This is a genomic window from Streptomyces sp. LE64 (genome assembly GCF_052606915.1).
Genome location: NZ_CP199708.1, coordinates 6,378,564 through 6,436,234 on the forward strand (window position 1 = coordinate 6,378,564; position 57,671 = coordinate 6,436,234).

The window sequence follows — 57,671 nt, forward strand, 5'->3', positions numbered from 1 at the left end:
CGCCGAAGGCTGGTCCGGCGAGATCGAGGTGGAATCCGCGATCGACGGGACGGTCACCAACAGCGGTGTCGAACGCTACCGGCAACTCGCCGGACACCACCTCGCGCACGTCCGGGCCGGCGCCCCTGCGCCGGGCACGGTGTGGCTCAGTTGCCGCACGGCCACCTCCGGCATCCGCGTCGCACTGGCCGCACGGACCACCGTGGAGGGCAACGCCGTTCCGAACGCCGGAGTGTCCACGGACGGACGGGCCGTGCTCGCCTTCCGCGTGCCGCTGACCGACGGGCGACGGATCACCGTGGACAAGACCGTCGCCCTGCACACCTCGTGCGACCGGGCCATCAGCGATCCCCTGCACGCAGCGCTCGACCGGGTGGCGCGGGCTCCGGACGCGGACGCACTCCTGGAATCCCACCGGGCCGCCTGGGACCGACTCTGGCGCAACGCCGAGTTCGACGTGCCGGGCGAAGCGGGCTCGATCCTGCGGCTCCACCTCTTCCACGTCCTGCAGACCCTCTCCCCGCACACCGTCGACCTGGACGCCGGCGTCCCCGCCCGGGGGCTGCACGGAGAGGCGTACCGGGGGCACGTCTTCTGGGACGAACTGTTCGTCCTGCCCTACCTCAACCTCCACTTCCCCGAGGTGTCCCGCGCCCTGCTCACCTACCGCCACCGACGGCTGGAACGCGCGTGCGACGCCGCCCGCGACACCGGCCGCACGGGCGCCCGCTACCCCTGGCAGAGCGGTAGCGACGGCCGGGAGGAGACGCAGCAGATCCACCTCAATCCACGCTCCGGCCGATGGCTGCCCGACCACTCCCGTCTCCAACACCACGTCGGTTCGGCCGTCGCGTACAACGTGTGGACGTACTGGCAGGCCACGGGGGACACCGACTTCCTCCACGCACGGGGAGCGGAGACGATCCTCCAGATCGCCCGCTTCTGGGCGGACACCGCCGTGTACGACACCGGGCTGGGCCGATACCGCATCCGGGGCGTGGTCGGCCCCGACGAGTACCACGACGCCTATCCCGACAGCGACGCGCCGGGCATCGACGACAACGCGTACACCAACGTCACCGCGTCCTGGGTGCTCACCCGCGCCCTCGACGTGCTGCGCACCCTTCCGGCGCCGCTGAAGGACGAACTCCTCGGGCGCACCGGCCTCGACACCGGCGGGACCGAGCACTGGGAGGACGTCTCACGGAAGCTGTACGTCCCCCACCACCAGGGGGTCATCAGCCAGTTCGAAGGCTACGGCGACCTGGCCGAGCTCGACTGGGACGACTACCGCCACCGCTACGGGGACATCCGAAGGCTCGACCGCATCCTGGAGGCCGAAGGGGACACCGCCAATCGCTACCAGGCGTCCAAACAGGCGGACGTCCTGATGCTCGGATACCTGTTCACCCCGTCCGGACTGGGGGAAGCCTTCCACCACCTGGGGTACGACCTCGACGAGGCCTCCTGGCAACGCACCGTGGACTACTACCTACGCCGCACCAGCCACGGCTCCACCCTCAGCAGCCTCGTCCACGCCTGGACACTGGCCCGTGCGCGGCGCACCGAGGCATGGGCGTTCGCCCGGGAGGCCCTGATGGGCGACATCGCCGACCTCCAGGGCGGCACCACCGGCGAGGGCATCCACCTCGGGGCCATGGCCGGCACCCTCGACCTCGTCCAGCGCTGCCTCACCGGCCTCGAACCCCGCCCGGAAGCCCTACGGCTCGACCCCCTGTCCGTGCTGTACGCCGGATCCGAGGCGTACGGCTTCGCGATCCGCTACCGGGGGCACTGGGGAATCCGGCTCCGGCTGAGCGCCGGCCGACTGCAGGTGTCGGTACCGGACTCCGACCTGGCGCCCGTCCGCATCGAGCTCCCCGACCGCACGGTCTCGGTGGCACCGGGGGAGACCTGCACCGCGAGCTTCCCGGACCGCCCGGGCCGCCGGCGGCACACCCGGGCCGACGGACCGCCTCCTGACAGTGAGGATGTACGTGAGCGTTGCCCGGCGGGGTCTGACCCACCTCCTGACTGACTCCCCCGGTGAGCGCAGGTAGCCGTCGTGGCCGATCGCGGGGAAGAGGCGCAGAGGTTGGACCAGCCGGGCGGGACGTGGGGCCCGGTCCGCGCCAGGGCATCGGTTCGGTGGGGTGGTTGCCGCCGTGGGCCGCCGCACGCGCGCACCGGATCGGTGACCCGGACCGTCCTGCACCAGGCCGCGACACCCGTGGCCGTGGTGCTCCGCGAGTGAGAGGCCCATGGCAGACGGTGGCCGGGGTCGCTCTACTCCGCCGGTCCCACCCGCCCGGGCGTGCCCACGGCCGCCCGAGGCGGGATGCTGGAGATGTCGTTCCGGGTCCACGGTGGCGCTCGCGGAAGCGTGGGTGCCACGAGCGAGGGAGGCGGGGCATGGGCACCCCAGGCAAGCCGGACCGTGACGCGGAGAGCGGGCCCCCGACGCCAACCGTGGCCGAACGGGTCGAGTTGCGTCGGGTGCAACAGGGACTCTCCACGGCCGAGCTCGCGCACCACGCGCGGATGTCCCCGCCGTACCTGCGCCGTCTCGTCGAGGACGGAAGCTTCGACCCGGACGGACTGGCCCGGGTCGCCGCCGCCCTGGGCACGACGTACGACGAGCTGCTCCACGGTCGTGCCGACCCTCCGCCGGGGCTGGGGGAGGCCACGGGACACGCCTACCTCGCACGGCTCTCGGAACGGGAGTGCTGGGAACGGCTCGGCACGCACGGCGTGGGGCGCCTGGGGCTGCGGGGAGACCAGACGCCGGTGATCCTGCCGGTCAACTTCCTCGTCGACGGCAGGAGCATCGTCTACCGCACGGAGCCGGGGAGTCCCGCGGCGGTCGAGTCGGGCACCCCGATCTCCTTCGAAGCCGACCACCTGGACGACGCCAGGAGTCGTGGCTGGAGCATCCTGGTGACGGGAGTGGCCGAGTCCGTGACCGACGTCGAGACCTTGTCCGCACTCACCCGTCGCACGGGCTCGCGGCCCTGGGCCGAAGGAAGGCGGACCCGCTGGATCAGAGTGGTGCCGAGGGAGGTCACCGGACGCGATCTGCGCACCCGCTGAGCCATCGTCCCCGGGGTGCAACTGCCGGTGCCCGGTGGACCCGTCTCATGCGTGCGGAACGACAGCCACCGGCCAGCGGGCGTGGCGGAGGGCCGCATCGCCCGGGCGTGCCGTACCGACGGGGAGGCCCGTCGCCCGACCACCAGGGAATCCGGCTCCCTCCGCCGCCTCGACCACGGTCCGGGCGGGGCACCCGAGACGGACCGAGGAGGCCGCGACAGCAGTGGGGTGCCGCGCCTGAACTGCCCGGGCCGGTGCCCCTGGCGTCGAGCGGCCCCGGGCGGAGGCCGAGCCGTCGTTCCCGGGCGGGGGCCCGGGGATGATTCCCGCCATCCGTGCTTCGCCCGGGGAACGAGGGAATCCAAGGGGCGCATGGGGTTGTGCGGACGTGAGACTTCCCTCATTTTCGGCCATCGTCCGACCCGGTGGCGGCCCGTCACGGCGGTGCCGGAAGGGGGGCGCGGCCCCCGCTGCGGGGCCGCGCGGTCAGTCCTCGATGCGGAAACCGACTTTCAGACCGACTTGGAAGTGCTGCACCTCGCCGTCCTCGATCTGGCCCCGGACCTGCGTGACCTCGAACCAATCGAGGTTGCGGAGGGTGCGTGAGGCCCGGGCGATTCCGTTCCGTACGGCCTGGTCCAGCCCCTCGGTGGAGGTGCCGACGATCTCGGTCACCCGGTACGTGTGGTCGGACATGAGTGCTCTCCTCTCCGCCTCATGTTGGCGTCCCCCTTCACGGTAAACTCACAGAGCTCACTCAGCCTCTTGACCTGCGTCCTTGACGCGTACCAGACTTCGAGCCCACCCGTATGGAGCCGACGCTCTTCCCCCACATCGGGTTGATGTTCCCCTTGCTGTTGGAAGAAAGCGACCCATGTGATGCCCCGCCGCCGGACCGTCCTCTCGCTAGCCCTGGGCACCACCGCAGCCCTCGCCACCGGGTGCAGCATCCTGCCGGGTGGGGGTTCGGGAGGCCGCACGATCACCATGTGGCTGATGAAGGACAGCGCTTCCGATGCGTTCCTCGACGAGTTCAGGGAATGGTTCGGCAAGGAACACGGCGACGTCGAGTTGAAGGTCAAGATCTTCGAGTGGGAAGGCATCGGTCAGAAGATCAGGGAGGCGCTCGACTCCAAGAGCGGCGGCCCGGACGTGATCGAGGTCGGGAACACCCAGGTCGCCCAGTACGTCGACGAGGGCGGGCTGCTGGAACTCACGTTGGAGTCGGCGCGTGACTTCGGCATGGAGGACTGGGTCACCGGCCTCTCGGAGCCGGGACAGTTCAACAACCGCCAGTACGGCATCCCCTGGTTCGCCGCCAACCGCGTGGTGATCTACAACAAGGAGCTGTGGGAGCAAGCCGGCATCAAGAAGGTGCCGCAGACCCGTGACGAGTGGCTGGCCATCACCAAGACCCTCAACAGCGGCAACGTCCAGGGCATCTACCTGCCCGGCCAGGAGTGGTACACGCTGGCCGGTTTCATCTGGGACGAGGGCGGGGACCTGGCGACCGACCGCTCCGGCAACTGGGAGGGCTCCCTCGACACCGAGGAAGCCCGACGGGCCATGGACTTCTACGCCGAGTTGCAGGCCCTGGGCAAGGGGCCGAAGCGGTCGGACGAGAAGAACCCCGACCAGGCCGTGGAGTTCGCCCGCGGCAACATCGCCCAGATCGTCAGCCTGCCGAGCGCCGCCGCCAAGATCAAGGAAACCAACGCGGAGGTGGCGGAGAAGCTGGGCTACTTCCCCATCCCGGGGAAGACGGCGAACCGCAAGGGCTCCGTCTTCATCGGCGGCTCCGTCCTCGTCGTCCCCGAGAACACCTCGGACCGCCGGGGGGCGGTCGCCCTGATCCAGGCGTTGACGGGCGAGAAGTGGCAGACCGAGCTGGCCCGGACCATGGGCTACGTGCCCAACAAGACCACCCTCGCCCGGGTCGTCGCCGGCGAGCCCGGCGTCGCCGCGATGGCCGAGGGGTCCGTGCGCGGCCGGGCCACCCCCAACTCCCCGAACTGGGGCAAGGTCGAGCTGGACAACCCCATCAAGAAGTACATGACGGCGGTGCTCACCGGTAGCGACCCCGCCAGCGAAGCCAAGAAGGCGTCGATGCTGATCACGCGGGCCCTGGGCTGACCCCGTGCGCCGGTGCCCGTTCGGGCACCGGCGCCGGTCCGCTCAGCGGGCCGTGCTCAGCGAGAGCGCGAACCGCCCCGCCCGGTCCGTCCACCAGCGGGTGACCTCCCACCGGGCCGCGGCCAACTCGGCCCGGACGCCCGCCTCGCGGAACTTCGCCGACACTTCCGTGCGCAGTTCCTCCCCGGCCTCGAAGTCGACGGCCAGGTTCACCGCAGGCACCTTCACGGTCACCGCGGTGCGGGCGCGCAGCCGCATCTCGATCCACTCCCGCTCGGCGTCCCACCGGGCGACGTGTGCGAAGTCGTCGAGGTCGAAGTCGGCCCCCAGCTCGCGGTTGATCACGGTGAGGACGTTCTTGTTGAACGCCGCCGTGACCCCGGCGGCATCGTCGTACGCCGCGACCAGCGTCGCCTCGTCCTTCACCAGGTCCGTCCCCAACAGCAGCGCGTCCCCGGGAGCCACCAGGGAGCGCACCGAGTGCAGGAACGCGGCCCGCTCCGCGGGCAGCAGATTGCCGATCGTGCCGCCGAGGAACGCGACCAGCCGCGGACCGGGGGCGTCGACGGGCAGGTCGACGGCCGTGGTGAAGTCCGCGATCAGGGCGTGGACGTCCAGCGCGGGCCGCTGGGCGAGCAGCGCCGCCCCGGCCTGCTCCAACGCGCTCGCACTGACGTCCACCGGAACGTAGGTCCGCAGTCCGACCAGGGCGTCCAGCAGGTGGCGGGTCTTGTCGGAGGACCCCGACCCCAGTTCGACCAGGGTCCGGGCCCCGGTCGCCGCGGCGATCTCGGGCGAGCGGGCGAGCAGGATCTCCCGTTCGGCCCGCGTCGGGTAGTACTCAGGCAGGGTGGTGATCCGGTCGAACAGGGCGCTGCCCCGCGCGTCGTAGAACCACTTGGGCGGCAGGGTCTTCGGGGTTCGGATCAGACCTGCGCGCACATCGGCGCGCAGCGCCGCGCCCGAGGCGTCCTCGGGCAGGGTGCGGGTGAGGCGGAACGGGCTCACGGGACGGGCTCCTTGAGCGGGGTCAGATGGACTTCGGTGGCGGTGGCGGTCAACAGGGTCCGGTCGGGCACCTGCCGCCACCGGGGGTCGTCGTCGTAGGGCTCCGACGCGACCACCGTGCCGGTGCCGGGCCGCCCGGACGGATCGGAGAGCACGAACAGGGAGTCGCCCCACGCGGTCGCGGCGACGGCGGACCCGTCGGCGAGCAGGAGGTTCAGCCGGGAGTCCGGAGCCGCCTCGGCCACCTGCGCGACGGTGTCCGCGAGGGCCCGCCCCGGCGCGACCCCGTCGGTGAGCCGCCGCAGCACCAGAGCCCACACCAGCGCCGCGTCGCACCGGGCCGCGAGCGACAGCAGGTCGACGGGCGGCAACTCCGCGGCGAGCGACACCACCGTGTGCGGCCAGCCCCGCACCGCCCCGTTGTGGCTGAACAGCCACGGGCCGAAGGCGTAGGGGGCCGCCGCGGCCTCCCCGTCGGCGTCCGCCACGGTGGCGTCCCGCACCGCGCCCACCAGGGCCCGGGTGCGCACCACCCGGGCGAGGTCGGCGAAGGACAGGTCGGCCCAGATCGGCCCGGTGCGCCGGTACCGGGCCGGTACCGGGTCCCCGTCGGCGTACCAACCGACCCCGAAGCCGTCCGCGTTGACCGTGCCGTGCCGTTGGCGGCGGGGCGCCCACGCCTGGCGGTGCAGGGCGTGCGGCGGTGCGGTCAGCAGCGCCCCGAGCGTCGTTTCCGCGCCCACGTAGGCCAGGTGGCGGCACATCAGCGCACCCCCTCCCGGGGGCCGCCCCGGTCCGGGGCGGCGTCACGGGCGGTGCGGAAGCCCGAGAAGATCTGCCGCCGCACGGGGTGGTCCCAGTTGCGGAAGGTGCCCCGACAGGCCACCGGGCCCACGGCGAACGAACCGCCCCGCAGCACCTTGTAGTCGCCCCCGAAGAAGACCTCCGAGTACTCCCGGTACGGGAAGGCGGTGAAACCGGGGTACGGCTCGAAGCCGCTCGCCGTCCACTCCCACACATCACCGATCAACTGTCGGACGCCCAGGAACGATTCCCCGGCCGGGTAACTGCCCGCCGGTGCGGGCCGTAGGTGCCGCTGCCCCAGGTTGGCGTGGTCGGGGCCGGGGTCGGCGTCCCCCCAGGGATAGCGGGCGGACCTACCGGTCGCCGGGTCGAAGCGGGCCGCCTTCTCCCACTCCGCCTCGGTCGGCAGCCGGCGCCCCGCCCACCGGGCGTAGGCGTCCGCCTCGAACCAGCCCACGTGCAGCACCGGCTCGTCGGGCACCACCGGTTCGGTGACCCCGAAGGAGCGCCGCAGCCACACCCCGCCCTCGCGGCGCCAGTACAGGGGGGCGTAGATCCCGTGCGCGCGGATGTGCTCCCAGCCGCGCGGCTCCCACCAGCGCGGGTCGTCGTAGCCGCCGTCCTCGACGAACCGCTGGTACGCCGCGTTGGTCACGGGGACGGTGTCCAGGAAGAACGGGGGCACCGTGCGCCGGTGCGCGGGACGTTCGTTGTCCAGCGCCCACGGCTCCGCCGAGGTGCCCATGGTGAACGCTCCACCGGGCACCAGGACCTCGTGGGGGCCGGTGAACGCGGTCGCCGGCCGGGGGGCCGGCGCGGTCAGCACGGCCGGCCCGGTGCGCAGTTGGTGGGTGATGAGCATCGTCTCGTCGTGCTGCTGCTCGTGCTGGGCGATCATCCCGAAGGCGAAGCCGGCGTCGTGCAGCGGTGAGCCGTGCACGGGGGCGGCGTCCAGGACGTCCAGGGCCCGACCGCGCACCTCCGCCGCGTAGGCGCGGGCCTCGGCGGGGGCCAGCAGCGGCAGCGAGGGCCGCTCGGCGCGCGGGTGCTCGAACGCGTCGTACAGCGGGTCGATCTCCGGGCGCATCGCCCCCTGCCCGGCCACCGCCCGCAGCAGCCACTGCTCCTCCTGGTTGCCGATGTGCGCGAGGTCCCACACCAGCGGTGACATCAACGGCGAGACCTGCGAGGTCAACTCCCCGTCCGTGACGCACTCCGTCAACAGGGCGGTGCGTTCACGGGCGCCGAGCAGGGCCTCCCGGGCACGTTCGCGCACCGCATCGGGGTCCCTCGGCGTGGTGTCGGCGGACTCGGTCATGAGCTGGGGTCCTTCCCACGGGGGGCGAAGCCCTCGATCGACTCGTCGGCCGGGCAGCGTCCGCGGTGCACGAAGCGGTCCGCGTAGGCCGCCACGGCGGAGGTGACGCCGGCGGACGCACCGAGGCGGGGCAGCGCGGACAGGGCGGCGTCGAAGCAGACCCCGGCGGCCTCCCGCAGTTCCGGGTCGCCGAGCGCCTGCCGCGCGGCCGTCAGCCACAGCTCGCTACCGGGAGCCGGTGCGTCGTCCCGTTCGGAGAGCGACTTCACGCACCGGTAGGCGGTCTCGGTGGCCTCCGTGTCGTCGAAGAGGGCGGCCGTCACGGCCAGCGGCACGATCCATCCGTCCTCCCCGGGCTGGGCGTCGATCATCCGCAGCTCCAGGTGTCCGCGCGGACGAACCGGCGGGAACAGGGTGCTGATGTGGTAGTCGAGGTCGGAGCGGGTCGGCGGGCGGGGCAGCCCGCCGCGTATCCAAGAGCGGAAGGTCAGTCCGTCCGGCACCAGCCAGGGACCTTCCTCGGTGCGCACGCACATCACCGGGGCGTCCAGCACCCGGCGGGCCCACCCGGCGCGGGGCTCGGCCCCCAGCGGCGGGGCGGCGGAGCGGCCGGGCTCGATGTCCGCCCAGAGCGCCTGCCGGGTGGAGCGCCATCCCGTCAGGCGGCCCCGGGCCAAGGGAGAGTTGGCGAACGCTGCCACCAGCACCGGCCCCAACAGGTGGGCCAGTCGCCAGCGGCGCCCCAGGCCCAGCGGCCCGGGCTCCTCGTACCCCGCGTCCACGCACACCTGGACCGAGGCGGACGAGCACATCATCATGCGTCCGGCGGGCCCGGCGCGGTCGAGGTAGGTCTCCATGGCCGCGTACCGGGGCGCCCGGAGCCAGCGCACCGGACCGCACCACGGGTCCGTGCCGACCCCCACGAGGGCGAGCCCCAGCGGACGCAGGGCCGCCCGTACGGTCGCCAGGTCGCTCGCCACCTCCGTGACGCACTCGGTGAGCGCGGGCGCGGGCGCGGAGCTGAGCTCCAACTGCCCCCCGGGTTCCACGGTGAGCGCCGAATGCAGCGGCAGCGTGCGCAGCAGGGCGTACAACTCGTCCAGACGGGCTCGGGGCACCTGCTCGTGGGGCCGGTCGACGGCGCGGACCAGCCATTCGAGTTCGACGCCGAGGGTGCGGGGCGGGCCGGTCTTGAAGCAGATGCCGCGGACCAGCTCTTCCGTGTCCGCGTCCGAGAGCAGGGTGCTGGAGTGAGTACAGTCACTCTCTGACATGGCCGGGACCCTCCAAATCCTCAGGTGGAGTTCCTGGAACCGACCGGGCCGGGATGGCCCGGTTCGGTGGTACTCGTCCACCCAAGACGGTCGGCACCGTCCGCACAAGGGTGCCCGCGACCCTCGATCGGACGATGCGGCCGGATGCTTCGACGGCACGCCCCGGCGGAGTGCCCCGGGGCGCACGCGGTGCTCGGCCCTGAGCACAGCATGGGACAGCGGGGGTGCGCGCGCGACCCGGGTCGACGCCCCGGAGCGTGCCCGCGCCACCGTTCGCCCGTACGTCCGCCCCGGGCCCCTTCCGGTCGTCGGACCGGTGCGTCCCGGGGCCCGGGTGCGACGGGGTGCGGCACCCTGCCCGGCCGTCCTGCGGCCCACGGGTGGTACCCCGCGCCGTACGGCGTCTACCTCCGTCGCGCCGCCCCTACGGACAACGCCCGACGCCTGCCTCCCGCACTGAGCTGATTCGGGTACCCATCGTGCTCGCCGCGGCGGGCGGGGGCCGACCCCCGCGGCGGCTCAGGGCCAGCCGTGGAGCGTGCGCAACCGTGCGACCACGCCCTCGAACCGGGGCCGGTCCAGTGCGCACGCCTCCCGGCGCATGCCGTCCTCGTGGACGCGCAGGAGCCGGTCCAGGTCCACCCAGGAGTCACGGCCCTCGCGGTCCCAGGGGCCGCTGCCGATCGGCACCCAGGTGCGGTCCTCGTGCGGCTTGCTCGACAGCGGCACGGCCAGCAGGGTGCCGGTCGCCTCGCGGGCCACGACCAGCACCGGCCGGTCCTTGCCGCGGCCGTCGCCCTCCTCGAAGGGCACCCAGGTCCAGACGATCTCGCCCGGATCGGGGTCCCCGTCCGGATCGGGGGCGTAGTCGGTGCGGACCCGTACGGCGGTGTGCGCCGCGACCTGCCGGGTGGCGTGCGGGCCGGAGCGACCGGCGGCGTCGGGACCTTCGGGGAAGTCGGTCATGGGCGCCACGGTAGGAGGACCCCGCCGCCTTCGCCGGGTGGGGAACCGCAGGCGGGTGAGGGGCCGAGGTCCGCCCGTGGCGCCGGATCGGCCCCCCTCCGGCCTGAACAATAGTCAACAAGCGTTACCAGAAAGGCAGTTGGCCGATTCCAGGTAGGCCGAAAATACCGCTCGGTCCCATGGAAGGATGCGGAGCGTCATGGTGCAGATACCCGAGCAGCCCGTCGTGCGCGTATCCGATCAGTCAGCCGAGCGGGAGCCCGTACCGCGGCGTGCCCCACGCCTGACGGACTCCCCGTCCACCAAGCCCGCACACAACGCCAGTCCCACTCCGTCCCGTTCCTCCCCCAGACCCCTCACCCGCGCGGTGCCCACCAGCGCCGACGTCGCCCGCCTCGCCGGAGTCTCCCGAGCGACCGTCTCCTACGTCCTCAACAACACCAGCGCCGTGCGGATCAGCGAACCCACCCGGCGCCGCGTGCACGAAGCCGCCAAGGAGCTCGGCTACGTCCCGCACGCCGCCGCCCGCAGCCTGAGGGCAGGGCACAGCCGCATGGTCCTCATGCCCACCCCGGCCGTGCCGGTCAGCCCGCTCTACAGCCGTTTCCTCGGCGAACTCCAATGGGCCCTCGGCCGTTTGGACTACACGGTCGTCCAGTACGGACGGGTGGGCCTGAGCGGGGAGGAAGCCGCCCGGGCCTGGGCGGAACTACGGCCCGTCGCCGTCCTCGCCCCCGGGGTGCACGACCTCGGCCCGCGCAGCGTGTCCCTGCTCAAACGGTCCGGGGCCCGAGCGGTCATCACCTTCGGCCCCCGACAGGTCACCGGAGCCCACGCCCTGCTGATGGACCAGCACGCGGTCGGGCGCACGGCCGGTGCCCACCTGGTCGACCGCGGGCGACGGCGCATCGGAGTGATCGTCCCCGAGGAGAAGGGGTTCGAGGCGCTCTCCCGGCCGCGCACCGACGGCGTCCGGGAGAGCGCCGACGAATCCGGGGCCGAAGTGGTCGAGGTCCCCCTCCGCTACGACGAGACCTCCGCCGCCCGACTCGCCGCCCGCTGGCGCGACCTCGGACTCGACGGGGTCTTCGCCCACAACGACGAGTACGCGATGCTCCTGATGCGCGCCCTCCAGGACGAAGGCATCCGGGTACCCGACGACACCGGGCTCGTCGGCGCCGACGACCTCATGCTCGGCCGGTTGCTGCGCCCCCGGCTCACCACCGTGCGCACCGAACTGCCCTCCGGTCAGGAACTCGCCGCACTGGTCGACCGGGTCGTCCACGAGCCGGCGGTGGAGCCCCTCACCCGGCAACTCCTCGGCGCGGTCCTCGTGGAGCGCGAAAGCGGTTGACCCCGCCCGGTCGGACCGCGCACCGCGGTTCGACCGGGAAAGTCCGGCACCGGCCGGGCGGCCCGCGCGGTGCCACAGCCCGCCGGCCGCCCGGCCCCGTACGTCCGCGCGGCGATCCCGGCGACCGCGTACCCCTCGCACCACCCCGTGGCCCGCCGGACGCGGCGACCCCGGGCGCACCACGACCGACCCGGCCCGACCTCGGTGAAAGGGAAACCCGCGATGACCCCGCTCCACCCCATGACCTGGCAGTCGCCCGTCGTGACGGGCCCGTGGTACGACGTGATCGAACCGGCCACCGACGCCGTGCTCACCCGGGTGCGCAGCGCCGGACCCAGCGACGTCACGGCCTCCGTCGCCCGGGCCGCCGCCGCCCAGCGGTCCTGGGCCGCGCGCCCCGCCGCCGACCGCGCAGCCGTGCTGCGCCGGGCGGGGGACCTGCTCGTCGCCCACGGCGACGAACTGCGGGAGTGGTTGGTGCGCGAATCCGGCTCGGTGCCGGGCAAGGCCCACTTCGAACTCTCGGTGGCCACCCAGGAGTGCTACGAGGCCGCCGCCCTCGCCACCCGCCCCACCGGCCAGGTGCTCAGCAGCACGGCCCCCCGCCTCGCGTACACCCAGCGGGTGCCCGTGGGCGTGGTCGGGGTCATCGCGCCGTTCAACGCCCCGCTCGTGCTGTCCCTGCGCTCGGTCGCCCCGGCGCTGGCGCTCGGCAACGCCGTCGTCCTCAAGCCTGACCCCCGCACGGCCGTCTCCGGCGGGCTCGCCCTCGGCGCCCTCTTCCACGCCGCGGGCCTGCCCACGGACCTCCTGCACGTGCTCCCCGGCGGCCCCGACCCCGGCCGGCAACTCCTCGTCGACCCCCACGTCCCCGTCATCTCCTTCACCGGCTCCACCCGAACCGGCCGCTCGGTCGCCGAGACCGCCGGACGGCACCTGAAGCGGACCCACCTGGAACTCGGCGGGAACTCCGCCCTGATCGTCCTCGACGACGCCGACCTGGAGGCCGCACTGTCCGCCGGAGCCTGGGGGACCTTCTTCCACCAGGGCCAGATCTGCATGACCACCGGTCGCCACCTCGTCCACGCCTCGCACTACGAGGAGTACGTCGAACGGCTCGCCGCCAAGGCCGACGCCCTGATCGTGGGGGACCCCCACCGGGACAAGGTCCACCTCGGGCCGCTCATCGACCGGGAACAGACGCGCACCGTGCACGACCTGGTCAAGGCCAGCGTCGCCGCCGGCGCCGTGATCCGCGCGGGCGGCACCCACGACGGCCCCTACTACCGGCCCACCGTACTGACCGGCGTCGACGACGACACCCCCGCCTACGCCCAGGAGGTCTTCGGGCCGGTCGCCCCCGTACGCCCCTTCACCACCCTCGACGAGGCCGCCGCCTTGGCCGCCGCCGGTCCGTACGGGCTCTCCCTCGGCATCATCACCCGGGACGCCGCCCGGGGCCGGGAACTCGCCGAACGCATACCCACCGGCATCGCCCACATCAACGACCAGACGGTCGGGGACGAGGCCCTCGCCCCCTTCGGCGGAACGGGCGTGTCCGGCACCGGCACCCGGTTCGGCGGCGACGCCAACGCCGACGCCTTCACCGAACTGCGCTGGATCACCGTCGACGCGGACGTCCCCGCACATCCCTTCTGACCTGAGCGAACACCCCGTCCACAACAACGCCCGGTGGCCGTCGAGGGCCACCGGGCGCAGCGCGCGAGGAAACGCTCGATCAGCTCCCGCCCTGCTGCTCCGCGGCGATCGACTTGCGCACCTCGTCCATGTCCAGGGCCCGCGCCTGGCTGATCACGTCGTCGAGCACCGCCTGCGGCAGGGCGCCCGGCTGCGAGAACACCGCCACCTGGTCCCGCACGATCATCAACGTCGGAATCGACTGGATCTCGAACGCCTGTGCCAACTCCGGCTGTGCCTCCGTGTCGACCTTGGCGAACACCAGGTCCGGATTGGCCTCCGCGGCCTGCTCGTAGACCGGGGCGAACTGACGACACGGCCCGCACCAGGCCGCCCAGAAGTCGATCAGGACGAACTCGTTGTCCGTGACCGTCTGGTCGAAGTTCTCCTTGGTCAGTTCCACGGTCTTGCTCATGTCCGCTGCCTGCTTCCTGGTCGTGACGGGGGGCTCTGCTCCGGGCCCGCGACCTCGGGGCCCCGGGATCCCGGCCGCACCGGCGGACCTTCGGCCGAACGGGCGGCACCGTTCCGCACAACGATCACGCCCCGGGGGATATTCCACCCGAGCCCACGGGCGGGCGCGCCCGTCGAACGCGTACCCGTGTGGCCCGGCGACACACCTGCCTCCAGACTGGTGCCCATGACGGAGACGACCGAGTACGACGTGGTGGTGCTGGGCGCCGGACCGGTGGGGGAGAACGTGGCCGACCGCACCCGCGCGGCCGGCCTGAGCACGGCGGTGGTCGAGGCCGAGCTCGTCGGCGGCGAGTGTTCCTACTGGGCGTGCATGCCCAGCAAGGCCCTGCTGCGCCCCGTGATCACCCACGCCGACGCCCGCCGGACCCCCGGACTGGCCGACGCCGTCCAGGGGCCCCTCGACACCGCGGCGGTACTCGCCCACCGGAACGAGGTCACCGCCCACCACCGCGACGACGGACAGGTCACCTGGTTGGAGTCGACGGGTGCCCGGCTCCACCGCGGCCACGGCCGTCTGGACGGCCCCCGCCGGGTCACCGTCACCGCACCCGACGGGCGGACCCACCACCTCACCGCGCGACACGCCGTGGCCGTCTGCACCGGCAGCCGCGCCCGGCTCCCGGACCTGCCCGGCCTGGCCGAAGCCCACCCGTGGACCAGCCGTGAGGCCACCAGCGCCGAACGGGCCCCCGGGCGGCTCGTCGTCATCGGCGGGGGAGTGGTCGGCGTGGAGATGGCGACCGCCTGGCAGCACCTGGGTTCCCGGGTGACGCTCCTGGTGCGCGGTGACCGGGTGCTGCCCCGGATGGAACCCTTCGCCGGCGACCTCGTCGCCGAAGCGCTGCGCGGAGCCGGCGCCGAGGTCCGCACGGGCACCTCGGTACGGGCGGTGACCCGGGAGGCGGACGCCGTCACGGTGGAACTCGGCGACGGCGAGCGGGTCACCGCGGACGAGGTCCTCGTCGCCACCGGTCGCGCCCCCCGCACCGACGACATCGGCCTGGACACCATCGGCCTGACACCGGGCGACTGGCTCACCGTGGACGACACCCTCCGGGTGCCGGACCACCCCTGGCTCTACGCCGTCGGCGACGTCAACCACCGCGCCCTCCTCACCCACCAGGGCAAGTACCAGGCGCGGATCGCGGGCGCGGCGATCACCGCACGGGCCCAGGGCGTACCGCTCCTGGAAACCGACCGCTGGGGCGCCCACGCCGCCACCGCCGACCACACCGCCGTCCCCCAGGTCGTCTTCACCGACCCGGAGGTCGCCGCGGTCGGCCTGAGCCTCGCCGAAGCCGAAGCCGCCGGTCACCGCGTCCGCGCGGTGGACTACGACCTCTCCTCCGTCGCGGGCGCCTACCTCTACGCAGACGACTACCGCGGATGCGCCCGGATGGTCGTGGACCTGGACCGGGAGGTCCTCCTCGGCGTCACCTTCGTCGGCCCCGGAGTGGGCGAACTGATCCACTCGGCCACCATCGCCGTCGCCGGCGAGGTCCCGCTGGAACGCCTGTGGCACGCCGTCCCGTCGTACCCGACGATCAGCGAGGTGTGGCTGCGGCTGCTGGAGACGTATCGGGGTTGAGTACCCACCACCGACTGCCGCCACTTCTTCCCCGCAGCGCCAGCACGACAACGTGCTCGCCGCGGTTTCTCCGTGGGAAGCATGGGGTGCGTAGAACTGCGGGTCATCCGGCGCCGCAACCGGCGAGGTGACCGTCACGGCGCTTGCTGTTCCTGGTGGGTGACGTCGCATCGGTGCCGGGTGTGGCGGTGACCTTTCGGAGTGTGCGTCCGGGCTCGGGTTCCGTGACATGGGTGTGACGTAGGCGTGTTGTGGTTCGGGAGGTGGGGTGCGCCATGATGTCTGGATGACTGAGCACGGGGGTGCGGTGGATCAGCCGCGGGAAACGCCGAGGTCTCGTCTCGCCGACTACGTGGAGATGAGTGGTCCGGTTCGATCGGTGTCGTCGCCCGACGTTGGGCGGGACGTCGAGGGCGGAGTGGGTGAACCGGCGTCGCCCGTGCGGGAAGAGCCCGGTGCGCAGGCGGATGATCCTGGCACGGTGGTTGATGATGCCGGTGCCTTGCTCGTTGCCTCCGAAGTGGTGGCCCGTAAGCGGGAGTTCGCTCGGCTCCTGGGTGGGTTCCGGCGGACGGCGGTCCTGGTCCCGTTGGGCGGGGAACCGGGTCCGGGTGAGGAACGAGGGCTGCTGACGGCGGACTTCAACGGCATCAGGTTCATCCTGGCCTTCTCCGACGAACAGGCCCTGGCCCGGTACGCCCGGGCCCGCGGCGAGTTCGCCCGCGAGTGGACGTACCGCACGATTCTGGGTGCGCGGCTGCTGGATGTCGCGGTGCCCGCGATGGGTGTGCCGTGCGGGGTGGTCCTGGATTGTGCGGACGGGACGGACGGGATGGTGTTCCCGCCGGTCAGGGGCATCGTGCCGGACCCGGTAGCGGTCGACCGTGAGGTGACCGTCGAGGAGGGGGCCGGGCGATGAGCGGCGGTGGCAAGGATCTGAAGGCCGACGGTCTCGCGCTGATCGCGAAGGGGCTGACCGAGGCGCTGGCCGAGTTGAAGGAGCTCGGCATGGTCGGCGAGGCCAGCGCAGGGCGCGGCTTCGGAGACATCGCGCTGTCCGGCCTTGAACTCGGCCACGAGGGCCTGACCGGTGACTTCACGTCGTTCTGTGAACGCTGGGAGTGGGGGGTTCGCTCGTTGGTGAACGAGGGCAACGCCTTCGCGTTCAAGACGGGCATGTCTGCGGGCACGTACTACGAGACCGAGCAGTACGTCGAGGGCAGCCTCAAGGTCGTGACGAACTCGCTGATCGGCAATCCGTACGCCTCCGAGGAAGAAGTCACCCGGCAGGGCTGGGGCGACATCGCCACCTCCGGCGCCTTCGGCGGTGTGGACTACAGCAAGGAGTCCTTCGACCAGGCGCTGGCCAACAGCGAGCAGGGCTGGAAGGACGCGGGCCGGGACGTGATGACCTCCCGCACAGTCGGCCCGATGGGCCTCAACCCGGAGAACCTCCACGGCGCCGCGGGCATGTCGGACGCGGAGTACGACAGGTGGCTCGACTCCACCTTCGGCCCCTCCGCCGAGGAACGCGCGCAGGCCCCCGAACAACAGCACGGCGGGAGTGCGGGCTGATGGGTATCGGCGATCTGGTCAACGCGGGCCTCGGCAAGCTTGAGGACGGCGTCGACGCGGGCAAGAAGCTGGTCGGCGAGGGCGTCGACTGGACCACCAACAAGGTCGGCGACGGCCTCGACTACGTCGGCGCGCACGGCGCCGCGGACACGGTCGAGGACTGGGGCGACGAGGTCGCCTCCGACCTCGGTGCCACGCCCGGCGAGCAGCAGCTCGGCCAGACCGAGGAGGCGAACGAGCTCGTCCACGGCAAGCCGGACAAGATCCGCGCGTCCGCGAAGCACCTCAAGGACTTCCACACGGCGTTCGACCAGGTCGCTTCCGGTATGCGCAAGGTCGACTCCTCCGGCTGGGCCGGTGAGGGCGGCGACGCGTTCCGCAAGAAGTTCGGCGTCCACCCCGCCAAGTGGGCCCAGGCCGCCAACGCCTGCGAGAAGGCGAGCGGCGCCCTGGAAGCGTACGCCGACACGGTCACGTGGGCGCAGGGCAAGGCGAAGGAGGCCGTCGAACTCTACAAGAAGGGCAAGAAGGCCTCGGACGACGCGGTCGACGCGTACAACAAGAGGGTCGACGCCTACAACGCGAAGATCAAGGCGAACGAGGACCCCGGCCCCCGGCCCGAGCCGTTCCACGACCCCGGCAAGGCCGACATCAACAAGGCCCACGAGACGCTCGCCGAAGCCCGCAAACAGCGCAACACCGCCGCCAGCGAAGCCCAGGGCAAGGTGAAGGCGGCCCTCGCCCACGCCCCAGCCGAACCGCCGCCACTCGACCGCCTCGGCAACAACATCATCGACGGCTACCAGGCATACAACACCGAACTCACCCATGTGGTCGGCGGCGCACTCAAGGGCACGGCCGGCCTGGTCAACTTCGCCCGCGGCCTCAACCCCACCGACCCCTACAACCTCACCCACCCCGCCGCCTACCTGCAGAACGTCTCCATGACGCTCTCCGGCCTCGTCTCCACCGCCGCCCACCCCGAACGCATCCTCACCACCGTCGTCGACGGCTTCAAGAAGGACCCCTCCGAGTTCACCGGCCGCCTCATCCCCGAACTCATCGGCACGAAAGGCGCCGGGCTCACACGCAGCGGAATACGGGCAGCAACCCCAAAAGACGCGAACACCGCACGCGAGACGACAACGAAGGAACCACGCCACGAGAACCCACGCGAGAAGGTCGAGAAAGACCCCAGCGACCCGGTCGACCTCGTCACCGGCACGATGTACCTGCCACAAACCGACATCACCCTGCCCGGCACGCTCCCCCTGGCCTTCACCCGCCGCCTCGAATCAGGCTCACGACTCGGCCACTGGTTCGGCCCCTCCTGGACCTCAACCCTCGACCAACGCCTGGAGATCGACACCGAAGGCGTCATCCTCGTCACCGAGGACGGCCTCCTCCTCACCTACCCCCACCCCGCCCCCGGCGTCCCCACCCTCCCCACACACGGCCCCCGCCGCTGGCCCCTGAACCGCGTCGACGAGGGCTACACGATCACCGACCCCCACACCAGCCGCACCTGGCACTTCACCGACCGCAGCGAACAACTGGCCGCCCTGGAACAGATCGACGACCGCAACGGCAACTGGATCACCTTCGAGCACACCCCCGAAGGAACCCCCCTCGCCATCACCTCCTCCGGCGGCTACCGCCTCACCCTCACCATCGAAGACGACCGCGTCACCACCCTGTCCCTGGCCGGCGCAGCCCCCGACGGCACCGACCAAGAGATCAAACGCTACGCCTACTCCGAGACCGGCCACCTGACCCAGGTCTTCAACTCCTCCGGCCTACCACTGACGTTCACCTACGACGACCACAGCCGCGTCACGTCCTGGACCGACAGCAACGACCACTCGTACACCTACGAGTACGACGACCAAGACCGCTGCACCGCCGAGGGCGGCGAAGCCGGCCACATGACGCTCCGCCTCACATACGACGACGTGGACCCGGAGACCGGCCACCGCATCACGACCACGACCACCAACGAGGGCCACACCCGCCGCTACTACATCGACGAGCACCGGCATGTCGTAGCTGAGACCGACCAGATGGGCCATACCGTCCGCTTCACGAGGGACCGGTTCGGACGGGTGCTGACCCGTACCGATCCGCTGGGGCACATCACCACCTGCCGGTACGACGACATGGGCAACGTCGTCTCGGTGACGCGTGCCGACGGCCGCGAGGTCACGGCCGAGCACGGCGACTTCAATCGCCTCACCCGTATCCGTGGCACGGACGGCAACACCACCCGCCACACCTACGAAGAGCGTGGCAACCGCCTCACCAGCACCACCCCGGCAGGCCATACCACCCACTTCACGCACGACGAAGCGGGCCGCCTCACCTCCGTCACGGACCCCCTTGGCCATGTCACGACCGTCCGCTGCGACCGCGCAGGCCTGCCGGTCGAGATCACCGACCCGCTCGGCGCCATCACCCGCTACGAGCGCGACGCCTTCGGCCGCCCGACGACGATGACCGATCCCACCGGCCTGACCACTAACCTGGAGTGGACCGTCGAAGGCCAACTCGCCCGCCGCACCGCACCCGACGGCACCAGCGAGACCTGGACCTACGACGGCGAAGGCAACTGCACCACCCACACCGACCCCCTCGGCGGCACCACCCACTTCGAGTACACCCACTTCGACCTCCTCACCGCACGCACCACTCCCGACGGCGCCCGCCACGAGTTCACCCACGACGCCGAACTCCGCCTCACCCGCGTCACCAACCCCCAGGGCCTCACCTGGGACTACACCTACGACCCGGCCGGACGCCTCACATCCGAGAGCGACTTCGACGACCGCACCCTCACCTACGCCCACGATGCAGCAGACCGTCTTGTCTCCCGCACGAACGCACTCGACGAGACGACGACCTTCGAGCGCGACCCGTTGGGACGTCCCACCCGCAAGGACGCCGCCGGTCATATCACGACGTTCGCCTACGACCTCACCGATCAGCTGGCCGAGGCGATGGGTCCTGACGGCATCCGACTGACGATCCTGCGGGATCAGTACGGCCGCGTCCGCAGCGAGACCGTCGACGGCCGCGTCCTCACCTACACCCTGGACGAATTGGGCCGCCGCACCGGCCGAACCACCCCTACCGGTGCCCGCACCACCTGGTCGTACGACGCCGCAGGCCGCCGCACGAACCTGGTCGTCTCCGGCCGTCCCATCGACATCACTTACGACCACGCCGGCCGCGAACTCACCCGAGGAATCGGCAACTTCCTCACCCTCACCAACACCTACGACCCGATGGGCCGCCTGACCACCCAGACAGCGACCACAGACGGCGAGACCCTCCAACGCCGGGCCTACACCTACCGAGCCGACGGCAACCTCACCGCCCTCGACGACCACCTCGACGGCCCCCGCACCTTCACCCTCGACCCCGCAGGCCGCGTCACCGCCGTCCACGCGGGCAACTGGTCGGAGACCTACGCTTACGACGCGGCAGGCAATCAGGCAGCAGCCTCCTGGCCGGCCACCCACCCGGGCTACGAAGCCACCGGCGACCGCACCTACACCGGCACCCGCCTCACCCGCGCCGGCGGAGTCCGCTACGAACACGACGCCCTCGGCCGCGTCACCCTCCGCCAGAAAACCCGCCTCTCCCGCAAACCCGACACCTGGCACTACCAGTGGGACCCGGAGGACCGCCTCACCCAGGTCACTACCCCCGACGGCACCGTATGGCGCTACACCTACGACCCACTCGGCCGCCGTACATCAAAACAACGCTTATCGGCAGACGACACGACGGTGGCAGAACGGATCACGTTCACCTGGGACGGCACCGCCCACTGCGAACAGACCACTTCGACACCCGATGCCCCGAACCCGGTCACCCTCACCTGGGACCACCGCGGCCTGCACCCGATCACCCAGACCGAACGCATCACCGCCGCCGACGCCCCCCAGACGGAGATCGACTCCCGCTTCTTCGCCATCGTCACCGACCTCGTCGGCACCCCACGCGAACTCGTGGCAGAGGACGGCGAGATCGCCTGGCACACCCGCACCACCCTCTGGGGAACCACCACCTGGAACACGGACGCGACGGCATACACCCCCCTGCGCTTTCCGGGCCAGTACTTCGACTGCGAGACAGGCCTCCACTACAACTACTTCCGCCACTACGACCCCGAAACCGCCCGCTACACGACCCCCGACCCCCTCGGCCTGGTCCCTGCGCCCAACCCACACACCTACGTCCACAACCCCTACAGCTGGACCGACCCCCTCGGCCTTGCGCCGTCCTACCCCAAGGGGGAGAAGTCCAACCCGTTCGGATCGCGCGCTGAAGCGAAGAAAGCGGCCTATGAACTGGCGGGAATCCGCCTCGGTGAGGCAGAATTCTGGGCTGAATGGCAGGTGGTCGGCGATGTGAGAATGAGTAATATGGACGGCTACGTCTACTCTTCTGAGGCATCGCATTGGGGGAATTTTCGACAGTATGAAACCCCTCAGGGATCAAGAGTTGTCGTCGAGCACACGCACGATCCAGCAGGCCCGCACTTCCATGCCGGAAAGCCGAAGATCGATGAATCCAGAACATTCGTCAACTTTGGATGGGATCACAGCGGAGGCTATCGGAGTATGGAAAGATACGCGAAAATGAACAAAGAGGGCGGGGATCATCACTTCTTCTATGAGGAGTAGGCGCGATGAGCGATCTGACGAGCAGAGAGTTCTGGTTGGGCAGAGCGATCGACATGGGGCTCACAACCCTGGATGAGTGCGCTCCGGAAGGCGTCCCTAGCGTGAGTCAGGCACTGCTGAGCGTGACGAATATGGAGGTGCGGCCCGCCAGGGTCATCCCCTCCGATTCCCCCGGTGCACTGGATGAAGCTGATCGCCAGTGGCTTGCCACGGCAAGGAGTCATTCACTTTTCACTAATGACGGGAAGTTCCTCATCGCTCTTCCCGGGCCGGGGGCGGTCGGTGCCGGATGGATTTGCGTTAAATGGGTGGATGGAGCCAAAATTTCATCCCGGTTGAGCCATCGAAAGGAAAACGTAGATTTCATGGCAATGTCATTCGACGGGCGGTCTCTGTGCGCTGTTACGGAAGAAGATAGCGAGTACTGGGTCGTCTTCCATGATTTCTCCTGAGTCGAGTGAACCTCTTTCATCCTGTGCTCCGAGGGTGAAGAGGCCTGGTCAAGAGTGGTGATAGAGCAGAGCCCTCGATTGTTGGCGGTGTTGATTCCACTCGATACTGCCGACACCCCGGGGGCTCTGTTGGTTCCGTATCCTTCCATGCTCGACGTGCTTTACGAGCTGGTGGAGCACGTCTCCTGGCTCATCTACGCCCGAAGGCATGAACTGCGCTCTCCCTGAAGGAAGTTGAGCGGCTTCGAGCAGGCCCTGCTCGCGCTGGCCCATCTACGGAAGAACGAGACGTTCGCCCAGGTCGGAGCCGGTTTCGGCGTCTCGGAGGCGACGGCATGGCGGTACGTCGAGGCACCGGCCGAGTAGGCGCCTGGGCTCCGCGAGGCGCTCGTCGGCTTGGGCGAAGGGACTTCGTCATCCTGGACAGCACGCTGATCCCGACCGACCGGGTGGCTGCAGACGAGCCGTACTGCTCGCAGAAGCGCAAACAGCATGGCATGAACGTGTAGGTCGAGCGCACGCCCCGACGGCACCCCGCTCTGGTTCTCCCGCGCGACGCCGGGACGGACTCATGACCTGACCGCGGCCCGCGCCCTCGACATCGTCCAGGCCCGTCTCACTCGGCAGATTCTCGTGCCAGCGGACCGGTCCTACCAGGGCGCCGGCGCCACCGTCCGCACCCCCTGCTACCACCACCGCGAACAACCCCAAGGTAATACCAGCAGTTCAACCGTGATCTCGCACTCGCGGCCGGGGCGCGCGGCTCGTAGGTGCGCGTGGGTGGGCCAAGGGGCGACGTCCCGCTGGTGGCGGGTGCATGGCCTGACCGTCGCACCCGGGTCCGGGTCCTCCTGCGAGGCCGGGCCCTCGTGTTGCCCTGGCCGACACGAGGGCGTGCCGTCACGGCACGCCTGAACGGGGGACGGCACCTGCCTCTTCCAGCGGCCTGTGCCAAAGGGTGAGGAGATCCCGGTGTGGTGGGTCTCCACGGCGAGGTCGGAGACCCACCCCACCTGCTGTCACCCGTCCCTGACACCCCGACATCTCAGGGGAAACCCGTGGCTCTTGTGCTCAAGCGGCCTATACAGGTACGAATATCACCTGTAAGGGTGAAATTTGCACTTTCTCCCGTGTGAGTGACTGAGAGTGGAGCGGATCGATCCACGACGTGATCCCGAGCGTTCGTCAGATCACGCAGGTCGGGGACCCACCGTGGAGGGAGGGTCCCGGCCCGGGGTCGTGCTCTGGTCGAGGGGCGGGGACGAGCAAGGGAAGAGGGCCTCGATGCACATAGCCACGCGCGCCTCCGGGCGGCGCTTCCGGCCGACATCGCGTGAAAGGGGGCGGGGTAGCCCGGGCGTGCTGCTGAGGTACGCGCTCGCATTGCTCCTCGCCGTACCGATCCTCGCCCACACGCCGGCGCAGGCCGCCGGTGGCACGCTGAACGTGTCGGTGGAGGCGGTCCCGGAAACGGTGCGGTCCGGTCAGGGCACGTCGTTCCGGGTGCAGTGGACGTGTAGCGGCAGCGGTACCTGCGACGACGCGACGATCTCGGTTCCGGTACCGAGGGCGCTGGCGTCGTCGGACGCGTTCCCCGATGGTGTTCCTCTGACGGTGACCAGCCAGAGCTCGCTCCAGATCAACGGAGCCGCTGTGCCCGGGGCGGCCACGATCGTCGGCACCGCCCCGGACCAGACGCTCGTGTGGAGGTTCCCGGCGACCGTGACGACCGGCACCTCCGACACCGTGTCCTTCACGCTCACCCCGCCGAACTCGGTCACGCCCGATGGGGCGACGATCACCCCGGAGGTGACCTTCGCGGCCGCCGGCGTGGGGCCCGTCACGGATTCGGCGACCACGACCGTGACCTCCGACATCTCCCTGGAGGTCTTCAAGGTCAAGTCCAACCCGACCAGCGTTCCGTACGTGAACCAGCAGGTGACCTATTCGATCCTGGTGGGCTACGACTCCCAGTTCCCCACCGCGGGCGCTCCCTCCCAGTACGAGCGCACGATGGGGAACGTCTGCTCCGATCTCGGAACGCAGGCGCTCGAGAACCTGACCGTGGTCGACACCCTTCCCGCCGGGGCGCAGTTCGTGAACGCCACGCACGGCGGCGTGTACGACTCGACGGCGAACACCATCACCTGGAGCCTCGGCTCCTCGATCAACGACACCCCGCCCCATGCCTGCAAGCCGTACTCCGGCAGCACGACCTGGACGGGTGCGCCGCTGAAGGCGACCGTCGTCTACCCCGACGGTGTGTTCAGCGCCGACCCGGACCCGAGCGCGGTCAAGAACTCGGTCGTGGCCACCGCGAACGCGTGGGGCCAGTCCTCGGAAACGCTCTCCTCGGACGGCTCCGCCTCGCACCCCCTCCGTGAGGGTGCTGCCGGTGCGAGCGTCGAGAAGAGGCCCGGCTACGACTGGGCGATCGGCTCGCCGCTCTACCGCACCGTGCACGCCCAGGGCAACGGCATCTACACCCTGAACGGCACCTCGACCGAGCCGACCGCGGGCCGGTGGACGTTCACCGACATGCTGCCGTGCGGGCTGACCTCGCCGACCGATGCCGACGACATCGACTGCGCCACCCCGGCGTTGGTGGATCTGCAGTTCTCCGCGGACAGGTACCTCCCCGAGTTGCAGGTGGGGTGGACGACGAACGCCGGCAGCACCGGAACGTGCACGATCGCCGCGGGCACGTCGATGAGCGACACCGCCAAGCGCTACTGCGACGGCACCAACGGCACCACGCCCACTCCGGTGCCGGCAGGCGAGTGGATCACGAAGATCGAGGTGGACACCGAGATCCCTCCGTTCGGTGGCGGCAGCTTCTTCATCCACGGTCGTGTCTCCGAGGACGTGCCGTTCAGCAACGTCGGCACGGTGTACAACAATCCGAACCTCGACGTGGACCGCTCCGACGTCCACCCTTGGTACGTCACCGTGGAGAACTGCCCGGTCAAGAACGTGATCACCTTCGAAGGCGGACGGCAGTACCTTCCGCACGAGCCACAGACGGCGGCCAGCGCCGCCGGCATCTGCGGCTACCGGCAGGTCATGACCAACCCGCTCACGCTGCGGCCGGTCAAGTCGATGTACGACCCCGCGATCCCCGAAGGTTCCCGCCCCGCCACCCCGGCGGTGCAGACCGGCGACCTGCTCACCGTCGATCTCGCGATGCGCCGGGCGCAGTGGAACGCGGACCAGGCGGTCCTCGACGCGTCGACCTTCACCCCGACCGCGACCGAGTACCTTCCGGCCGCGCTCACCATCGTCGAGGACTCGCTCCAGGTCGTCGCCGCGGGGGGAGACGCGCCGTTCGCGGCCGCACTCGGCGAGCCGGAGCTCGCCGTCGAGACGGTCGACCACCGAGGTGAGCGGCGGCAACGGGTCACCGTGACGTTCCCGGACGCGGAGATCACCTCGAACGCGACCCTGGGCCGCACCGCCCTCGTGCGGTTCCAGGTCCGCGTCAACCAGGGCGTCCCCGCGGGCGTGTACACCAACGACTACCTCCTCACCGGCGCCGAAGGCGGGCCGGGCGTGCCCGACACCTACGTGCAGTGCGGGGTCGGGACACTGGTCGACGCCGACCTACGGCCGACCACCGACCGCGCCGCCGCCATCGGGTGCTTGGCCTCCGCGAGCTTCAACGTCCTTCCCGTTTCCGGCGTGAACACGAGCAAGACGGTGCAGGGCACCCACGACGCGGCCGCGATCGGCGCCCTCGGCGTCGGGAGCACCGACCCGTCCGGCGAGGCCGAGTACACCATCCGCGTCGAGAACTCGGGTTCGGTGGACATCCGCAACGTGGTCGCCTACGACCTGCTGCCCCGGATCGGTGACTCCCTGATCCTCCCCGGCGCCGGAGGCGCCCGGGGCTCGGCGTTCCCGGTGCACCTGACCGGACCGGTCGCGGCGCCCGCGGGCGCGACCCTGCGGTACTCCACCAGCGCCAACCCGTGCCGTGGCGACCTCGCCGGTACCGGCGGCGGCGCCGTGGACAGCGCACCCGCCGACTGCGAGAACGACTGGGCGGCCACGCCGCCCGGCGACGACTACGCAGCGGTCACCGCCCTGCGCATCGACTTCGGATCCCGGGTCTTCGCCCCCGGCGACGGCGAGAACACCGTACTCGCCGCCAAGGCCGCGGGCCCGAGCACGAGCGCCGGCCTCGACGGCATCGCGTGGAACAACACCGCCGTCACCGGTGTCGAAGCACTGTCGGGGCGTCCGATCCTACCGACCGAGGCATCAGCCGTCGGGCTGCAGTTCCTGCCGGACGTCGCCTGGCAGAAGACCGACAGCCGCACCGGGGACCTGCTCGCGGGCTCCGGGTGGACCCTCACCCCGGTGCTCGAGAACGGCCTGGAGATGCCCGAGGGGTGGCCCCTGAGGATCACGGACTGCACCGACGAGGGGTGTTCGGGTACGGATCAGGACCCCGAGGCCGGGCAGTTCCGCGTGGCCGGCGTCCCGTGGGGCGAGTACACGCTCACCGAGACCACGACACCGTCCGGACACCTGCCCCTCGAAGACCCGGTCGAGGTGAACGTCGAACCCGCCGGGGTCGACCGCGGTACCCACCTGCTCGACCTGGGGGAGATCGAGAACGACCCGCGTCAGGGCGAGTGGACCCTGTCGAAGACCTCGAACCCGGCATCCGGCACCGCCGTGAACGCCGGAGACACGATCACCTACACCCTGACCGTGGCCAACGACTCGGAACGCCCGGTCTACGACATCGCGTTGACCGACGACCTGGGCGACGTCCTCGACGACGCCGCGTTCGGCTCCCTCACCGACGACGACGGTGGCCGGGCGGCCCTGGCGTCGGACGACACGATCACCTGGAACATGGACGAAGTGGCCGCCGGTGCCACCCGCACGGTCACCTACACCGTGACGGTGCTGCCGGACGGGCAACGAGGGGACAACCGCCTGGGCAACGTCCTCGCTCCCACCGGCACGACCGAACCCGACTGCGAGGACGAAAGGGTCTCCTGCACCGAGCACCCGGTGCCGCTGCTGGACTTCTGGAAGTCCGTCGAAGCCGACCGGACTCCGGTGGCCGCCGGGACGGTGCTCACGTACACGCTGCACTTCGAGAACACGGGTGAAGCACCCGCGACCGTGGAGAGCGTCGATCTGCTCGACCACGTGACCGACGACGCGGACGTCACCACCGAACCCACCAGTTCGGACGGCCTCACGGTCGCCCGTGACGGGAACCGCATCACCATCACCGGGGAGGTGCCCGCGGGCGAGACCTACGAGGCGACCTACCGGGTCACGGTCAAGGCGGACGACGAGCGCGGCGATGACGTCGCGGCGAACTTCCTGCTCCCCGACGACCCGGAGAACCCGCCGGTACCGCCGACCGACCCGGTGTGCCAGCCGGCCGACGCGGAACGTCCGGACTGCACCGTCACCCCGATCGGACGGCTCCTGACCGGCAAGTCGGTCTCCGCCGATACTGCCCCGGTCGAGGCCGGGACGGTGCTGACCTACACCCTCACCTTCGACAACCAGGGCGAAGCCCCGTCGGTCGTCGACCACACCGACGTCCTCACCGACGTGCTCGACGACACCGACCTGACCCGCGACCCGGAAGCCTCCGACGACGCGCTCCGCGTGTCACCGGTCGCCGATGGTTCGTTCACGGTCGACGGAGAGCTCCAGCCGGGGCGGACCGTCACGGTCACCTACCAGGTGACCGTCAAGGACGAAGCCGACCGCGGCAACGACACCGCCGACAACTTCCTGGTCCCCGCCGGTGAACAGCCGCCGTCGGAGTGCGCGGAGGGGGATGCGCACTGCACGGTCACACCGCTGCCGAACGTGGCCGCCGCGAAGTCCTCCGACCCCGAGTCCGGTGCGAAGGCAGTCGCGGATCAGGACGTCACCTACACCCTGACGTTCACCAACACCGGGGAAGCGGCAGGCCCGGTAGACCACTCCGACCGTCTGGAGGAGGTGCTCGACGACGCCGACCTCACCGGAGACCCGACCTCGTCGGACCCGGCCCTGTCCGCGACGTCCGGTCAGGACGGAACCATCCGGGTCAGCGGCACGCTCGCACCCGGTCAGACGGTCACCGTGACGTACACGGTCACCGTGAAGCCCGACGGGAAGCGTGGGGACAACCGACTGGAGAACGTCCTCGCGGAAACCGGGAACACCGCTCCGCAGTGCGACGAGGACGGGGTGTCCTGCACCGAGCACCCGATCCCGGAGATCGTCGACACCAAGTCGGTCGACCCCGCCTCCGGAACCCCCGTGGTCCCCGGCCAAGAGCTCACCTACACGCTGACGTTCACCAACACCGGCAAAGCCACCGGCACCGTGGACAAGGCCGACGACCTGTCCCACGTGCTCGACGACGCCACCGTGACCAGCGAACCGGCCGCCTCCGACGACGCCTTCACGGTCTCCAGGGACGGCGACCGAATCCGGATCACGGGTGAGCTCAAGCCCGAACAGGCCGTCACGGTGTCCTACGGCGTCAAGGTCAACCCGACCGGCAAACGCGGCGACAGCGTGCTCGTGAACCACCTGCTCGCCCCCTCACAGCGGCCGCCCGCCGAGCCGGTGTGCGAACCGGGCCGAGGGGAACTGCCCGACTGCACCACCAACCCCGTCGGAGACGTCGCCCCGGCCAAGTCGGTCGACCCGAAGACGGGCACGCCCGTCGGCGACGGGCAAGTCCTCACCTACACCCTGTCGTTCACCAACACCGGCCGGGTACCGGCTCCGGTCGACTACACCGACCACCTCGCCGGTGTGCTCGACGACGCCGAATGGGTGGGTAACGTCACCACCGGTGACGGGCTCGCCGCGACCGGACCCACCGGAAGCGCCCTGCTCGTCACCGGCACCGTCGCACCCGACCGGACCGTGACCGTGACCTACCAGGTCAAGGTCAAGCCCCGTGACGACCAGGGTGACCACCACCTCCGGAACCTCCTCAGCCCCACCGGCCAGGAACCGCCGGCCGAGTGCGCCCCGGAGAACCCCCTGTGCACCGAGAACCCCACCGACCCGTCGGCTGCGCCGGGAGCCGAGGGATCGGGTGGGATCCTGCCCAGAACCGGTGCCGAGATCTCGGCCACCGTACTCGTCGCGGCCCTGCTGCTCGGGCTCGGCGGCTGGATCGTCATGCGCAGCCGACGCCGCCGACTCGGTGACGGTGCCGCCGGCACCAGTCGGTAGATCGTTCCCGTCGACGACCTGTTCCGACGACTGCCCCAGTGCCCACCCGCGGGTGGGCACTGGGGCAGTGGGGGCCGCGCGTGCCGTCTCCGCTCGGGCGCCGTTCCCCGTCGCCGGGCTCACCCGCTCCGGGCCGTGAGCGGGGAGAGGCGCGGCCTCCTCGTGTTCCTGCCCGGACAGCAGGACGTCACCGGCACGAAGGAGATCCCCCGGGCCGGCAGCAGCCGGCGGAGGAGTAGTAGAGGTCGTCGATCGGGAATCCAGCGGACTCGGCGGTATCAACTACCCCATCAAACAAGACAATGCCCCATAGATCCCATGAAGCGGCAAATGTTTCATATGCCTTGACAGGCTTCATTTCGGACATAAAGATCATCGAAGTGGCATGCCGCGTCCCTTCGCGGAGCCGACGTCCCGTACCGGCCCCGTCGCCGATCGACGGCCACGGACGGGCCGAGGGGACGGCGGCCGTCGAGGCCAGACCACCCGCCGCGAAGGTCCGACTGAAGGAGCGGAGATGACATCCCGACAGAACAAGGCCCTGCGTGACCGCCTGACCGGCGCGGTCTGCCTGGTCACCGGAGGCGCCCAAGGCATCGGTCGGGCCGTGGCACGCCTCCTGGCCGCACACGGCGCGATCGTCCACGTCTGTGACATATCGAGGAGCGACATCGAGGCCGTTCGCTCCACGGCATCGCCCGGATCCTTCCACGTCGAGCAGGTGGACGTCACCGACCGGCAAGCCCTGGAGGGGTGGATATCCGCCGTGCACAGCCGCCACGGGCGGGTTGACGTGCTGGTGAACAACGCGGCGTACAGCCGCTGGGTCGACGACGCCGACATGAGCGATGACGACATCGAACGCACCATGCGGACCAGCTTCGACGCCATGGTCCACGCGACCCGCGCGGTGGTCCCGCTGATGCTTGCCGGCGGAGGCGGGCACGTCATCACGATGGGATCGCTGGCAGGGAACGTCTACGTCCGCGGTCCGGCTGCGGCATATGCCGCAGCCAAGGCGGCAGCGGAGGCGTACAGCCAGATACTGCGTCTGGAACTCGCCCGTACCCCCGTCGAAGTGACGCTGGTTCGCCCCGGAGCGGTGGCTGGTACGGATTTCTTCCGTCATGTGTCCTCCCGCAGGATGTCGCGGCTCAGTGACCTCTTCCCGGCGGCGACACCGGAGCAGGTCGCACGGGGTATCGCCAGGTCCCTGGTTCGACCACGTCCGGTGGTGAACGTTCCCGCCTACGTGCCGTACGTCGCGGCCTTTCACGCGCTCGCACCGGAAGGCTGAGGCGACTCGCCGAGCTCAGCGGTGAGTCCAGGCGTGACTATTCGACGGCGAGGGGCCGGCGCGTCGGGAGAGGGGGAGTCTGATGAAAATCGCGCTACTGGACATGGACGGCACCCTCACGCCCCACGCGCTGGGGATGGCCATGCTCGGCTCCGAAGGCGCCACGAAGCTCGTGAACCCCGCGGTGATGAAGGACCTCGGACGCCTTTACCAGGACGCCCAAACGTCCGTCGTGGGAATGTACTCGCTCTACGAAAAATACGCTCAGGCGCTGGCCGGCCGGCCCGAGTCGGTGATGCAGGAGCTGGCTGAGGAGGTGTGGCAGCGCGAGAAGGGGTCCATGTACCCTCACGCGAAGCCGCTGATCGACACACTCCACCTGGCCGGATATCACACGCTTCTCGTCTCCGGGAGTCCGGACGAGATCGTGCGTCTGGTCGCCCGGGACCTCGGTGTCCATGCCGGGTGCGGAACTCGACTCGTCCGCACCGAGGGCCAGTACACCGGCCGCCTCGAACTGGCTCCTGCGCTGCCGGGAGGAAAGAAGGCGGTACTGGAGGAGGTGGTTCAGCCCGGGGCGGTGGACTGGAACGTCGCGTACGCGCTGGGAAACTCCTGGCCGGACATCGAGGTCCTGAACCGGGCCGGATTGTCGCTGCTGTTCGAGCCGGACCCCTACATCCGTGAGGCCGCTCGGTGGTTCGGAATACGTCAGGCGACTCGTCGAACCGTGTTGGAGCAGACGCGCGAGCTGCTGTCGGGGTCACTGGCCGGGGCAGCGTGCGACGACGGGGGGCAGGAGCGATGACGGGCCGACGAGAGAAGGCCCGGATCGCGATCGTCGGCGCCGGGGTCTCCGGGATCTGCCTCGCGGTCAAGCTCAAGCAAGCCGGAATCGATGACTTCGTCGTGTACGACAGGGCGGAGGCCGTGGGGGGAGTGTGGCGGGAGAACGTCTATCCAGGCGTTTCATGTGACGTTCCGAGCCGGATCTACTCCTTCTCTTTCGCACCGAACCCCGAATGGGATTCATATTTCGCCCGAGGAGATGAGATCCTCTCCTACCTCAACAAGGTGGTGGAGGAGTACGGAATCGGCCCTCATCTCAGACTCGGCGAAGAGGTCGCAGAGGCCAGGTACACCTCAGGCGAATGGATGGTGCGGACGTCCCGGGGGGTGGAGTCGCGTTGGGACTTCCTGGTGTGTGCGACAGGGCTACTCGTCCAGCCGGCCCTGCCGGAGTTGGAGGGCAAGAGCGCCTATCGGGGGGCCATGATGCACTCCGCTCAGTGGGAGAGCGGAGTGGAAACGCGGGGGAAGCGTGTCGCCATCATCGGCACGGGGGCCACGGGAACGCAGATGACTTGTGCACTCGCCGCAGAGACCGAGCACCTCTATCTGTTTCAGCGCACCGCGCAGTGGGTCTTCCCGAAGCCCGCGCTACGGTACTCCACGTTCGCGAAGAGACTCCATCGCGTGGTGCCGGGCTTCAGCCGGCTCGCAGATCGCTTCTGGCGGGTGGTCTTCCAGGGCACCGTCAGTGCGGCAGTGGTCAGGCCGGGGTGGCAGCGAAGACTGATCGCGGGGGTCTGTCGAGTTTCTCTCAGGCGGGTCCGGTCCACAGAGTTGCGGCGACTTCTCACGCCTCCCGACAACCCCATGTGCAAGCGACTGGTGGCAGCTTCGGGATTCTACCGAGCCGTACAGCGGGACAACGTCACGGTAATCGGCGAGGGGATTGGGAGGATCACGGAACGGGGGATACTCACCTGTGACGGTGTAGAGAGGGAAGCGGACGTCATCGTTTTCGCCACGGGGTTTCGCACAGATGCCTTCATGCGTTCGATGAAAATAATGGGAAAATCCGGAAGAACGCTTGAAGACTTCTGGTCCAACGGCCCCAAGGCGTATCAGACGGTCGCGCTTCCGGGCTTCCCGAATTTCTTCATGCTCGTGGGCCCGAACAGCCCGTTCTCCAGCGAGTCGGTCATGCGCATCGCCGAGACGCAGTCGGATTACGTCCTTCGCTGGATCGAACTCTTCAGATCCGGTGCCGTTGCGGAGATGTCCCCGACCCAGGAAGCCTCCGATGAATTCAACGAACTCCTGCGGAGCGGCATGCCCGGTACGGCCTTCTCGTCCGGGTGTACATCGTGGTACCACGATCCTCAGGGGAATCTGATGGTCTGGCCCTGGACGGTGAGAGCGCATCACGAAATGCTGTCACGGATCCAGCCTTCGCACTTCGACATCCGATAACACGGCGAATCAGCCAGGTCCTGGCCAGGAAGCGAGAGTGGCTTATGGATTCAAAACCTTCCCTGCTTTTCGTTCATGGACTGGGCGCCGACGGGACGTATTGGGACAAGGTCCGTAGGGTCCTTCCCCGGTACGAGTCGTACGCCTACGACCAACGTGGACACGGGCAAACGCCCTTGGGGGAAGAGGAGCTGACGCTCGATCGGCTCGCGGGGGATCTCGGTGCGGTCGTCCGGAGTGCCCGCCTGACCGGCCCTGTGGTTCTCGTCGGGCACTCGGCCGGAGGTGCCGCCGTCCTCAAGCTCGCCGCTCTCGAACCGACGCTGTTCGGATCGGATTCTGAGATCGTCGGCGTCGTCTTGGTCAGCGCGTCCCGTCTCGATCTCCGCTGCTCGGTGAGCGGGAGTCCAGGACGCTTCCTGGAACGGGCTCTTCGCTCTCTGCCTCGCGTCGCCGTGAAGGCGGAGCGCGGCGGACACGTCGGCCGACTGGTGGCGCGCGGCGCGATGAAGGCGATAGGGGTGATCAGTGCCCGGCGGTGGCCCCTCTATGGTGCCGACGCCTCCAGGGGGGCTCGACGCGAGTTCTCGACCATGCTGTCGAGCACTTCGCCGTACACGCTGAGCGTCATGCTCGGACTGCTCTCCCAATTCTCGCTACCGGATCTCACCGCCATGAGGAGGGTTCCGGTCCTGATAGCAGCCGGGGGGCGTGACAGGATCGCTTCGCGTCGATACATGAGGCAACTCTCCGAAGAGCTCCCGTCCGCCAGGTTGTCCATGATCCCTCGCGCCGGCCACCTCCTGCCCCTCGAATGCCCGGAAAAACTGAGCGGAGAGATCCAGAAGTTCTTGGACACGCTTCACGAGGAGAGGAAATGATACGGCTCCCGGTGCGGAACCAGGCAGGGAACGGACGCTTGGGAAAACGGGTGCGTGACCGGGAGGCGACCTGTCGTGCATAGGATCGTTTCCGGCACGGTAGCGATGGACGAGGCCGTGCACGCACTGCGGCGAAGCGCCCCTTCCTGGGCCGCCACTCCGATCACGGAACGCATCGCCCTGCTCGAACGACTCGTACCGAGGATCCTCGACGTGGCCTCGGACATGGTCACCGCGGCCGCCCGCGCGAAGGGCTACGCTCCGGACTCCCCGTGGGCGGCCGAGGACTGGGCGGGCGGCCCCTGGGCCCTGCTCCAGGGCGTCAACGCCCGTCTTGAGGTGCTGCGTCGTGTGGCAACGGGAAGGGACCCGGTGGAGTCCCACGCGGTGCGCATCCGTGACGGACGCCTCGCGGTCGACGTCTTCCCCGCCACGGGGTGGGACCGCGTCCTCCTCAACGGATACCGTGCCGAGGTGCGGATGCAGGAGGGCGCCACGCCCGAGAGCGTCCTGGCCGCTGCGGCGGAGGAATACCGTGGCGGTGCGAGCCCGCCTGGCGTCGCACTGGTGCTCGGAGGCGGCAACGTCGCCTCCATCACCCCGCTCGACGTCCTCCACAAGCTCTACGCCGACGGTCAGGTCGTCGTGGCGAAGACCCACCCGGTCAACGCCTACCTCCGTCCCCACCTCGACTGGGTGTTCGGCGAGTTCGTCAGGCGCGACTGGCTGCGGTTCGTCGACGGGGGCGAGGCGGAGGGCGCGTACCTCACCGCACACCCGAGCGTGGACTCCCTGCACGTGACGGGGAGCGACCGCACTCACGACGCCATAGTGTGGGGCACCGACGCTCTGGCCGAGCGGCGGCGCCGCGAAGACGCTCCCTTGGTCACCAAGCCTTTCACCAGCGAACTGGGCGGAGTCAGCCCCGTCATCGTCCTCCCCGGGGACTGGAGCGACAGGGACTTCCGTTTCCAGGCCGAGCACATCGTGACCAGCAAGATGAACAACTCGGGCCACAACTGCGTCGCCAGTCAGGTGCTCGTCCTGCCGGCCGGCTGGACCGGATCCCGGCGACTGCTGGACGAGATCCGCCTTCTCGCGCGTGCGCTTCCGCCACGCGCCGGCTACTACCCCGGCACCGAGAACCGGTCGGCCGAAGTCCTGGCCCGCCACCCGGAGGCCGAGATCCTCGGCACCACGGGCCTCGTCCTGGTGCCGGAACTGCACGACCACGACGATCCGCTCATCACGACCGAGGTCTTCGCCGGCGCCCTGGGCGTGGTCAGGCTTCGCAGCGACGGTCCGCACGAGTTCCTCCGCCGCGCGGTCGACTTCGCCAACGACGTCCTGCCCGGGACGCTGGGCGCCACGGTGCTCGTCCACCCACGGACGGAGAAGGCGGCACCCTCCGCCGTTCGGGACGCCATCGCCGCACTGCGCTACGGGACCGTGGGCGTCAACTGCTGGCCAGGGGTGGGGTTCCTCCTCGGCTACACGCCCTGGGGCGCCTACCCCGGCCACACCCGCCGGGCAGTCGGCAGCGGCACCGGATTCGTGCACAACGCCTTCATGCTGGGAGAGGTCGAGAAGACCGTGCTCCGCGCACCCTTCGCACCGGCGCCACGGGGCCTCTTCGTCGGTTCTCCGTCGCTCTCACCACGCCCGCCGTACTTCGCCACGAGTCGCACCGGGCGCGCGACCCTGGAACGACTCACCCACTTCGTCGCCGCACCGCAGGCCAGGCGCTTGCCGGCGCTCACCTTCTCCGCGCTCAGGAGCTGACGCGAGACCGGGCGCTTCCTCGCCCTCACCAGCAGCGCCCGCACCCTCATCCGCCACCGCGGACTCACCACGTCAGACGACCTCCCCCCACGGCCGTACCCGACTGCCACGACACGCAAGGAGCACCGAACGATGACCAGCCAGCAGCTGCAGAACCCCGCGCACGGGTACAACGAGAGTTCGATCGGCCATCAGGTGCACAGCGAGCTCGAGAGGCTTCGCCGTCTGGAAGACTCGTGGGACCCCGAGACGATCAGCCTGCTCTCCGACTGCGGGATACGGCCGAACTGGCGCAGTCTGGAGCTGGGGGCGGGCGCCGGGTCGATCGCGTACTGGCTCGCCGGAACGAGCCCCGAGGGGCACACCACCGCCGTCGACCTGGACACCCGCTTCCTCGACCGGAGCGCCTTCCCACACCTCACGATCAGCGAACGGGACGTCGTCGAGTGCGACTTCGCTCCGCGGTCCTTCGACCTGATCCACACCCGTGCGCTGTTGGTTCACCTCCGCGAGCGGGAGGAGGTCTATCGGCGGGCCGCTCGGTGGCTCGCTCCCGGTGGATGGCTCGTGACCGAGGAGCCCGTGATCATCGATGACCGGGAATCACCCTACCCGGAGTTCAGCAAGATGACCCGAGCCGTCAGTACCCTCTGGGGTCAGCACGGCGCGGACCTGCGGTGGGCCAGGTCCCTGCCCGGTCTGGCCCTGCGGAACGGCCTGACCGACCTGTCCGTCTCCACCCGCACGCTGCAGTGCGGGCAGGGGGGCTCGGGTGACCGCCACTGGACGTTCATGATCAACCAAATGCGCGCTCCGCTGATCTCCGCAGGACTCCTCACGCAGGAGGAGTGGCAGGCGGGCATCGACTGCTTCGACGATCCGGCCTTCCTCGACGTCAGTCTGGTCATGATCTCCGTCCGGGCGCGTCGCCCGGCCTGACGGCGTGCCACGCGAGGCCGCCGACGTCGGTGGGGACGCGCGTCGACGTGTGGAGCGTGGTGCGAGCGGGTCGTGAGCCGTGCGGCCTGGTGAGGGACCGGCGGACCCGGGTGGGTCGGGCGCGCTGCACGGCCTCACCCAGGAAGGCACCTGCAACCGCGTGACGCTGACCGCCCTGCGGACGGTGGAGCGGCGAGGGGTCCCGGCAAGCGGGAACAGGCACGGGCTCCGCGTGATCGCGGCGTTCTCCACGCTCAGTGATCACACGGAGGCCCGTGCCCGTGGGGCCGGTTCGCGGCTCTCCTGCCGACACCGCACGTGCGCGGATCTTCCGCGCCCCGAGGGCGAGCGTCCGCACCGGCGTGGACCGCGCCGGACCGTCCGGAGCGCTGCGCAGGTGGCGGCCCTGCTGGTCGAAGTCGTCGAGGAACCCGACCTCACCGGTCCTGACGGGCCGTCACCGCCTTCCGCATGGCCGAGCGCGCGCCGCCCTCCCGCGGAAGGCCGGCCCTGAGGCGGGCCACGAGGATCCCCCGACCGATGCACGCGGAGGCCGTGAGATACCCTGCCGGGGTATGTGGCCCGGGAGGAAGGTAGCCATGGGATTGTTCGCGCTGCGAGATTTCCGCCGTCTGTTCAGTGCGCAGATCATCGCGTTGTTCGGCACGGGGCTGGCCACCGTCGCACTGGGACTGCTCGCCTACGAGCTCGCGGGCCCGAGCGCCGGCGCGGTCCTCGCCACCGCTTTGACGATCAAGATGGTCATGTACGTCGTCATCGCGCCGCTGGCTGCGGCCTATGTGGATCGTCTACCGAGGCGGAAGCTCCTCACCGCTCTCGACGTGGTCCGGGCCGTGGTGGTGATCGCGCTGCCGTTCGTCACGGAGGTCTGGCAGATCTACGTGCTGATCGGCGTCCTCCAGGCGGCGTCCGCCGCGTTCACCCCCACCTTCCAGGCGGTGATTCCCGACATCGTCACCGATGAGGCGGACTTCACCCGGGCGCTGTCGGCCTCTCAGGTCGCCTACACCATGGAGAGCCTGCTGAGCCCGGTCCTCGCGGCGGTGGCGCTGTCCTTCATGAGCTTCAACTGGCTCTTCGTCGGCACGTCCATCGGGTTCGCCGTCTCCGCCCTGTTCGTGCTCTCCACACGGATCCCCGACGCCCGGCCCAGCGAGCACACCCGGGCGTGGGACCGCGTCGCTTCGGGGATCCGGACCTTCGTCACCACCCCGAGGCTGCGCGGCATCATCGCGCTGAACCTGGTGGTCGCCGCCGCGGGCTCGATCGTCGTGGTCAACACCGTGAACTACGTCCGCGACGAACTCGACGGAACCCAAACGGACGTCGCCTGGATGCTCGCCGCCTCCGGGGGCGGCACCCTGCTGGTCGCGCTCCTGCTGCCCCGTGTCCTCGACCGCGTCCGTGAACGCACGGTGATGACGACCGGCGCCGCGGTCCTGCTGACGGGCGTCGCCGCCGCCGTCACGATGAGCGCGGCCGGCTTCACCACGTGGCCGGGGACGGCGGCCGTCTGGGCCGTCATCGGGGGCGGAATGGCGCTGATCGTCACACCGACCGGGCGGGTGCTGCGCCGTTCGGCCGAGCCGAACAGACTGCCCGGGGTCTTCGCCGCCCAGTTCTCGCTGTCCCATCTGGCGTGGCTGGTCACCTACCCCGTCGCCGGCTGGATCGCCACGGAATCGGGGTTCACGCTCACCTGGACGATCCTCGCCGTCCTTGCCGCGCTGGGAGCCGTCGCCGCACTGGCGCTCTGGCCGCGCGAGGAACTGGCCCAGGCCGCCGGAACCCTCGGTGACCCCGCCGTCCGGGAGGAGACCGAGGCGGCACAGGGCACGCTCGCCGTCTGCCAGTGCACCTGCGTCCAGACGGTGTGAAGCCGGAGGGGCCTTGCCTCGTGTTCCCGCGTGCCGGAGGCGCCGGAACGGACGCGGCGCATCCGCCGTCTCCCCCCGCGGACCCCGACAACTGCCCTGAGATCCCAGCCCTCACCACGGCGCGGCAACGGTGACGGCCGGGGGCGATCCGCGTACGGCCCACTGTTCGCCCGGCTTGATCGACAATGGAGGGGTCGGCGCGGGAAGGGCCGGTACCCGGACGGAGCGGAGGGGTCGAGTGGCATCGTCAGTACCAGAACTCTACGGGCGGATCGCGGAGCGTTTCGGGGAGTTGATCCGTGATTGCCCACGAGAGGGTTGGGAGGCCGCGTCTCCGTGCCCTGGATGGACGGCGTGGGACGTGGTGGCCCACGTGGTGACGAATCACCGGCGGGCCGTCGCCGGACTGGAGGGGTCGGACTACTCCGGGCCCGGCCGGGGCGAGGGCCTGTCTCGGGCATGGGAGGCGGCATCCGCGGAGGTCAAGGCCGCCCTGAGGGATCCGGTGAAGGCGCACGCCCGCCTCGGAGAGCAGTTCGGCTCCCTCCCGTTCGAGGAATTCGTGAGGCGGATGGCGTGCGCCGACACCTTGATCCACGGGTGGGACCTGGCCCGGGCGACGGGTCAGGACGAGGTGCTGGACTCCGAAGCGGTGGCCGTGGCGACGGAGATCCTGTTGCCGGAGGACGGGGACATCCGGATGCCGAGGGCGTTCGGCGCCAAGGTCCCCTCGGCCGTCGACGCGGACGCCCAGACCAGGTTGTTGAACTTCCTGGGTCGGCGGGTGTGACAGGGGCCCTCGGGGGTGGCCGACCACCCCCGTGGGTCGTTCCCCGGTGTTCGGCAGCCGGGCGCATGACCACGGGCGAGCACCGCACCGAGGGGTTCCGGGTGCTGTCCCCCCACCGCATGCGGGGGTCCGCTCCATGTCCTGCCCCGACCCGGCCGAAGCGTGATCAACACATGCCCTCTCCGGTAAAAAGCGTTCCACCGCTCTGGTCCTCGGAACCGCGCGGGGCGGGGCCGTGGTGGCGGTCGAGGACGATACCCGGATGAGCGATCTACCTCGCGTACTTCGCCACGGCCTGGAACAGGATGTACGGGCTCTACGGCGCGCCCGCCGAGGCGTTCCGCGCCCCCTACGACCAGAAGGTCGAGAGGCTCTTCGACGGCCACCACACCGCCTCCGACATCCTGCGTGAACTCCCGGCGAGCTCGAAGGAACTGTTCACCGCGGAATTCCTCGACCTGGTCCGCAGGCCCACCGGTGTGCTGAAGGCCAGGCTGCGCCCGCTGGACACCACCTGCGACTGGCGCCCCGGGGTGCCCGTGCGGATCTTCCACGGCAACCGGGACGAGGACGTCCCGCCGAGCCACGCCCAGCACTGTTTTGACCAGTTGACGGAGAACGGGGCGCGGCACGCGGTCGTCGGTGTGGGCGCCCACGACCACAACGCCTCGGTGCGGGAGGCCCTGCCCCGGGTCGTCGACTTCTTCGAAGACCCTTCCCGGGTCGGTCAGCGCCCGGCCGGCGGCTCGCCGACGGCGGAGCACACACGGACGAAGGCATCCGAGCTCTCGTGGTGACCGGAATGCCGCGTGGGAGGAATCCGCGAGTGAGGTCAGGAGGGATGAGGCGAGCAAGGCGGCCTCGTCGGGGCCGACGCGGTGCCGTGGAGCGGAGTCCGTGACGGGGCGATCGCTGAAGAGGCAGACCGGGGCGTCCCTCTGCCCGGCCTGCGGACGGCTGGGGTTGCCGACAGAGGAAGCCGTCCAGGCGAGGGAGGGTTCCCTCCGTTGCGCGAAGAGGCATTTCGTGGCCTCTTCCGCGGGTCCGTACCGTCGGATCCATGGAATGGAACCTTTCGACGGCGGAACGGCTCGTCACCGCCTTACGCGCCGGGGAAGTGACCTCGGCGGAACTGACCGAGGGGGCGATCGCCCGCATCGAGCGGGACGACACGGCGATCAACGCGATCTGCGTGCCGGACTTCGACCGGGCGCGGGACGCCGCGCGCCGTGCCGACCGGGCACGTGCCCGTGGCGAGGACCGGCCGCTGCTGGGCGTTCCGGTGACGGTGAAGGAGTCCTACGACGTCGCCGGGCTGCCCACGACCTGGGGCATGCCGCTGTACCGGGACTACCTGCCGGCCGAGGACGCGGTGCAGGTGTCGCGGCTCAAGGCCGCGGGCGCGGTGGTGCTCGGGAAGACCAACGTGCCCCTGGGACTACAGGACTTGCAGAGCTTCAACGAGATCTACGGCACCACCAACAATCCGTGGGACCACCGTCGTACGCCGGGCGGCTCCTCCGGCGGCTCGGCGGCGGCGCTGGCGTCCGGATTCGGTGCCCTGTCCATCGGCTCCGACCTCGCCGGGTCCTTGCGCACCCCCGCGCACTTCTGCGGCGTCTACGCGCACAAGCCCACGCTCGGGCTGGCGGCGAGCCGCGGCATGGTCCCGCCGCCGGGGCCGGCCCTGCCGGTCGAGTACGACCTCGCCGTCGTCGGACCGATGGCGCGCACCGCTCGCGACCTGACGCTCCTGCTCGACGTCATGGCCGGACCGGACCCGCTGACGCTCGGTGTGGCGCACGAGGTGAGGCTGCCGGCCGCGCGCCACGAACGGCTCCGCGACTTCCGGGTCCTGGTCCTCGACGAGCATCCGCTCATCGCGACCGGGTCCGCGGTGCGGGCGGGCGTGGGCCGGGTGGCCGACGCACTCGTCGACGGCGGGGCCCGCGTCGAACGGGACAGCCCGCTGCTGCCCGATCTGGCCGAAGCCGCGGTGCTCTACATGACGTTCCTGTTCTCGGGCTCCGTTGCCCGTTTTCCCGTCGAAGCGTACGAGCGACTACAGGCCCGGGCCGCAGCACTGAGCCGGGACGACGAGAGCCTCGACGCGGCGCGGCTGCGCGGCATGGTGCTCGGACACCGCGACCGGATCGGGGCGAACGGCCTTCGCGAGCTCCACCGCCATGGCTGGCGGCAGGTCTTCGCCGAGTTCGACGTCGTGGTGTGCCCCGTCACGCCCACTCCCGCGTACCCGCACGACCACGACCCCGACCTGCTGAAGCGTCGGATCGACATCGACGGCGTCGAGTACCCCTACTTCGACCAACTCGTCTGGGCCGGTCTGGCCACCTTGCCCGGTCTGCCCGCCACCGCCGTCCCGGCGGGCCGGTCGCCCGAGGGCCTGCCGGTGGGCGTGCAGCTCATCGGTCCGATGTTCGAGGACCGCACGCCGTTGAGGCTGGCCGAGCTGCTGGAGCAGAGGATCGGCGGCTTCCAGGCGCCGGAGTAGCGCGTACGGTCTGGTCGGCCGTATCCGCGGGGCCCGACCGGCCCCGCGGATAGGGTCGTTGGCATGACGCGCCCCCCCCACGCCCCTGTCGGACGAGTTGTTCGACTACCTGTGCGCCCACGGGACCCGCCCGACCCCGTGCAGTCGCGACTGATCGCCGAGACCGCCGCCCTCGGGCACGAGGCCCGACGTACCGGCACGTCGCCCCGCGGGAGTCGGGGGCGGGCTCACCCCGGCGGCGCTCCGTCCTCCGGCTCCCGGTCCCGGGCACCGCCCAACCGGGAGACGAGCTCGCGTTTGAGGACCTTGCCGCTGGGGCCGAGGGGGAAGGCGTCGACGAACTCCACCAGCCGCGGGTACTTGTACGGGGCCATCCGTGCCCGGCTCCACGCCACGATCTCGGCGCCGAGGCCCGAGCCGGGCGTGGCGCCGGGCGAGGTCCGCACCACCGCGCACACCTCCTCGCCGTGGACGGCGTGCGGCAGTCCGACGACGGCGACCTGGGCGATCGCCGGATGGCGGGCCAACACGTCCTCCACCTCGCGCGGGTAGACGTTGTACCCGGCGCGCAGCACCACGTCCTTCTTGCGGTCGACGATGGACAGGTAGCCCTCGTCGTCCTTGACGCCGAGGTCGCCGGAGCGGAACCAGCCGTCCACGATCGCCTCGGCGGTCGCCTCCGGCCGGTTCAGGTAGCCGGCCATGACGTTGTGCCCCCGGACGACGACCTCGCCCACCTCGCCGGCGGCCAACAACTCGATGCGGTCCGCCACCTCGGCCCTGGCGATCTCGACCTCGACGCCCCAGACCGGTTTGCCCACGGTGCCCGGCTTGAGCGGCCACGCCTTCTGGTTGTAGGCCACCACCGGAGAGGTCTCGGTCAGTCCGTAGCCCTCGTAGACCGGGCAGCCGAAGGTCTCCCGGAACGCGTCGAGGAGCGCCACCGGCAGTGCGGAGCCGCCCGAGAACGCCCGGGTGAGCGGGGGCCGGCGCGGGTCGGTGCGGGCCGCGTCGAGGAGGGCCACGTACATCGTGGGAACCCCCATGAACAGGGTGCAGTCCTCCCGCACCATGAGGTCCAACGCTCCCGGTCCGTCGAACCTGGGCATGAGCACCAGGGTCGCCCCCGCCCGGAAGCAGGTGTTCATCCCGCAGATCTGGCCGAAGGTGTGGAACAGCGGCAGACAGCCGAGCAGGGCGTCGTCCGCCGTGACCTCGAACGGGGAGAGCATGGTGGTGTCGACGTTCATCACCACGTTGAGGTGGGTGAGCAGTGCGCCCTTGGGGCGGCCGGTGGTGCCGGAGGTGTAGAGGACGACGGCGATGTCGTCCGGGGCGCGCAGCACGTGGCGGTCGATCGGGGTGCTCCGGGCGGCGAGCGCGTCCAGGCGCGGCGCCCGGGGGTCCTCCTCGTCCGCCATGACGGTGAGCAGGGGGGTCCGGGTCGCCGCTGCGGCTGCGCCGCCCTCGGTGAGCAGGGGGGCGGCGCAGATCAGCGCCGTGGCGCCGGAGTCGTCGAGGACGTAGGCGATCTCGTCGGCCCGGAGCAGGGCGTGGACGGGGACCGCTACGGCGCCGAGGGCGAGCACGCCGAAGTAGGCCAGGGGGAAGTGCGGGGTGTTGGGCAGGAGCAGCGCCACCTTGTCGTCCGGACCGATGCCCCGCTCGCGCAGTGCCGCCGCGTAGCGCCGTGCTCCGTCCCACAGTTCGCGGTAGGTGATCCGGCGCGCGGCGAACACGACCGCCGGGTGGTCGGGTCGTCGCAGTGCCGACTCGGCGAGCACGGCCGCCACCGAGAGCACGCGGCGCTCACCCGCCCGCTTCCGCGGCCAGCCGGGTCTTGTCCGGCTTGCCGACGCCGGTGAGGGGCAGCGAGGTGCGGATGCGGATCTCGGCCGGGACGTGCTTGGGGGAGATGGCCGTGCGGACGTGGTCCGCGAGTTCGGCGACGGTGACGGTGCCTCCCTGGTGCAGCACCACGGCGGCGTGCATGTACTCGATCCGGTCCGCGTCCCGGACGCAGAACACGCACGCCTGTGCGACCTCGGGGTGGGCCAGGAAGGCGTTCTCGACCGTCACCGCGTGGATCTTGATGCCGTTGGTCTTCATCACCTCGCCGATCCGGCCGCGCAGGTGGAGGTACCCGTCACCGTCGATGAAGCCGAGGTCGCCGGTGTGCACCCAGCCGTCCCGCACGGTCCGGGCGGTGAGTTCGGGTTCCCCCACGTACGCGCGCATCGTGAACGGCGACTGCACGCAGACCTCGCCGATCTCGCCGTCCGGCAGGTCGTGGTGGTCGTCCTGGTCGCGGATCCGGACCCAGCCGGGCATCGGCCGTCCGACCGTGATCCGCAGCGGGGGGTCGAGGTGCTCGGCCGGCGCGAGCATGCTGACCAGACCGGCCTCGCTGGTGGCATAGACCTGGGTGAGGACCTGGCCGAAGAGCTTGACGGCATCGGCCAAGCGCTCCGGGGAGGCGGGGGACCCCACGTAGGTGACCATCTGGAGGGACGACAGGTCGGTCGAGCCCACGTCGGGATGGTCCATGAGCAGGTACAGCTGGGGAGGCGAGACCAACAGCCGGGTGATGCGCTGCCGTTCCACGGCCCGCAGCACGTCACCGGGGTCGAAGCCGTCCTGGAGCACCACCGAACCGCCGGAGGCGAGCGAGTCGTCGGTGGTGGCGCCGCTGGAGTGGCTCAGCGGCAGGGTGGCCAGGTAGACCGACCGCCAACGCATCTTGAGCCCGGCGGAGATGAAGCCGTTGCGGGCGCGGAAGTCGACGGCGATGCCCTTGGGCTGACCGGTCGTACCGCTGGTGTACGTCACCACCGCCGGACGGTCGAGGTCGATCTCGACGCCGGCTGGGTCGAACGCATCGGCGTCGCCGGTCGTCAGGTCGAGGACGTCGGGGCCGAGATCGCCGAGGCCGACGAGGGCGGGGGGAGCCGACAGCCGGTCGCGGAGTTCCCTGGCGGCGGCGAGGTTCTCCGCGTCGACGGCCAGGTGCGTCGCGCCCGTCTGCCGGAGGATCCTGAGCTTGGCCTCGGCGGCGATGTGGTCGCCGGGATCCACCGCGTTGGTGGTGTGCAGGTGGACCACCGTGGCCCCGATCAGGTTCGCGGCGTACCGCAGGATCAGGGTCGGGGCGGTGTTGGTGACGGTGAGGATCGCGACCACGCTGCCGGTGGTCGTCCCCTCGGTGCGCTGTCGCAGGGCCTGAGCCGCGGACCGGACCCGAGCCGTCAATTCAGCTGCGGTCAGGGTCTTCCCGTGCCACGACAGCACCACCTTCTCCGGTTCGGCGGAGATCACCTCGAGAATCGTGCTGACATACGTTTCGTTCGGCGGCATGCAGAACTCCCGTTGTGCCGTTACGAGGAATTTTCGGGAGCATACAACACGGTAGGTGGATGTGCCAGGAGTCGGGATTCTTGAACGAATGTGCCAGGCCGTAGGAATGCAACAGGCCGCGCCATCGAAATGATATGCCGCTCTGGGACAATCCCCTCAGCCAGTCCGAGTCCCGCATCGACGAAGTTCTCAGAGAAACGAGTTGACGTCATGGACCATTACCTGGAGATCTTTTCGCGACGCATGCAGGAATCATCGTCCCCGCAAGGAAAACGGGAATTCCTCCAGATCGGGCGGCTCGCCGGAAAGTTTCCGGCGGCGCAGAACCAGCGTGACGGAACCGTCTCCGAGATCACCGTCTGGTGCAGCAACGACTACCTGGGAATGGGTCAGCACCCGAGCGTGCTGGCCGCGACCCGGGAAGCCCTCGACGAGTACGGCGCCGGGGCGGGCGGCTCCCGGAACATCGGCGGAACCCACCGCTACCACGTGCTGTTGGAGAAGGAACTGGCCGAACTGCACGGCAAGGCCGACGCCCTCCTCTTCACCTCCGGGTACACCGCCAACGACGGCGCCCTCTCGGTGCTCGCCGGAGTGCTGGGCGACTGCGTCGTCTTCTCCGACGAGATGAACCACGCCTCGATCATCGACGGACTCCGGCACAGCGGCGCGGAGAAGCGGATCTTCCGCCACAACGACACCGCACACCTGGAGGAGCTGCTCTCCGCCGCCGATCCCGCCCGCCCGAAGATGATCGTCATGGAATCGGTCTACTCCATGGCCGGCGACGTCGCCCCGCTCGCCGAGATCGCCCGGATCGCCCGGGAGCACGGCGCCATGACCTTCCTCGACGAAGTGCACGCGGTCGGGATGTACGGGCCCCAGGGAGCCGGCATCGCGGCCGGCCTGGGACTCGCGGACCAGTTCACCGTCATCATGGGGACCCTGGCCAAGGGGTTCGGCACCACCGGTGGGTACATCGCGGGCCCGGCCGAACTGGTCGACGCGGTGCGCGGCCTGTCCCGCTCCTTCATCTTCACCACCGCGCTTCCCCCCGCGGTCGTGGCCGGCGCACTCGCCGCGGTCCGGCACCTGCGCACCTCGGACGAGGAACGCGAGAGGCTCCGTGAGAACGCACGGCTGATGCACCGACTGCTCCGGGAGCACGAGATCCCCTTCGTCTCCGACGAATCCCACATCGTCTCCGTCTTCGTGGGGGACGACGCCCTCTCCAAACGCGTCTCCGCGCTCCTCCTGGAGCGCCACGGCGCCTACGTCCAGGCCATCAACTCGCCGAGCGTGCGTCCGGGGCAGGAGATCCTCCGGACCGCACCCGGCGCCGTGCACCACCCGTCCGAGGTGCGGAAGTTGGTCACTGCACTGGACGGGATCTGGCGGGAACTGGGCCTACCGCGCGCGGAGCGCCCCGCGACGACGGCCGGCTGACCCGGTCGTTTCCCGAAGGAACGGGATCCGTGCCGGTGTCGCGGCCTGCGCTATCAGGCCGCTATTCCGCTCCGGCAGGATCTGGCACGCGGGTCCGGCAGTCGTTCGCGCCGGACGTCAAGACAAGCGAACGGGCAGGGGTCGACCCGGGAAATCGGGCCCACCCCGGTGGTCCGGTGACTGATGCGTCCTGCTCGCCGTGAAGGAGTCCGGAAACACGATGGCGCACTCAACGGGTACGGGATCGCCGCTGCTCTGGACCATGGCCGGCAGCGGCAGGGAATCCTTGGCGGCCGGTGCGCGCGCCCTGCGCGCGCACCTGGCCGGTCGTGACGACTGGAACCCCGAGGACATCGCACTCGCCCTGGCGCGCGCCGCCGCCGACGGGAGCCGACGTGCCGCACTGGTGGCGCAGGACCGCGAAGGGTTCCTGGACCGGCTGGACGCACTCGCCGCGGGCCGGGGCGCCCCCGGTCTGCTGGAGGGGAACACCGGCGGCTCGCACCGCCGGGTCGCCTTCGTGTTCCCCGGCCAGGGCGCCCAGTGGCCCCGGATGGCGGTGGACCTGTGGGACGCCTCCGCGGTGTTCCGCAACCGGATGGACGAGTGCGTCCAGGCGCTGGAACCGTTCGTCGACTGGTCGTTGCCGGACGCGCTCCGGGACCCGGGAGCGCCGCACGGGCCGGCGGCGGACCGGGCCGACGTGGTGCAACCCCTGCTCTTCGCCGTGACGGTGTCCCTGGCAGCGCTGTGGCGCTCCCACGGGGTCGAACCCGAGGCGGTGCTCGGGCACAGCGTCGGCGAGGTCACCGCCGCCGCGGTCTGCGGCGCACTCTCCCTGGACGACTCCGCGCGGGTGGTGGCCCTGTGGAGCCGGGCCCAGGCGACCCTCGCCGGCCGGGGGGACATGGTCTCCGTCATGGCCCCGGTCGGCGAGGTGGAGCCACGGCTGCGGCGCTGGGACGGCCGCCTCGTCGTCGCCGCCCTGAACGGGCCCCGGTCCGTGATCGTCTCGGGAGACTCCGACGCCGCGGCCGAACTCCTCGCCGAACTGGCCGCGGACGGAGTGCACGCACGGAAGGTCGCGGTCGGGCTGGCCGCGCACTCCCCGCACATCGACGAGATCGTCCCCCGGCTCCGTGCCGACCTGGCCCCGCTCCAGCCGCTCACCGCGCACCTGCCGTACTACTCCGGGCTGACCGGGGGACTCCTGGACGCCCCCGTGCTGGACGCCGACTACTGGTGCCGCAACCTGCGCAGCACCGTCCGGTTCCAGCAGGCGGCGGAGTCCCTGCTGGACGCCGGCCACGACGTGCTGCTGGAGGTCAGCCCGCACACCGTGCTGACCTCCGCCCTCACCCACTGCGCGGAGGAACGCGGCGCGCGGGCCGCCGTCCTCGGGACGCTCCGCCGCGACCAGGGCGGCCCCGCCCGCTTCCTCGCCTCGCTCGGCGAGCTGTACGTGCAGGGTGTGACGCCCGACGCGGAGACGGCGTCCGCCGGACGGGAGCCCCGCCCGCTGGACCTGCCGCTGGCGGCCTTCGTGGAGCCCGCCCCGGCCGACCTGACCCTGCCCGACGACGCCACCGGCAGCGAAGGAGACGGCCTGGCGCTCCGCGCGGAACTGGCGGAGAAGGACGAGCCCGGACAACGCGCGGTCCTGCTGCGCCTGGTGGCACGGGAGGTCGTGGCCCTGACCGGGCGCACCGATCCGGTGGTGCCCGGGAACCTGACCTTCCTCGACCTGGGATTCGACTCCGTCACGGCAGTGGAACTGCGCAACCGACTGGGCGCGGCCACCGGGCTGCGGATTCCGTCGACCGTGGTGTTCGACTGCCCCACCCCGGAGGAACTGGCCGAACGCCTCCGCACCGAACTCGTCGGTGACCGGCCCGGCAGCGGTGCGGACCCGGCCGTGGAGCCGGCGAGGGCCGCGGACGATGACCCCGTGGTGATCGTCAGCATGGGATGCCGCTACCCCGGCGGCGTCAACAGTCCGGAGGAGCTCTGGACCTTGGTGTCGGCGGGCGCCGACGCCGTCTCCGCGCTCCCCACCAACCGGGGCTGGGACACCGCAGGCCGGTACGACCCCGCACCGGGCACGCCGGGGCGGTACTACCAGCGCGAGGCCGGAACCCTCGACGGGGCCGCCGAGTTCGACGCGGAGTTCTTCGGGATCTCGCCGCGGGAGGCGTTGGCGATGGACCCCCAGCAGCGGCTGCTGCTGGAGACCGCCTGGGAGGTGCTGGAGCGGGCCGGGATCGATCCGTCGACCCTGCGGCGGAGCCGCACGGGCGTCTTCGTCGGGGCGATGACCATGGACTACGGACCCCGCCTGGAACAGGGCACCGACCTCGGCGGCCACCTGCTGACCGGCAACACCGGAAGCGTCGTGTCCGGCCGGCTCGCCTACACCCTCGGGTTGGAGGGAGCCGCGATCACCGTGGACACGGCGTGCTCGTCCTCGCTGGTGGCCCTCCACCTGGCGGTGCGGGCACTGCGGTCGGGGGAGTGCTCGCTGGCGCTCGCCGGTGGGGTCACGGTGATGCCCACGCTCGGCATGCTCGTGGAGTTCAGCCGGCAGGGGGGCCTGGCTCCGGACGGTCGCTGCAAGGCGTTCGCGGCGGCGGCCGACGGGTTCGGCCTCGCCGAGGGTGTGGGGTTGGTGTTGGTGGAGCGGTTGTCGGATGCGGTGCGTAGGGGGCATCCGGTGTTGGCGGTGGTGCGGGGTTCGGCGGTGAATCAGGATGGTGCGTCGAACGGGTTGACGGCGCCGAACGGTCCGTCGCAGCAGCGGGTGATCCGGGCGGCGTTGGCGGATGCCGGTCTTGCGGGGTCCGAGGTGGACGTGGTGGAGGCGCACGGCACCGGCACCCGGTTGGGCGATCCGATCGAGGCGCAGGCGCTGTTGGCGACCTACGGTCAGGACCGCCCGGCACAACGCCCTCTGTGGATCGGCTCGTTGAAGTCCAACATCGGGCACACCCAGGCCGCGGCGGGCGTGGGCGGTGTGATCAAGTCGGTGCTGGCGATGCGGCACGGGCTGATGCCGAAGACCCTGCACGTCGATCGGCCCTCGCCCCAGGTCGATTGGACCGAGGGCGCCGTTTCCCTGCTCACCGAGGCCGTGCCGTGGCCGGAGACCGGTCGGCCGCGTCGGGTGGGTGTGTCGTCGTTCGGGGTGAGCGGGACCAATGCCCATGTGGTTCTGGAGTCGGCGCCGGTGGTGGCTTCGGGCGAGCCGGTCGCTTCGACCGGGGTCGTTCCGCGGTCGGTGGTGTGGCCGTTGTCGGCTCGGGATGGTGCGGGGTTGCGGGGTCAGGCGGCTGCGTTGGTGGCGCGGGTGGCGGCGGAGCCGGCGTTGGACGTGGTGGACGTCGGTTACTCGTTGGCGGTGGGGCGTTCGCGTTTCGGGGAGCGTGCGGTGGTGGTGGGTGCCGATCGGGATGAACTGGTGCACGGGCTGCGGGTGTTGGCGGAGGGGGGTGTGGTGCCTCAGTTGGTGCGGGGTGGTGGTGTGGTGTCGGGTCGTACGGTGTTGGTGTTTCCGGGTCAGGGTTCGCAGTGGGTGGGGATGGCTGCGGGGTTGTTGGGTGAGTCGGGGGTGTTTGCGGGGCGGTTGGGTGAGTGTGAGCGGGCGTTGGCGCCTTATGTGGGGTGGTCGTTGTCGGAGGTGTTGCGTTCGTCGGGTTCGTTGGTGGGGGTGGATGTGGTGCAGCCGGTGTTGTGGGGGGTGATGGTGGCGTTGGCGGAGGTGTGGCGGTCGTGTGGTGTGGTGGTGGATGGGGTGGTGGGTCATTCGCAGGGTGAGGTGGCGGCGGCGTGTGTGGCGGGTGGGTTGTCGTTGGAGGATGGTGCGCGGGTGGTGGCGTTGCGGAGTCGGTTGGTGGGGGGGTTGTCGGGTCGTGGGGGGATGGTGTCGGTGGCGTTGGGTGTGGGGGAGGTGGGGGAGCGGATTGCTGGTTGGGGTGGTGGGTTGTCGGTGGCGGCGGTGAATGGTCCGTTGTCGACGGTGGTGGCGGGTGATGTGGTGGCGGTTGAGGAGTTGGTGGAGGAGTTGGTGGGTGAGGGGGTGCGGGTGCGTCGGATTGAGGTGGATTATGCGTCGCATTCGGTGCATGTGGAGGAGGTTCGTGAGCGGTTGTTGGTTGAGTTGGATGGGATTGTGCCGCGTTCTGGTTCGGTGCCGTTCTTTTCGACGGTGACGGGTGGGTGGTTGGACACGGCGTCGTTGGATGCGGGGTATTGGTATCGGAATCTGCGGGAGACGGTGCGGTTCGAGGAGGCGACCCGGGCCCTGTTGGGGGAGGGTTTCCGGTTCTTCGTGGAGCCGAGTCCGCATCCGGTGTTGGCGGTGGCGGTGGGGGAGTCGGTCGAGGCGGCGGGGGTGGACGCGGCGGTGCTGGGGACGCTGCGTCGTGGTGAGGGGGGCATGGAACGGCTGTTGCTCTCCCTCGGTCAGGGGTATGTGCGGGGGTTGCCGGTCGACTGGTCGGGGATGTTCCCGGGAGGCCGGCGGGTCGAACTGCCCACCTACGCCTTCCAACACCGGCACTACTGGCTGGCGTCCCCCGACCCCGTCCCGACCTCCTCCGCCGTAGAAGACGGCTGGGACGACCTCGAAGGCCAGGACCCCGCCCGCTTGGCCGGTGAGCTGGGGGTCCGCCGCGACGCGCTGGACGAGGTCCTGCCCGCCCTGTCGGGCTGGCGTGCCGCCCGAGCCCGTGAACGGCGTGCGGACTCCTGGCGGTACCGCGTCTCCTGGGTGCCGCTGTCGACCGTTCCCCTGGACGGTCTGGTCGGCCGCTGGCTCGTCCCGCGCCCCGAGGGTCCCGTCGCCGACGCCGTCCTGGAGGCACTGCACGGCAACGGGGTCGACCTCGTCGAATGCCCCGTCACCGACCCGGGCGCGACCCGGGAACAGCTGGCCGCGCTGCTGCTGAAGGCCGCGGGGGAGGAGCCGATAGCCGGGGTGCTCTCCCTGTTGTCCTGGGAGCAGCGCCCGCACCCCGAACACCCCGACCTCCCCGGCGGTCCAGCCCTGACCCTCGCACTGGCCCAGGCGCTGGAGGACGCCGGGATCGACACCCGGCTGTGGGTGCTCACGACCGGCACGGCCGTGCTGGGCGGCTCGGAGCGACCCGGGCACGTCGGCCAGGCGGCGTCCGCCGCGCTGGGCCGGACCCTGGCACTGGAACACCCGCACCGCTGGGGCGGGCTGGTCGACCTGCCCGAGGTGCCGGACGAGCGGGCCGTCCGCCGGTTGTGCGCGGTGCTCGCGGGAGCCGTCGCCGACGAGGAACAGGTGGCCGTGCGGTCCACCGGGGTCCACGGGCGCCGACTGCGTCCGGCACCCCCGCGGGCCCTGCCGACCGACGCCCCGGACGCCGGGGCGCCGTGGGACGCGCTTCGGCACGGCACGGTCCTCGTCACCGGCGGGACCGGCGGGGTCGGCTCGCACACGGCGCGCTGGCTCGCGGGCCGAGGCGCGGCGAGACTGCTGCTGGTCAGCCGGCGCGGTGCCGAGGCACCCGGTGCGGACGAACTGCGGACGGAGCTGACGGCGCTGGGCGCCGAAGTGGCCTTCGCGGCCTGTGACGTCGCCGACCGCGAGGCACTGGCGCACCTGGTCGCGGACACTCCGGCGGAGTACCCGCTGGTCGCCGTCGTCCACGCGGCCGGCGTCCTGGACGACGGCATGCTGGGCGCCCTGGACCCGGCGCGGCTCGCGACCCCGTTGCGCGCCAAGCTGACCGCCGCGCAGCACCTCCACGAGGTCACCGCGGGGCTCGACCTCTCCGCCTTCGTGGTGTTCTCGTCGGTGATGGGCGTCGTCGGCAACGCCGGTCAGGGCAACTACGCGGCGGCCAACGCCGCGGTGGACGCCCTGGTCGCGGCCCGCCGGGCCGCGGGGCTCCCGGGAACGTCGGTGGCCTGGGGCGCCTGGTCCGGGCCCGGCCTGTTGGCGGACGGCGTCGCCGAACGACTGCGGGACTTCGGCATGCCGGTGATGGAGCCCGAGTCGGCGGTCACCGCGATCGGGCGGGCCCTCACGGAGGACGACGCCCTGGTCCTGGTGGCCGACGTGGACTGGCGGCGCTTCGCCGCCGCCACCGGACTGCGGTCCACGGCCCTGCTGGACGGGATGCCGGACCCCGCCGCGGTGACGGCCGCACCGGACACCGCCGCCGGGCGGCCCGCACGGGCCGGCGACACCGCGGAAGAGCTGCGGCAACGGCTGGCCGTCCTGCCCCGTCGCGAGGACCGGCTCCGGACGCTCACCGAGTTGGTGCGCACCCATGCGGCGCTGGTGCTGCGCCACCCGGACGCCGGGGCGGTGCTGCCGGGGAAGGCGTTCTCCACGCTCGGCTTCGACTCGCTGACCTCGGTGGAACTGCGCAACCGGCTTGCCGCTGCCACCGGACTCGGACTGCCGACCACCGTCCTGTTCGACCATCCCACGCCCACCTCGCTGGCCGGGCGACTGCTCACGGAACTGGGCCTGCCGGACACCGCCCCCGAGACCCCGGCGGGCACCGCCGGCGCCGACGCCGCGGCCGGCGCGCCCGACCACGGCGAGCCCATCGCCGTCGTCGGCATGGGCTGCCGCTTCCCCGGCGGGGTGGAGCACCCCGAGGACTTCTGGCGACTGCTGGCCGAGGGCACCGACGCCGTGGGCGACTGGCCGTCGAACCGGGGCTGGGACACCGAGCGGCTGTACCATCCGGACCCCGACCACCCCGGCACCACGTACAGCAGACGGGGCGGCTTCCTGCACCAGGCGGCCGAGTTCGACGCGGAGTTCTTCGGGATCTCGCCGCGGGAAGCGCTGGCGATGGACCCCCAGCAGCGGCTGCTGCTGGAAACCTCCTGGGAAGCGGTGGAGAACGCCGGCCAGGACCCGTCCGCGTTGAAGGGCCGTCGGGTCGGCGTCTACGTCGGCACCAACGGCCAGGACTACCCGGCGCTGTTGGAGGACGCCGAGGGGATCTCCGAGGGACACCTGCTGACCGGGAACACGGCCAGCGTGCTCTCCGGGCGACTCTCCTACGTCCTCGGCCTCCAAGGGCCCTCGCTGACCGTGGACACCGCGTGCTCGTCCTCGCTGGTCGCCCTGCACCTGGCCGTGCAGGCGCTGCGGCGGGGCGACTGCGAGCAGGCCCTCGCGGGCGGAGTGACCGTGATGAGCACGCCCAAGCTCTTCGTGGAGTTCAGCCGGCAGCGCGGACTCGCCGGCGACGGCCGGTGCAAGGCGTTCTCCGCGGACGCGGACGGCACCGGCTGGGGCGAAGGCGCGGGCGTCCTGCTGCTGGAACGCCACTCCGACGCCCTGCGTCACGGCCATCCCGTGCTCGCGCTGATCAGCGGCACCGCGGTGAACCAGGACGGCGCCAGCAACGGGCTCACCGCCCCCAACGGACCCTCCCAGCAACAGGTGATCCGGGCCGCCCTGGCCGATGCCGCGCTGCGCGCCGACCAGATCGACGCGGTCGAGGCCCACGGCACCGGCACCGTGCTCGGCGACCCCATCGAGGCGCAGGCGCTCCAAGCCGTCCACGGTCAGGACCGGCCGGCCGACCGCCCGTTGTGGCTGGGCTCGGTGAAGTCGAACATCGGCCACACCCAGGCGGCTGCGGGGGTGGCCGGGGTGATGAAGATGGTGTTGGCGATCCGGCACGGCGAACTTCCGGGGACCCTGCACGTCGCCGCGCCGAACCCGCACGTCGACTGGTCCGGCGGCGAGGTGAGGCTGCTCACCGAGCGGACGCCCTGGCCGCGCGGCGACGAGCCGCGCCGGGCGGGCGTGTCGTCGTTCGGCATCAGCGGGACCAACGCGCACGTGATCGTCGAGCAGGCGCCCGCCCCGGCCGCCGCGCCGCACCCGGCGCCCGCGGCCCCCGCCCGTCGCTCCCGGGTGACCGTACCGCTGCTGCTCTCCGCCCGGACCCCCGAGTCCCTGCGGGCGCAGGCCGAGCGGCTGCTGGCCCGGCTCGACGCCGACCCGGGCGTCGAACTGGCCGACGTCGCCCACTCGCTGGCCGCGGGGCGCGCCTCGTTCGAGCACCGTGCCGCCGTCCTGGGGCGGGACCGCGGCGCGGTCCGGCGCTCGCTGACGGCGCTGGCCCGGGGCAGGAGCTCCGCCTCGGTGCTCACCGGCGGAACCGGACACCCCGGTCGGACCGCCTTCCTCTTCCCGGGCCAGGGCAGTCAACGGGTGGGCGCGGGCGCCGGACTGTACCGCGAGGACCCGGTGTTCGCCGACGCCCTCGACGAGGCGCTCACCGGGCTCGACCCGCACCTCGACCTGCCGCTGCGCGACGTCCTGTTCGCCGCACCCGGCACCCCCGAAGCGGAGCTGCTCGAACGCACCCGCTACACCCAGCCCGCCCTGTTCGCCCTGGAGACGGCACTGTTCCGGCTGGTCCGGCACTGGGGCGTACGGCCCGACCTGCTGATGGGGCACTCGATCGGCGAACTCGCCGCCGCCCACGCGGCCGGCGTCCTCGACCTGAGCGACGCCTGCGCCCTGGTGGCGGCCCGGGGACGGCTGATGGACGCCCTGCCCGACGGCGGCGCGATGGTGGCGGTGGAGGCCACCGAGGAGGAGGCGCGACAGGCGCTCCAGGACCACCGGGCCGGCACGGAGGACGGCACGGGCGCCGTGGACGTCGCCGCCGTCAACGGACCCACCTCCGTGGTGCTGTCCGGCGACGGCGAGGCGGTGCACCGCCTCGCCCGCGCGTTCCGCTCCCTCGGGCGACGCACCCGGAGCCTGAGCGTCAGCCATGCGTTCCACTCCGCCCGGATGGACGGGATGCTCGACGAGTTCCGGCAGGTGGCCGAAGGACTGACCTACCACGCGCCCACGGTCGCCGTCGTCTCCAACCTGACCGGACGGACGGCCACCGCCGAGGAGCTCCGCTCGCCGGACTACTGGGTGCGCCACGTGCGGGGCACCGTCCGCTTCCTCGACGGCGCCCGTCGACTGCGGGCCGAGGGCGCCACGACCTTCCTCGAAGTGGGGCCGGGCGGCGTCCTGTCCGGGATGGTGTCCGGCTGCCTGCCGGACCCCGAGGAGTGCGGGACGGTGCCGCTGTTGCGCGACGGCCGCGCGGAAGCGGGCGCGGTCCGCACGGCCCTCGCCTCGCTGCACCTGCGCGGCGTCCAGGTGGACTGGTCGGCCGGCGGAGACGGCACCCCCGTCCGGCGGGTCGACCTGCCCACCTACCCCTTCCGGCGCCGCCGCTTCTGGCCCGAAGCGGCGCCCACCCCGGTCGTCCCGTCCTGGCGCGCCCGGCGCGGCGCCGAAGCCACCGGACCCGACCGCTACCGCATCGACTGGACGCCGCTGGCCCCGCCCGCCCCGGCCCGGCTCTCCGGACGGTGGCTCCTCGTCACCCCGGACGGTCCGGGCGCCGAGGACACCGCCCCCGCCTGCGAACGGGCCCTCGCCGCACACGGCGCCGAGGTGGCGGTGCTCCGGGTACCGGCCGACGCGGACCGCGCCGAACTGACCGCTCGGCTCCGGGAGTCCGGTGACCTCACGGGCGTCCTGTCGCTGCTGGGCCTGGCCACCGGCCGTCACCCGCGGCTGCCCGCGCTCGACGTGTCGCTGAGCGGTTCCCTGCTGCTGCTCCAGGCCCTGGGCGACAGCGGCACCACCGCACCGCTGTGGTGCGCCACCCGGGGCGCGGTGACGACGCGGGGCACCGGACCGGTGCATCCCGAGCAGACCCAGGTGTGGGGACTGGGGCGGGTGGCCGCGCTGGAACACCCCGACCGCTGGGGCGGCCTGGTCGACCTGCCGGAACGCCTCGACGCACCCGCCACGGACGGGCTGTGCGCGGTACTGGCCGGGCTGGACGGAGAGGACCAGGTGGCGCTGCGGCCGGCCGGCCCGCTGGCCCGCCGGCTCCTTCCCGCACCGGCGGCCGACGCCTCCGCGGGCCCGGCCTGGACGCCGCGGGGGACGGTCCTGGTCACGGGTGGCACCGGGGGCCTCGGCGCCCAGGTGGCGCGCTGGCTGGCGGACCGGGGCGCGGAGCACCTGGTCCTGCTGAGCCGGCGCGGCCCCCGGGCGCCGGGAGCCGCCGAACTGGCCGCCGCCCTGGCCCAATCGGGGGCCCGCAGCACGGTGCTGGCCTGCGACGTCGCCGACCGCACGGCGCTGGAACACGTTCTGCGGCAGCTGCACGACACGGGCGACACGGTCCGTGCGGTGGTGCACGCGGCGGGGCTCACCACGGACACCGCGATCGCGGACTGCACCCTGGAGGAACTGGCCGAGCGGACCGCGGCCAAGACCCGCGGCGCGACCCACCTCGACGCCCTGTTCCAGGACCCCGAACTGGACGCCTTCGTCCTGTTCTCCTCGATCTCCGCCACCTGGGGGAGCGGCGGCCAGGGCGCGTACGCGGCGGCCAACGCCCACCTGGACGGCCTGGCCGCCGCCCGCCGTGACCGGGGCCTCACGGCGACCTCGGTGGCCTGGGGCCCCTGGGCCGGCGCGGGCATGGCGAACGGGGAGGTCGGCGACGCCCTCCGCCGCCACGGGCTGGTGCCGATGGCCCCCGCGTCGGCGCTCGCCGCGCTCGGCCTCGCCGTGGCACGGGACGAGGCCGAACCGGTGCTCGCCGCAGTGGACTGGAGCCGCTTCACCCCCACGTTCACCTCGGTACGGCACAGCGCCCTGTTGCGCGCGCTGCCCCAGGCGGCGGACGGCGACTCCCCGGCGACGGGGGCGCCCGGCGCCCCGGACCCGGAGGGCGACCCCTCGTGGCGGCGCAGGCTGGAGCACCTGCCCGCGCCGGAGGGCCGCAAGCTGTTGCAGGAACTGGTCAGGGACGAGGCCGCCGTCGTCCTGGGCCAC

32 protein-coding genes and 1 pseudogene (2 of these 33 cut by a window edge) are annotated in these 57,671 nt (G+C 71.1%); 24 read left to right on the top strand and 9 right to left on the bottom strand.

Annotated features, from left to right (window positions below; translation table 11 throughout):
- On the top strand, positions 1-2,038 hold the 3' portion of the coding sequence (locus tag ACSMX9_RS28340) for a glycoside hydrolase family 65 protein (protein WP_445398264.1). The gene continues 452 nt to the left of window position 1, outside the view; only the last 2,038 of its 2,490 coding nucleotides appear in the window; its start codon lies beyond the left edge, outside the window; the stop codon is at positions 2,036-2,038.
- A gap of 374 nt (positions 2,039-2,412) precedes the next feature.
- On the top strand, positions 2,413-3,090 hold the full coding sequence (locus tag ACSMX9_RS28345; RefSeq protein WP_445398266.1) for a helix-turn-helix domain-containing protein: 678 nt from the start codon (positions 2,413-2,415) through the stop codon (positions 3,088-3,090).
- 486 nt (positions 3,091-3,576) lie between these two features.
- Here ACSMX9_RS28345 and ACSMX9_RS28350 read toward each other — a convergent pair whose 3' ends face one another.
- Positions 3,577-3,786, bottom strand: coding sequence for a dodecin (locus ACSMX9_RS28350; protein WP_445398268.1), 210 nt, complete (start codon positions 3,784-3,786; stop codon positions 3,577-3,579).
- Positions 3,787-3,969: 183 nt separating this feature from the next.
- Between ACSMX9_RS28350 and ACSMX9_RS28355 the strand changes: the two genes are divergently transcribed.
- The gene (locus tag ACSMX9_RS28355) at positions 3,970-5,223 is read left to right on the top strand and encodes an extracellular solute-binding protein (RefSeq protein ID WP_445398270.1); all 1,254 of its coding nucleotides are present in this window, start codon (positions 3,970-3,972) and stop codon (positions 5,221-5,223) included.
- A gap of 42 nt (positions 5,224-5,265) precedes the next feature.
- Here the strand turns inward: ACSMX9_RS28355 and egtD are convergent, their stop codons facing one another.
- From egtD to ACSMX9_RS28380, 5 genes are all read right to left on the bottom strand, one after another.
- Complete coding sequence (egtD, locus tag ACSMX9_RS28360) at positions 5,266-6,231, bottom strand: L-histidine N(alpha)-methyltransferase (protein WP_445398272.1); 966 nt, start codon at positions 6,229-6,231, stop codon at positions 5,266-5,268.
- Positions 6,228-6,995: an ergothioneine biosynthesis protein EgtC gene (gene egtC / locus ACSMX9_RS28365; RefSeq protein ID WP_445398274.1), complete on the bottom strand. Its 768-nt coding sequence runs from the start codon at positions 6,993-6,995 to the stop codon at positions 6,228-6,230. The genes egtD and egtC overlap by 4 nt, the downstream gene beginning before the upstream one ends.
- On the bottom strand, positions 6,995-8,353 hold the full coding sequence (gene egtB, locus ACSMX9_RS28370; RefSeq protein ID WP_445398276.1) for an ergothioneine biosynthesis protein EgtB: 1,359 nt from the start codon (positions 8,351-8,353) through the stop codon (positions 6,995-6,997). The genes egtC and egtB overlap by 1 nt, the downstream gene beginning before the upstream one ends.
- The gene (gene egtA / locus ACSMX9_RS28375) at positions 8,350-9,627 is read right to left on the bottom strand and encodes an ergothioneine biosynthesis glutamate--cysteine ligase EgtA (RefSeq protein ID WP_445398278.1); all 1,278 of its coding nucleotides are present in this window, start codon (positions 9,625-9,627) and stop codon (positions 8,350-8,352) included. The genes egtB and egtA overlap by 4 nt, the downstream gene beginning before the upstream one ends.
- Before the next feature lie 519 nt (positions 9,628-10,146).
- Entirely contained in the window at positions 10,147-10,593 is a 447-nt protein-coding gene (locus tag ACSMX9_RS28380) for a type II toxin-antitoxin system PemK/MazF family toxin (protein WP_445398280.1), read from the bottom strand.
- 367 nt (positions 10,594-10,960) lie between these two features.
- On the opposite strand from ACSMX9_RS28380, the gene ACSMX9_RS28385 reads away from it, so the two are divergent.
- Complete coding sequence (locus tag ACSMX9_RS28385; RefSeq protein ID WP_351241797.1) at positions 10,961-11,947, top strand: LacI family DNA-binding transcriptional regulator; 987 nt, start codon at positions 10,961-10,963, stop codon at positions 11,945-11,947.
- 222 nt (positions 11,948-12,169) lie between these two features.
- Complete coding sequence (locus ACSMX9_RS28390; protein WP_445398282.1) at positions 12,170-13,606, top strand: aldehyde dehydrogenase family protein; 1,437 nt, start codon at positions 12,170-12,172, stop codon at positions 13,604-13,606.
- 79 nt (positions 13,607-13,685) lie between these two features.
- Here the strand turns inward: ACSMX9_RS28390 and trxA are convergent, their stop codons facing one another.
- The gene (trxA, locus tag ACSMX9_RS28395; protein WP_445398284.1) at positions 13,686-14,207 is read right to left on the bottom strand and encodes a thioredoxin; all 522 of its coding nucleotides are present in this window, start codon (positions 14,205-14,207) and stop codon (positions 13,686-13,688) included.
- Between the two features lie 78 nt (positions 14,208-14,285).
- Between trxA and ACSMX9_RS28400 the strand changes: the two genes are divergently transcribed.
- The 17 genes and pseudogenes from ACSMX9_RS28400 to ACSMX9_RS28480 all read left to right on the top strand — a co-directional run bounded on the left by ACSMX9_RS28400 (position 14,286) and on the right by ACSMX9_RS28480 (position 42,001).
- Positions 14,286-15,710 carry a dihydrolipoyl dehydrogenase family protein gene (locus ACSMX9_RS28400; protein ID WP_445398287.1) on the top strand — a complete coding sequence of 475 codons (1,425 nt, stop codon included), beginning with the start codon at positions 14,286-14,288 and terminating at the stop codon, positions 15,708-15,710.
- A gap of 481 nt (positions 15,711-16,191) precedes the next feature.
- Positions 16,192-16,629, top strand: coding sequence for an SseB family protein (locus ACSMX9_RS28405; RefSeq protein ID WP_445398289.1), 438 nt, complete (start codon positions 16,192-16,194; stop codon positions 16,627-16,629).
- Positions 16,626-17,285: a hypothetical protein gene (locus tag ACSMX9_RS28410; protein WP_445396227.1), complete on the top strand. Its 660-nt coding sequence runs from the start codon at positions 16,626-16,628 to the stop codon at positions 17,283-17,285. Before ACSMX9_RS28405 ends, ACSMX9_RS28410 begins: the two co-directional genes overlap by 4 nt.
- Positions 17,285-21,973, top strand: a complete 4,689-nt coding sequence (locus ACSMX9_RS28415; protein WP_445398291.1) for a putative T7SS-secreted protein — start codon at positions 17,285-17,287, stop codon at positions 21,971-21,973. Before ACSMX9_RS28410 ends, ACSMX9_RS28415 begins: the two co-directional genes overlap by 1 nt.
- A gap of 5 nt (positions 21,974-21,978) precedes the next feature.
- A complete protein-coding gene (locus ACSMX9_RS28420; protein ID WP_445398293.1) occupies positions 21,979-22,425 on the top strand; it encodes a hypothetical protein in 447 nt (148 codons plus the stop codon).
- An 87-nt stretch (positions 22,426-22,512) separates the two neighbouring features.
- Positions 22,513-23,162 (top strand): annotated as a pseudogene (locus ACSMX9_RS28425) (transposase family protein); the annotation flags it as partial.
- A gap of 622 nt (positions 23,163-23,784) precedes the next feature.
- A complete protein-coding gene (locus tag ACSMX9_RS28430) occupies positions 23,785-29,643 on the top strand; it encodes a DUF7927 domain-containing protein (protein WP_445398295.1) in 5,859 nt (1,952 codons plus the stop codon).
- Between the two features lie 517 nt (positions 29,644-30,160).
- Positions 30,161-30,940, top strand: coding sequence for an SDR family NAD(P)-dependent oxidoreductase (locus ACSMX9_RS28435; RefSeq protein WP_445398297.1), 780 nt, complete (start codon positions 30,161-30,163; stop codon positions 30,938-30,940).
- Positions 30,941-31,022: 82 nt separating this feature from the next.
- Positions 31,023-31,748, top strand: a complete 726-nt coding sequence (locus ACSMX9_RS28440) for an HAD family hydrolase (RefSeq protein WP_445398300.1) — start codon at positions 31,023-31,025, stop codon at positions 31,746-31,748.
- Positions 31,745-33,199, top strand: coding sequence for a flavin-containing monooxygenase (locus ACSMX9_RS28445; RefSeq protein ID WP_445398302.1), 1,455 nt, complete (start codon positions 31,745-31,747; stop codon positions 33,197-33,199). The genes ACSMX9_RS28440 and ACSMX9_RS28445 overlap by 4 nt, the downstream gene beginning before the upstream one ends.
- A 44-nt stretch (positions 33,200-33,243) precedes the next feature.
- Positions 33,244-34,080 carry an alpha/beta fold hydrolase gene (locus tag ACSMX9_RS28450; RefSeq protein ID WP_445398304.1) on the top strand — a complete coding sequence of 279 codons (837 nt, stop codon included), beginning with the start codon at positions 33,244-33,246 and terminating at the stop codon, positions 34,078-34,080.
- Between the two features lie 75 nt (positions 34,081-34,155).
- The gene (locus ACSMX9_RS28455) at positions 34,156-35,862 is read left to right on the top strand and encodes an aldehyde dehydrogenase family protein (RefSeq protein ID WP_445398306.1); all 1,707 of its coding nucleotides are present in this window, start codon (positions 34,156-34,158) and stop codon (positions 35,860-35,862) included.
- Between the two features lie 132 nt (positions 35,863-35,994).
- Entirely contained in the window at positions 35,995-36,801 is an 807-nt protein-coding gene (locus ACSMX9_RS28460; protein WP_445398308.1) for a class I SAM-dependent methyltransferase, read from the top strand.
- A gap of 599 nt (positions 36,802-37,400) precedes the next feature.
- The gene (locus ACSMX9_RS28465) at positions 37,401-38,699 is read left to right on the top strand and encodes an MFS transporter (protein ID WP_445398310.1); all 1,299 of its coding nucleotides are present in this window, start codon (positions 37,401-37,403) and stop codon (positions 38,697-38,699) included.
- Positions 38,700-38,937: 238 nt separating this feature from the next.
- On the top strand, positions 38,938-39,489 hold the full coding sequence (locus ACSMX9_RS28470) for a TIGR03086 family metal-binding protein (RefSeq protein ID WP_445398312.1): 552 nt from the start codon (positions 38,938-38,940) through the stop codon (positions 39,487-39,489).
- A gap of 305 nt (positions 39,490-39,794) precedes the next feature.
- On the top strand, positions 39,795-40,286 hold the full coding sequence (locus ACSMX9_RS28475; protein WP_445398314.1) for an alpha/beta hydrolase family protein: 492 nt from the start codon (positions 39,795-39,797) through the stop codon (positions 40,284-40,286).
- A 263-nt stretch (positions 40,287-40,549) separates the two neighbouring features.
- On the top strand, positions 40,550-42,001 hold the full coding sequence (locus tag ACSMX9_RS28480) for an amidase (RefSeq protein WP_445398316.1): 1,452 nt from the start codon (positions 40,550-40,552) through the stop codon (positions 41,999-42,001).
- A gap of 227 nt (positions 42,002-42,228) precedes the next feature.
- Here the strand turns inward: ACSMX9_RS28480 and ACSMX9_RS28485 are convergent, their stop codons facing one another.
- Together ACSMX9_RS28485 and ACSMX9_RS28490 are read right to left on the bottom strand one after the other, a co-directional pair.
- On the bottom strand, positions 42,229-43,803 hold the full coding sequence (locus ACSMX9_RS28485) for a long-chain-fatty-acid--CoA ligase (RefSeq protein ID WP_445398318.1): 1,575 nt from the start codon (positions 43,801-43,803) through the stop codon (positions 42,229-42,231).
- A 7-nt stretch (positions 43,804-43,810) separates the two neighbouring features.
- Positions 43,811-45,355, bottom strand: coding sequence for an AMP-binding protein (locus ACSMX9_RS28490; RefSeq protein WP_445398320.1), 1,545 nt, complete (start codon positions 45,353-45,355; stop codon positions 43,811-43,813).
- A gap of 210 nt (positions 45,356-45,565) precedes the next feature.
- On the opposite strand from ACSMX9_RS28490, the gene hemA reads away from it, so the two are divergent.
- Complete coding sequence (gene hemA, locus ACSMX9_RS28495; protein WP_445398322.1) at positions 45,566-46,801, top strand: 5-aminolevulinate synthase; 1,236 nt, start codon at positions 45,566-45,568, stop codon at positions 46,799-46,801.
- 220 nt (positions 46,802-47,021) lie between these two features.
- Positions 47,022-57,671, top strand: partial view of a type I polyketide synthase gene (locus ACSMX9_RS28500; protein WP_445398324.1) — the 5' portion only. It continues 3,525 nt past the right edge of the window; only the first 10,650 of its 14,175 coding nucleotides appear in the window; the start codon lies at positions 47,022-47,024; its stop codon lies beyond the right edge, outside the window.

Coding starts and splice junctions, on each gene's coding strand:
- ACSMX9_RS28345 (WP_445398266.1), top strand. CDS start 2,413: ATGGGCACCCCAGGCAAGCCGGACCGTGACGCGGAGAGCGGGCCCCCG.
- ACSMX9_RS28350 (WP_445398268.1), bottom strand. CDS start 3,786: ATGTCCGACCACACGTACCGGGTGACCGAGATCGTCGGCACCTCCACC.
- ACSMX9_RS28355 (WP_445398270.1), top strand. CDS start 3,970: ATGCCCCGCCGCCGGACCGTCCTCTCGCTAGCCCTGGGCACCACCGCA.
- egtC (WP_445398274.1), bottom strand. CDS start 6,995: ATGTGCCGCCACCTGGCCTACGTGGGCGCGGAAACGACGCTCGGGGCG.
- egtB (WP_445398276.1), bottom strand. CDS start 8,353: ATGACCGAGTCCGCCGACACCACGCCGAGGGACCCCGATGCGGTGCGC.
- egtA (WP_445398278.1), bottom strand. CDS start 9,627: ATGTCAGAGAGTGACTGTACTCACTCCAGCACCCTGCTCTCGGACGCG.
- ACSMX9_RS28380 (WP_445398280.1), bottom strand. CDS start 10,593: ATGACCGACTTCCCCGAAGGTCCCGACGCCGCCGGTCGCTCCGGCCCG.
- ACSMX9_RS28390 (WP_445398282.1), top strand. CDS start 12,170: ATGACCCCGCTCCACCCCATGACCTGGCAGTCGCCCGTCGTGACGGGC.
- ACSMX9_RS28400 (WP_445398287.1), top strand. CDS start 14,286: ATGACGGAGACGACCGAGTACGACGTGGTGGTGCTGGGCGCCGGACCG.
- ACSMX9_RS28410 (WP_445396227.1), top strand. CDS start 16,626: ATGAGCGGCGGTGGCAAGGATCTGAAGGCCGACGGTCTCGCGCTGATC.
- ACSMX9_RS28415 (WP_445398291.1), top strand. CDS start 17,285: ATGGGTATCGGCGATCTGGTCAACGCGGGCCTCGGCAAGCTTGAGGAC.
- ACSMX9_RS28420 (WP_445398293.1), top strand. CDS start 21,979: ATGAGCGATCTGACGAGCAGAGAGTTCTGGTTGGGCAGAGCGATCGAC.
- ACSMX9_RS28435 (WP_445398297.1), top strand. CDS start 30,161: ATGACATCCCGACAGAACAAGGCCCTGCGTGACCGCCTGACCGGCGCG.
- ACSMX9_RS28440 (WP_445398300.1), top strand. CDS start 31,023: ATGAAAATCGCGCTACTGGACATGGACGGCACCCTCACGCCCCACGCG.
- ACSMX9_RS28445 (WP_445398302.1), top strand. CDS start 31,745: ATGACGGGCCGACGAGAGAAGGCCCGGATCGCGATCGTCGGCGCCGGG.
- ACSMX9_RS28450 (WP_445398304.1), top strand. CDS start 33,244: ATGGATTCAAAACCTTCCCTGCTTTTCGTTCATGGACTGGGCGCCGAC.
- ACSMX9_RS28460 (WP_445398308.1), top strand. CDS start 35,995: ATGACCAGCCAGCAGCTGCAGAACCCCGCGCACGGGTACAACGAGAGT.
- ACSMX9_RS28465 (WP_445398310.1), top strand. CDS start 37,401: ATGGGATTGTTCGCGCTGCGAGATTTCCGCCGTCTGTTCAGTGCGCAG.
- ACSMX9_RS28475 (WP_445398314.1), top strand. CDS start 39,795: ATGTACGGGCTCTACGGCGCGCCCGCCGAGGCGTTCCGCGCCCCCTAC.
- ACSMX9_RS28480 (WP_445398316.1), top strand. CDS start 40,550: ATGGAATGGAACCTTTCGACGGCGGAACGGCTCGTCACCGCCTTACGC.
- ACSMX9_RS28490 (WP_445398320.1), bottom strand. CDS start 45,355: ATGCCGCCGAACGAAACGTATGTCAGCACGATTCTCGAGGTGATCTCC.
- hemA (WP_445398322.1), top strand. CDS start 45,566: ATGGACCATTACCTGGAGATCTTTTCGCGACGCATGCAGGAATCATCG.